Genomic DNA, 55,478 nt, shown 5'->3' on the forward strand with positions numbered 1-55,478 from the left:
CCGACTATGTCGCCTACGCCCTGGCGGTCGAAGAGATCGCCGCCGGCGATGGTGCCACCGGTGCGCTGATGAGCATTCACAATTCGGTGGGCTGCGGCCCGCTGCTCGCCTACGGCAGCGCCGAACAGCAACAGACCTGGCTTGAGCGCCTGGCCAGCGGCCAGGTGATCGGCTGCTTCTGCCTGACCGAGCCGCAAGCGGGCTCCGAGGCCCACAACCTGCGCACCCGCGCCGAGCTTAAGGACGATCACTGGGTGATCAATGGCGCCAAGCAGTTCGTCAGCAATGCCCGCCGTGCAGGGCTGGCGATCGTCTTCGCGGTCACTGACCCGGAGCTGGGCAAAAAAGGTATTTCGGCGTTCCTGGTGCCCACCGACAACGAAGGCTTCGTGGTCGATCGCAGCGAGCACAAGATGGGCATCCGCGCCTCCGACACCTGCGCGGTGACCCTCAACAACTGCCGTATCCCGGCAGCCAACATGCTCGGCGAGCGCGGCAAGGGCCTGGCCATTGCCCTGTCCAACCTCGAAGGCGGGCGTATCGGCATCGCCGCCCAGGCCCTGGGCATTGCCCGCGCGGCGTTCGAGGCGGCGCTGGTGTATTCGCGTGACCGTATTCAGTTCGGCAAGCCGATCAACGAGCACCAGAGCATCGCCAACCTGCTGGCCGACATGCAGGTGCAGATCAACGCCGCACGGCTGTTGATTCTCCACGCCGCACGCCTGCGCAGCGCCGGCAAGCCATGCCTGAGCGAAGCCTCACAGGCCAAGCTGTTCGCCTCGGAAATGGCCGAGCGGGTGTGCTCCAAAGCGATCCAGGTGCATGGCGGGTATGGCTATCTGGAAGATTACCCGGTCGAGCGTTACTACCGCGATGCGCGCATTACCCAGATCTACGAAGGCTCCAGCGAAATCCAGCGCATGCTGATTGCCCGGGAGTTGAAGCACTACACCTTGTAAACACGGCCTACTGTAGGAGCGGGCTTGACCCGCGATGCGATATCACTGTTGAGTCGCTATCGCGGGTCAAGCCCGCTCCTACAGTCACTCCTCGACATGCACGCTGTCGAGGTAACTGCGCACCGCCCATAAGGCTTCCTGGCTGAGGTAGTCAGCCATCTTCGGCATGTACACCCGGCCATCGCGTACTGCGCCATTGCGCACCCGCTCGACAAACCATTCATCACCGGCAGCGCCTTCGTCGAGCAAGCGCAGGTCCGGGGCGATGCCGCCGGACTTGGCTTCAAGGCCGTGGCAGGCGGCGCAGTTCTGGTTGTAGGCCGAAGCACCGATGGACACCGCCTCGTCGTGGTCCTTGCTGTTGCGGTAGGGGTTTTCTGCGCGCCACTGCTCACCGAGCTTTTCCAGGTTGCCGGTGTTGACCGCGGTCGGCGTCACGTTGCCATGGGCAAAAGCCCCGGCGCTGCTCATCAGGCTGGCGCTGACGATCAGGCTCAACCAGGCGTTTTTTGCTGTTTTCATTGTTCTGCCCTCGACTGCTGTTTGCACGCAAAAACCTCTCGGCTGAAAGGTTGTGCCGGCATCTTAGAAACGTGCTGGCGAGGCCCCCATGCTGCTTTGGTGGCCGCAGCCTCCTCCCTTGGTAGTAGCGCTTGTGGGGCAGTGCCAAATCATGCCCGGCCTGGGAAATTTTCCCGTAAAGACCGGGAGATTTTCCGTATCGATCGCGCCCTTGGCGTTCCAGGCTATGCAGGCCAAAACCTTCATTGGGAACTCCAACCATGACAATAAGATCGTTACCCGCCGCACTTTCCCCGCTGACTGCTGCCGTGCATACCGTCCTCCTGCTGGGCAGCCTGGCCCTGGCCCCGCATGCCCTGGCGAAACCTGTGAGCTGGGAAGACATCGCCGACGACCACAAGAGCACCGGCAACGTGCTGCAGTACGGCATGGGCACCAATGCCCAGCGCTGGAGCCCGCTGGCCCAGGTCAACGACCACAACGTGTTCAAGCTGACCCCGGCCTGGTCGTACTCTTTTGGTGACGAGAAGCAGCGCGGCCAGGAGTCCCAGGCCATCGTCAACGACGGCGTGATCTACGTCACCGGCTCGTACTCGCGGGTGTTTGCCCTCGATGCCAAGACCGGCAAACGCCTGTGGACCTACAACCATCGCCTGCCGGACAACATTCGCCCGTGCTGCGACGTGGTCAACCGCGGCGCCGCCATCTATGGCGACAAGATCTACTTCGGCACTCTCAACGCCCAGGTCATCGCCCTGAACAAGGACACCGGCAAGGTGGTGTGGAAGAAAAAGTTCGGCGACCACAGCGCCGGCTACACCATGACCGGCGCCCCGACCCTGATCAAGGACCAGAAGAGCGGCAAAGTGTTGCTGATTCACGGCAGCTCCGGCGATGAATTCGGCGTGGTCGGCCAGCTGTATGCCCGCGACCCGGAAACCGGCGACGAGGTGTGGATGCGGCCCTTCGTCGAGGGCCACATGGGCCGCCTGAACGGCAAGGACAGCACCCCCACCGGTGACGTCAAGGCGCCGTCCTGGCCGGATGATCCGAACACCGAGACCGGCAAGGTCGAAGCCTGGAGCCATGGCGGCGGCGCGCCGTGGCAGAGCGCAAGCTTCGATGCCGAGACCAATACCATCATCGTCGGCGCCGGCAACCCGGGGCCGTGGAACACCTGGGCGCGTACCTCCAAGGATGGCAACCCGCACGACTTCGACAGCCTCTACACCTCGGGCCAGGTCGGTGTCGACCCCTCGACCGGCGAAGTGAAGTGGTTCTACCAGCACACGCCTAACGACGCCTGGGACTTTTCCGGCAACAACGAGTTGGTGCTGTTCGACTACAAGGACAAGGACGGCAAGCAGTACAAGGCCACCGCCCATGCTGACCGTAACGGCTTCTTCTACGTGGTCGACCGCACCAACGGCAAACTCAAGAACGCCTTCCCGTTCGCCGACAACATCACCTGGGCCAGCCACATCGACCTCAAGACCGGCCGCCCGGTGGAAAACCCCGGCCAGCGTCCGGCCAAGCCCGAACCTGGGCAAACCAAGGGCAAGCCGGTAGAAGTCTCGCCACCGTTTTTGGGCGGCAAGAACTGGAACCCGATGGCCTACAGCCAGGACACCGGCCTGTTCTATGTGCCGTCGAACCAGTGGAAAGAGGAGTACTGGACCGAGGAAGTCAACTACAAGAAAGGCTCGGCCTACCTGGGCATGGGTTTCAGGATCAAGCGCATGTACGAGGACCACGTCGGTTCGCTGCGGGCCATGGACCCGACCACCGGCAAGATGGTCTGGGAGCACAAGGAGCGCCTGCCGCTGTGGGCCGGGGTACTGGCGACCAAGGGCAACCTGGTGTTCACCGGTACCGGTGATGGCTACTTCAAGGCCTTCAACGCCAAGACCGGCGAAGAACTGTGGAAATTCCAGACTGGCAGCGGCATCGTCTCGCCGCCGATCACTTGGGAACAGGACGGTGAGCAGTACATCGGCGTGACCGTCGGCTACGGCGGCGCGGTGCCGCTGTGGGGCGGCGACATGGCCGAGCTGACCAAGCCGGTGGCCCAGGGTGGCTCGTTCTGGGTGTTCAAGATCCCGGCCTGGGATACCAAGACGGCCCAGCGCTAAGCCCATCGTCGGCCAAGCCCGCTCCGTGTTGGAGCGGGCTTGGCCGGCGATAGCCATCTCACAGCCCAGGAGATCCCCATGAAATACCTCCCGCTCTTGCTCACCCTCGCCTGCACCGCCGCCCTCGCCGACGACGACGCGCCATTGACCATCAACGGCTGCACCATCGCCCAGGAGAGCCAGTGCCCCAACGCCAACCTGCGCAACGCCGACCTCAGCAACCAGGACCTGCGCAAAATGAACCTGGCCGGTGCCGACCTGCGCGGGGCGAATTTGCGCCACGCGCGCCTGGACCTGGCCAACCTGGAAAAAGCCCGACTGCAAGGCGCCAACCTCACCCGCGCCAGCCTGCAGCAAAGCAACCTGCGCCTGGCCGACCTGCGCGATGCCAGGCTGATTGCGGTACAGGCCTGGGGCATGTTCGCCCAGGGCGCCAACTTCGAAAATGCCGACTTGAGCGCCGCCTACCTGGAGTTCGCCCGCCTGTCCGGGGCCAAACTGCACAACAGCAAACTGCAGGCCGCCGACCTGGAAATGACCTGGTTGAGCAAGGCCGACCTCAAGGGCGCCAACCTTGCCGATGCCAATCTGCAAGAAGCCAAGTTCGGCGAAAGCAACCTGGAGCAGGCCGACCTGCGCGGCAGCCGCCAGCATTACGCCAACTTCCAGGACAGCAACATGCAAGGCTGCCAGGGCTGCCCCACCACCTGGGACTAGGCAACCACCCGCAGCAAGCCGGCCTCGATCGCCAGGCGCACCATCTGCGCCTGGGAGGCCACCTGCAATTTGCTTTTGAGCAGGGTCAGGTAGTTGCTCACGGTCTTGCTGCTGATGCACAACTGCTCGGCGATCAGCCGGGTCGGCGTGCCCTTGGCCAGCATCAGAAAGATTTCCGTTTCACGTTGGGTCAGGCCGTGAATGCCAGTATCGCCTGGCTGACAGACAAGCTCGGTGGCCAGTGCCTGTTCGATGTAGGCATGCCCGCAAAGCACCCGGCGCACCGCTTCAAGCAGCACGGCAGGCTCCGCCGCCTTGGACAGGTAACCACAGGCGCCGGCCGCCATGGCCTGGCGCACCAGGCCAAGGTCGGTGTGCTCGCTGAAAAACAGCACGCGCAGTTGCGGCAGGCGCTGGCGCAGGCGTCGGGTGGTTTCCACGCCGCTGATACCCGGCAAGTCAACGTCCATGATCACCAGCCCCGGCAACTGCTCGCCGACCTTGGCCAGCGCCTCTTCGCCACTGGCCGCCTCGATCACCGTCATGCCCTCCAGGCCCTGTTGCAGCGCCGCGACCAGGCCCAGACGCAGCATCGGGTGATCATCCACCAGCAATATCGCCATCTTCGCAGCTCCCGCAGGTTTGCCCCATGCTAGAACGCACGCCTGGGCGCCCGCCTACTACTTTGGTACTGTTTTGCTTGTCGATGGTCGCATTCCCAAAGCGTTGCACCTGGCCTGTAATGAAGGGGTGCAGCACAACCACAACAATAAGGTGCAAAGCCATGTACAAGATTCTGATCGCCGACGACCATCCGTTGTTTCGCGAGGCCATCCACAATGTCATCAGCGACGGCTTTCCCGGCAGCGAGGTGATGGAAACCGCCGACCTCGACAGCGCCCTGGCGATCACTGGCGATCATGACGACCTCGACCTGATCCTGCTCGACCTGAACATGCCCGGTATGCACGGCCTGGGCGGTTTGATCAACCTGCGCAACGAGGCGCCGACCATCCCGGTGGTGATCGTCTCGGCCGAACAGGACAAGCAAGTCGTGCTGCAGGCCATTACCTACGGCGCCGTCGGCTTTATCACCAAATCCTCGCCACGCTCACAGATGACCGAGGCCATCGAGCAGATTCTCAACGGCAATGTCTACTTGCCGCCGGACATCATCCGCACGCAAAAGAGCAGCAGCCGGCGCAACCAGGGTGACCATCAGGGCTTTGCCCCCGAGCTGCTGCAAGCCCTGACCCGCAAGCAGTTGCTGGTGCTCGAACGCATGACCAAGGGCGAATCGAACAAGCAGATCGCCTACAACCTCGACATCGCCGAAACCACGGTCAAGGCTCACGTCTCGGCGATTTTGCGCAAGCTCAACGTGCACAACCGGGTGCAGGCGATCCTCAGTGCCGGCGACATCGACTTCACCGCTTACCTGCGGCGATAGTCACGCTCCATGACAATCATGCAAATTAGCCATTGAAACCTGGGCAAGGCCTGAAGTAAGCTCGGGCACATCAACTGGAGAGTCACATGTCGCACACCACCCTCACTCACGCTTGCAGCACTGGTCGCCTGTCGCGCCCCGTGGCCGCTGCCGAGTGCGCGACTGTCTCCCCGGCAGCGTTTTATTTTGGGTATTGGTTTAGCCACAGGCGCCGCTGATACCCTCACCGGCGCCCACTTTCAAGGGGCCGCCGAACACGAGAATACTCAACCCCCGGTCGGCCCCCCGACCGGGGGTTTTGCGTTTCAAGGCCCCGGCAATCAACGAATTACATTGAGGAACAGAACATGAACTACGCCACTTACCGTTACCAAAGCTTCAACTTCTGGCGATTTAGCCAATCCCGTTCGGGCCAGCCTGCCGCCTCCGATCGGTCACTTGTTGGTGGCACACATACACATGACGCCAATCCGGCCAACTGTCGAACACCTCGATAGGGCCGAGCGCGCGGGCCAGACCCCGCCAGCCGCCCAGGGAATTCACACCATGCAATCGTCCAACCTCGCTCTGCCACTGTCCGAACCCAGCGCTGCCAACAGCGCCGTCAGCCAACGCCTGCCGAGCCCGATGTTGCTCAAGCAGCAAATGCCGCTTTCCCCCGCCCTCGCCGCCCAGGTCGAAGCCCATCGCCAGGCCGTGCGCGCCATCCTCGATGGCCACGACCAGCGCCTGCTGCTGATCGTCGGCCCGTGCTCGCTGCACGACCCGCGCTCGGCCCGCGAATACGCCCAACGCCTGGCCCGCCTGGCCTCGGAGGTCAGCGACAAGATGCTCCTGGTGATGCGCGCCTACGTCGAAAAGCCGCGCACCACCGTCGGCTGGAAGGGCCTGGCCTACGATCCGCACCTGGATGGCAGCGACGACATGCACGGCGGCATCGCGCTGTCGCGCGGGCTCATGCTGGCCATGCTCGAATGCGGCCTGCCGGTGGCCACCGAGCTGCTGCAACCGATGGCGGCCGGCTACTTCGATGACCTGCTGAGCTGGGCGGCGATTGGCGCGCGCACCACCGAGTCGCAGATTCACCGCGAAATGGTCAGCGGCCTGGGTTTGCCGGTAGGCTTCAAGAACGGCACCGACGGCGGTGTTGGCATTGCCTGCGACGCGATCCGCAGCGCCGCCCACGGCCACCGGCATTTCGGCATGGACGTGCAAGGCTACCCGGCAATTGTCGAGACCCTGGGCAACGCCGACACCCACCTGGTGCTGCGCGGCGGCAGCAAGGGCCCGAACTACGACCGCCAGAGCATCGCCCTGGCCCGCCAGGGCCTGGCCAAAGCCGGCGTCGCGGCACGGATCATGGTCGATTGCAGCCACGCCAACAGCGCCAAGGACCCCCTGCGCCAGCCGGCGGTGTTCAACGAGGTGCTCGAGCAGCGCCTGCAGGGCGATACCTCGCTGATCGGCATGATGATCGAGGGCCACCTGCTCGACGGTTGCCAGACACTGGGCACGCAGCCGCTCAAATACGGCGTGTCGATCACCGACGGTTGCCTGGGCTGGGATTCGACCGAGCGCTTGCTGCGTGAGGCGGCTGGACGGTTGTGACGCCTTTCAAATAGAGCGGCACGGTTCTGGCTGTTTCGTACCTATCCTGGCAAGTAAAAAAGCCGCCCCTAGCGGGCGGCCTATCAAGAACACACAAGCCTTGATTCAAGTGAATCGAATGGTTCGAGTTATCAAGGACCCCCGCACAAGGAAGCTAACGATGAGTTCGAACGTTAATACAACTGGTTCAGCTCTTGAATGAACTACGTCGATTACAACGTATCCCTCTCGCACCGAACCGACGGGGTAGTACTGCATTCTGATGGTTACGGCGGCCCCCGGATGCCCCACTACCTGCGCGCCCCCGGAAAGGGTTACCTTGCACCATTGATTGCCATCGAAGTTATGCGTCCTATAGACGATTCGGTTCACGCTTCGCCCATCGGCTCGTGCTCCCGTTGCCGCCATCGCCCAGATGTAACGGCCGCCTAAACTAAGGTAGCTAGAATTGTGTCTGAAGTTCACCTCAGTAGTCACTGGACTGCCGCCATGAGGAGAAACAACCACGCTTATGCTGTAGGCATTGGCGCCCACCCATTCACGCCACTCCCCCCGCTGGTCAAGTGTTACGTCTTTCTGTATTCCTCCATGGTCAAAGTAACCGTTGCCAACCACTCGCAAGGTCGCAACTTGCCCCGGATTGCCCGTCACCAATAATTGGTTGCCCATCGTCGTTTGTGGCGGTATCTTGAGCGAGCCTTCAGCGGTAACCATCACAGCCACCGGGCTCAGCACCCGCATCTCATAAGCAATCACCGGCGCAACGATGTCCTCCACCCTTAAATGAATACTCAGGCGCGAACGGTCAGCCAGGCCTTCAAGGGCCGAGCGCATGATCGAACGTGTGATGCCCCCGCTCACTTCATCCGCAGACACCGGATGCGCCACCAGTAGCGGCAGCGTCCAGCTCCCACCGCTTTTGAGCGTGCCCCGCAGGTCGACCCATACCCGTTGATCCCGGGCAATCCCCTGCCACCTGTCAATCCGCAGGGTGGCGTTGCCGGAAAAGGCTGCCAGTTCCAGCACATTGCTGTCGCGTGCCTCGAGGATCCGCGGATCGGTCAGGCTGATCTGCACCTGCAGGATCTGATACTCACGCACCGGAAACCTGATTGCCTGTGACTCTTCGGCATCCAGACGCAGCGCTACCGCCATTTCCAGAGTTATCCGGCTTTGGTGGGCAAATGCCTGCAAATCCGTCCTGTCCAGGGTAGCGCGTACCCCCCGATTGACTTCACCCGCCGACACCTGCTGCCCTTCCCCCAGACGGATAGTCTTGGGATTACCTTGTACATCGGTGCCATGGCAACGGAACCAGTAGCGCTGGCGCTCATTGATTCCGTTCCACGTCGCCACGGTTGCCAGCGCATTGCCGGGAAAACTCAGCAAATTGAGTGTATCGCCATTGGCCTCCTCGATCCGCGGCCGCGGCGGATTGCTCAACACCGGGCCGATTCCCAGGCGCAGGTAGTCCGAATAGCGCCGACGTTGGCCCAGCTCGCTGACGTGGTAGCGGATGCGTACCTCATGCCCCAGGCTGCGTACCATGTCTCGCTCATACACGGGAAAGCCGATGTCACCGATAAACTGCACATCATAAAAATCGATGATGTTCGCCCCGGCCACCGGGCTCAGCCACTCCATGGTCACCCTTTGCTCTTCCAGCATGCCGTCGTACACCGGAGCCTCGACGTTAGCCACCACAAGGCCGACCGGGTCGAGGGTATCGTTCTCCGCCTCGGGCACGTTCGGGGTGACCAGATCGGGGGCGGTTTCACCGACCCACAGTTTCAGTACTGGCGACTCCCGTGGCTCGCTGCTGCCGTAGAACACCCAGTAGGACAACTCCAGGTACCCGCCCGACAACGCGACGATATGCTCGGGCGGCACGATAAGCGCCACCTCTTTGCCCACCCCAAGTTCAGTCACATACCAATCGCGAAAATAAGAATAGGCGTGACCGTTGGCCTGCTTGCCTTGCCAGACCAGGCGTGCCTGCTGGTTGCGGTACATGCCCACCCACGGCGGAACGATCACCTCGGCACGCGACAGGGTGTCAGGGAGGTAATCCTCCTGGCTATCGTAAACCCTCGGCGGCAGCAACTCGGCCGCCTTGCCCCGCACCCCCACGGCAGTGGTTCGCGAAGCAAACTCCTGGCCTTCGCGGGTGACCTTATAGGAGACATAGGCCAGCCCCCCCGCGATCGACTCGGCGATGCTGTTGGGCACCTCGTGGACAATGGGCCGCGGAGGCGGAATGATGCCTACCGGGTACGGGAGGGATTCATGCGGCGGGATCGCCACCACCTCTTCGGTGAATCCACGAAAGATGAACACCACCTGGTCGCCGACCCTGAAGTCGGGCCGGTCGGCAATCACCGAGACCTCAACATCGGCCCCGTGCAGTTCCCCCAGGTCGAGGAAGCCTTCCTCGTCGAGCCCGGCCACCGCCGGCCGTGGCAGCAACACCAGGCTGACCTCGACAAAGGCGTAACTGGGCAACGAGGCGCCATCGGATTCGTTGCCCACCTCGTCTTCGAGCCAGTACAGCACCAGCAGGCGTTCATCATCGCCTCCGGCCTCGATGGTGGCAAAGTCGACGAACACCGGTATGGTCTTGCCCACTTCGCCTTGCTGGACAACATGGGTGACCTTGGCCCCACCCCAGCTCAAGCTGAGAACATCACCGGCCTCCATGATGCGCCAGCGGTTGACGTACACCGTGATGCCGTCCTGGGCCATTTCCCAGTCGATCAGGCCGAAGGGCACATCTGGCGACATCAGGGCGGCATTATGAGGGCTGCCGGGGATGGGATTGGGCCCGCCGGGCAAGGTGACCTTGACCTTGACCCGCAAACGCGCCGACGCGCGCTTATTGCCGCTCAGCGGCTCGACCGTGAACCATACCTCACTGACGCCTTTGGGAATGCGGGCAGCGGGAACGTACAGGGTGACTAGTTCGTTCACCTCTTCAGGCAGTACCACCACCGGAATCGGCGTGGCCGGCACCTGTTCGTCGCCAAAATGCACATGAACCTTATCGCCAGCGGCCATTTGCAGGTACGGCTCGACCAGAACCAGCAGCCCATCGGCGTGAGCTTCCAGGGCCCGCACACCAATGCCACCATCAAGGCCTGCGGGATGATCGATGAACTCTTTCCATTGCGGGATGCGCACATGGCTGGTTTCGACGCTGGTGATCTGGTTGACACGCATGAACCAGGGGCTGCCGTCGGCGGCGACGCCGCGGGTCGCATAGCGCGAGGCCAGGCCGGTGAAGTACAGGGTCTGGCTGAAGCGGGTCCAGCTACCACCCTGGGGCAGTTGAAACGTCACTGTCACTTCTTCGGCGACGCTGTCGACCACGTCGAACTGGCAATCACCGCTCAGCGCCGTCAACGGCAGGCTGACCACCTGGCCAGGGTGGCCGACAATCCGCGCACTGCCGCTGAGCTCAACCTGCACATAGGTGGCGTTGGCAAAGCCATCGGCATCGAAACACACCCGATTGGCCGACCGGCCGTTGGCCAGCGCGCCGCTCGCCGCACGGGCGCGCACACGCTGCTCATCTTGCTGCTGGGCGTACGGGAACACATCAACGAATTTCACCGGCACGTGCTGGGCTTGTGCGCCGCCGATCTGCGCGCTGACCAGCACCGTCTCGGCGTACGGATCACCCAGCCAGGCGATAAACTCGCCCTGGGCATCGAGAGTGAAGTCCAGTTGCTGGCTGTCGTTGTCGAACTGCGCCGAGCCATTGACGCTGAGACTGCCTTGCGCGCCGGGCCGGCCGGCCAGGGTCACCGCGCAGGTCTGGGTGGGCAGCGTCCAGTCCGCCGGCAAGACCGAGCTGGCCAGGCCGGCATCGGAGATGCCTATGTGCAATTGCCCCTGGCGCACGGTGTAGCTGCGCACCGGACACTCTAGCGCCGCAGCGCCACCGTAGCTGACGCTCAGGTGCAGCGACAACGGGCTGCCATCCTCCAGCGGTTCGAGAAAATCGCGCGGCAACGCCACGCTCAATTCCGCCACCTGCTCGACCGGGCTGTCCTCCCACAGCGCGAGCGTGGCGGTGGCGCTGCGCACTTCCAGCCACACCCGCTGGCCCACGGCCATAAACGGCCAGGCTCTGACGCTGACCTGGGCATCGCCTTCGAACAGGTCCAGGTCCAGCTCGTTGCCGATCGCCTCATCGATCCTCGGGTGCGCCAAGTCGTGATCATTCGGCACGCCGATTTGCACCGCCTGCCTGGGCGATTCGATCGCCGCCAGCTCGTTGCGCAGCACTTCATAATAAAACTGCACCGGGCCGTTGAAGTTCGCCGCCACCGCAGCCGCCGGCACGCTGATGGTGATGCTGCCGCTGTCACTGCCCGCACGCTCCGGGAGGGTGGGAGTGCCGGCGCCCGCCGATCCTTTCCAGTACAGGACGATGCGATCGCTTTCACGCATGCCCGGGTAGCTGATCAGCACCTGGGCGCAATGCAGACCGAGCATCGGGTCGTAACTGCCGTCCTGGGCGCCAATCAGCAGCGGCCGCTCAGGCACCGGCGCCACCGAGCGCAACGCCAGCGCCCGCGCTTGGGACTGTCGCGGCCGCCCGCCCAGCGCCGGCTCGACCACGTAGCTCATCATCACCGTGCTGCCCACCCCGGCCTGGGCGATGGCCTGGGGCACGCGAAAGCTGGGTGCGGCGCCACTGCTGTCGACAAGCTTGGCTTCGCTGTAGCTATGCCCCGGATCCTCAGCTTGCCAGGTAAAGGTGACCTTGTCCCCGGCGCGCTTGCTCGGGTAGTTGATGTTCACCTGCACCCCGAACGGGTAAAAATACGGATCGAGCTCATTGACCGGGTCGTCCAGCTCCGGCGCCGGCAGCAAGCCGGCAGCACTGATGCGCAGCTCCAGCACCGCCGATTGGCGAAAACCGACGCTGCGCGTGCTCAGCATGCGCACCTGGTAGAACACCCTGACCGAGCCCGACTCCAGCAGGTTGATGTGCGCCTTATCGACACTGAACGCCATCTCATCGTCACCTGCCCCCTCGTTATGGGAGACTGCCCGGCTGACCTGGTACAACGTCGGCCGGCCATCACTTTGAGTCCCCTGCCATACCACGGTCACCTGGTGGCCTTGTGTGCGCCCCTGGTACTTGGGGATCATTACCGTGGCCCGGGCAACATCATAGGCCAGCACACCCTCCGGCGCCTGATGGACCCGAGGCACGGTCAGCGCCTTGGGCTGACCTACAAAACCGATGCTCAGGCGCTGCGACTGCTGCTGGCCGCCAGCATTCACCAGCGTGTAGCCCACCACCGCCAGACCACTGGCCAGGGCCCAGGCTTTGTCATTGGGAATGGTGAACGTCAGGGTCTGCGGCAAGGTCCCGCGGATGGTCTGGTCCAGCTCGGTTACGGTCGGCACGCCCGAGTCGATGTAACCGGTAAAGCGTAGCCTGACCGTGTCACCGGTAGCGAATGCCGGCGCGCTGGCCTGCACATGAATCTGCAAGTCGTCGCTGCCCAGCACCTCGAGGTTGATATAGCCCTCGTTATCGAGCCCCGTGACCGAAACGGCCGGCAACTGCGCATGACCGGTGTCGACCACCACCGATACATGCGGCGCCCAGGTCTGGCTGGTGTTGTGGACAATATCGTGCACTTCCCAGGTCACCACCAGGTTGGGGCTGTCACCGGCCTGGAGGATGACGCTGCCGGGCACAGTGAACACCACCGGCTGGTTGAGGTCTGCCTCGACCAGGGTATAACTCAGCATGACCCCGCCCCAGCTCAGGCGGATCACGTCGCCGACCGCGCGGTTCTCATAGAAGTAGACCTGCACCTGAACGCCGTTTTCCAGGTGTTCGGCGGTCACCGGGTTGACACCGACATCCGCCGCCACCAGGCCCTGGTGCCCAGGCTCGGAACCGCCCGGGCGGTCCAGCTTGACCAGGATCGCGAGATCGCGGGAAGGCCCATACTCCACATTGTTGCGGCTGAAGGCATAGCGCACTGTATGTGCACCCGGGGTAAACCGCTCGCTCGGCAGGAACAGGGTCAGCGGCCGGCCGAGGTCGTATCCCTCAAGCACCAGCGGCGCAACGACCGGCGTGCTGTCGGCATCCATGTACACCCGCAACTCATCACCGGCGACCACATCAACGAACGGCGGCACGGTCGCCAGTACGCCACGCGGATCGATGCTCAGAGTATACAGGTTGACACCCGCGTCATGGCCGCTGACCGGTGCTACCGCATCGAACAGGGACAAGACGGGCAGTTCGCTGGTGGTGGTTGCGTCGACGGTATCGCTTTGCAATTCATTCATGGCAGACATGCCTCGGTGCAGGGGAAACGCGTTGTGGCCCCGCATGCTTACCGCCATGAATAAGGGCCGACCTGGGTAAAGTCGACCCTTATTCAATACCTCGTTATCGAGGCCAACAACTGACAAAAATACTAGGTGGCGGGTTCAAGCCCCATGAAATTTGTCCAGCTATACAGCGCGAAGTGCTCGTAATCCAGGCAGCAGCAAATTCACCGACCCTTGCTCGATGCCAACTATCAGCCACCCCGCATTTACGTTAGGCTTTACGTTTTACCCCAAGGAGCCACTCCCATGGCCAAAGCCACTGCCCGTCACATCCTGGTTGCCACCGAAGACAAGTGCAACGAACTCAAAGCCCAGATCGAAGCCGGCGCCGATTTCGCCGAAGTCGCCAAAGCCAACTCCACCTGCCCATCGAGCCGCCAGGGCGGCGACCTGGGCTCGTTCGGCCCGGGCCAGATGGTCAAGGAGTTCGACACCGTGGTGTTCAGCGCGCCGGTCAACACCGTGCAAGGCCCGGTGAAGACCCAGTTCGGTTATCACCTGCTGGAAGTGACCAGCCGTCAGGACTGATCGCTACTCTGCAAGCCGGCCTCCAGGGCCGGTTTGCTCGCGCAAGTGACCTGCTAAGCTTCAGCCACAGTCGTGGTTCAGGTGGTCAGGCGCTTGCGAATTGCTCCCTTCCCCTTCTTGTTGTTCGTCTTCGGCCTGGCCCTTGCCTGGTCATGCGCTGCCACGCCAGCGCCGGTTCACGCCCTGACGGTATACGGCGAAGCACCGCGCTATCCGTCCAGCTTCCAGCACTTGCGCTACGCCAACCCCGATGCGCCCAAAGGCGGCAGCCTGCGCCGCTCGGCCATCGAAATCGGCCAGTTCGACCACATCATTCCCTACATCGACAAGGGCATCGGCGTTGCCGAGGTCGATGGCTGGCTGTATTCGCCGCTGGCGGTGCGCTCCCAGGATGAACCCTACACCGTGTACGGGCTGGTGGCGCAAAAGCTTGAGCGCGATCCGCAGGGGCTGTGGCTGCGCTTCTATCTTGACCCGCGTGCGCGCTTTGCCGATGGCCAGCCGATCCGCGCCGAGGATGTGCGCTACACCTTCGCGCTGTTGATGCGCGCCGGTAGTCTCAAGTACCGCACCCAGTTCGCCGATGTCTCTGAGGTAAAGGTCGAGAACCCGCGCCAGATCATCTTTTACTTCAAGAACAACCAGAACCGCACCTTGCCTCTGGACCTGGCGACCCTGCCGGTGCTGCCCGAACACTGGTGGAAAGACCGCGATTTCGCCAATGGCGCAGGCTTCGAGGCGCCGCTGGGCAGCGGCCCGTACAGCGTCGGGCGGGTCGACAACGGTCGCAGTATCACCTTCGAGCGTAACAAGAGCTGGTGGGGGCGCGACCTGCCGGTCAACCGTGGCCGTTACAACTTCGACCAGGTGCGCATCGAGTACTTTGGCGACACCGAAGTGGCGCGCCAGGTGCTGCGCGGCGGCGGCTTCGACTACAACCGCGAGTTCTCGGCCACCGCCTATACCCTCGGTTACGCCAGCCCGGCGCTGGACGATGGCCGCCTGCAGCGCGCGCACCTGGCCAAGGACGCCCCGCAAACCGCCCAGGGCTTTGTCTTCAACCTGCAACGCCCGGTGTTCAAGGACCGCCGGGTGCGCCAGGCGCTGGGCCTGCTGTGGGACTTCGAGTGGAGCAACCGGCAGATGATGCGCAACCTGTACATTCGCCAGCAGAGCTTTTTCGCCAATACCGAACTGGCCGCGCGCAACCTGCCCGACGCCCAGGAGCTCAAGCTGCTGGAACCGTTGCGCGGGCAGATACCCGACGAGGTCTTCAGCCAGGTGTTCGAAGCGCCGCGCAGCGACGGCTCGGGGCTGATCCGTGACCAGCAGCTACAAGCCCTCGAACTGCTCGAAGCGGCAGGCTGGCAGCCGCGCGGTGATCAACTGGTCAATGCCCAGGGTGAACCGCTGAGCTTTACCTTCCTCAACGGCCAGGCCGGTTTCGAACGCTTGCTGCTGCCGTGGAAGCGCAACCTGGCGCAGATCGGCATCACCCTGGAGATCCGCCGCATCGACGCCTCGCAATACGTCAACCGGCTGATGGCCCGCGACTACGACCTGATCGTCACCGGCTACCCGGTGTCGCCGTCGCCCGGGCTTGAGCTGTACAACTATTTTGGTTCGGCGGCGGCCAGCGACCCCGGCTCGAACAACTACATGGTGCTCCAGGACCCGGCCGTGGACCGCTTGCTCGACGGCCTGGTCAAGGCCGAAACCAAGGCCGACATGCTGCGCCATGCCCATGCCCTGGACCGTGTGCTGAGCTGGAACTACTACTGGATTCCCAACTATTACCCACCCGGCTCATCTACCGTGTGGTGGAACCGCTTCGGCCTGCCCAAGGTGCAGCCGAGCAACGACGAAGGCCTGGACAGCTGGTGGCAAGTCAGCCCGACACCGCTGACCAACGCGCAGATGGCCGAGCGCCTGGGGAGCCGGCCATGATCGGCTACATCCTGCGCCGTCTGCTGCTGATCATCCCGACCTTGCTGATTATCCTGCTGGTCAATTTCGTCATCGTCCAGGCTGCCCCCGGCGGCCCGGTGGAACAAGCGGTAGCGCGCCTGCAGGGGATCGGCGGCGGTGCGCCGGGGGCCAGCAGCGAAACCCTGCACGCAAGTTCCAGGGCCAGCCGTGGCCTGGACCCCAAGCTGCTGGAGGACATCAAGCGCCAGTACGGTTTCGACAAGTCGGCGCCCGAGCGCCTGTGGCTGATGCTCAGCCAGTACGCCCGGCTGGACTTCGGCTCAAGCTTTTTTCGCGGCGCCAAGGTCACCGACCTGATCCTTGAGAAGATGCCGGTGACCTTGTCGCTGGGTTTCTGGGCCACACTGATCACCTACTTGGTGTCGATCCCGTTGGGAATCCGCAAGGCGGTGCGCCACGGCACCGCGTTCGATGCCTGGAGCAGCAGCCTGATTGTCATTGGCTACGCCCTGCCCTCGTTCCTGTTCGCCCTGCTGCTGATCGTGCTGTTTGCCGGCGGCACCTCGCTGAACTGGTTTCCGGTGCGCGGGCTGGTCTCGGAAGACTTCGACCAGCTCAGCCTGTTGGGCAAGATCGCTGATTACTTCTGGCACCTGGTGCTGCCGGTGGGCGCGCTGGTAATTGGCGGCTTTGCCACCCTGACCCTGCTGACCAAGAATGCCTTTCTCAACGAGATCACCCGCCAGTACGTGATCACCGCCCGGGCCAAGGGCCTGAGCGAGCAGCGGGTGCTGTACGGGCATGTGTTTCGCAACGCCATCCTGCTGGTGGTGGCCGGCATTCCCCAGGCGTTGATCAGCGTGTTCTTTGCCGGCTCGCTGCTGATCGAGGTGATCTTCTCCCTCGACGGCCTGGGGCGCATGAGCTACGAGGCGGCGGTGGCGCGGGATTATCCGGTGGTGTTCGGCTCGCTGTTCATCTTTACCCTGTTCGGCCTGCTGGTGCGCCTGATCGGTGACCTGTGCTACACCCTGGTCGACCCGCGCATCGACTTTGCCACGAGGGCCCACTGATGTTCAGCCTGTCGCCGGTATCGCGCAGGCGCCTGCAGCGCTTTCGGCGCAACCGCCGTGGCTGGATTTCGCTGTGGCTGTTTGCCTTGTTGCTGCTGGTGAGCCTGGGCGCGGAGCTGGTGGCCAACGACAAGCCATTGCTGTTGAGCTACCAGGGCCAGTTGTATTACCCGGCATTCAAACGTTACAGCGAGCAGCAGTTTGGCGGGCAGCTGCCATTCCAGCCGGACTACCGCAGCCAGTACGTACGCCAGCTGATCGAGGGCCAGGGCGGCTGGATGCTGTTTGCACCGGTGCCGTTCAGCGCCGACACCCCGAACTACGATTTGCTGGTGCCCGCCCCCAGCCCGCCGTCGGCGGTCAACTGGCTGGGTACCGACGACCAGGCCCGTGATGTACTGGCGCGGGTGCTGTATGGCACTCGGGTGTCGATTCTGTTTGCCCTGGCGCTGACGCTGATCAGCACCCTGATCGGCATCGCCGCCGGCGCCTTGCAGGGCTACCACGGTGGTTGGGTCGACCTGATCGGCCAGCGCTTGCTGGAGGTCTGGTCGGGGCTGCCAGTGTTGTACCTGCTGATCATCCTCAGCGGCTTTGTCGAGCCGAACTTCTGGTGGTTGCTGGGGATCATGGCGCTGTTTTCCTGGCTGGCGCTGGTGGACGTGGTGCGCGCCGAGTTCCTGCGTGGGCGCAACCTCGAGTACGTGCTGGCCGCCCGTGCCCTGGGCCTGCCTGACCGCTGGGTGATCCTGCGGCACATTTTGCCCAACGCCATGAACGCCACCCTGACCTACCTGCCGTTTATTCTCACCGGCGCCATCACCACCCTCACCGCCCTGGATTTTCTCGGTTTCGGCATGCCCGCCGGCAGCGCTTCGCTGGGCGAGTTGGTGACCCAGGGCAAGCAGCATTTGCAGGCACCGTGGCTGGGCTTTACCGCGTTCTTTGCCCTGGCATTGATATTGTCGCTGTTGGTGTTCATTGGCGATGCCTTGCGCGAAGCCTTCGATCCACGGGCATAATCGCAGCCTTTACCCCGGCGGAGCGGCCCATGCAGGACAGTGACAGCCTCAAGGACTATCAGCAGGTGCGCCTGCTGGCGATTCGTTCGCTGTTCGAGATCATCGAGCAGTCCAGCGAAGGCACGATCATCGTCGACCGCGATGCGCGCATTGTCTGGATGAACCAGCGCTACGCCCGGCGCTTTGGCCTTGAAGACGCCAGCAGCGCCATCGGCCAACCGTGCGAGAGCATTATTCCCGGCAGCCTGATGCGCGAGGTGCTGAGCAATGGCCGGCCGATCCTGCTGGACATGCTCGACACCCCCAAGGAGCCGCTGGTGGTCATGCGCCTGCCGGTGCACGACGCCGCCGGCACGCTGATCGGCGCTATCGGTTTTGCCCTGTTCGACGAGCTGCGCAGCCTCTCGCCGCTGCTCAAGCGCTACGCCAGCATGCAGCAGGAACTGGCCTCGACCCGTTCGTTGCTGCGCGCCCGCCAGGCCAAGTACAGCTTCGCTCAGTTCATCGGCACCAGCGCCGCCAGCCTTGAAGTCAAGCGCCGCGCCCGGCGTGGCGCCAGCAGTGACTCACCGGTGTTGCTGCTGGGCGAAACCGGCACCGGCAAAGAGCTACTGGCCCATGCCATTCATGCCGCTTCGCCGCGGGCGCACAAGGCCTTTGTCAGCATCAACAGCGCCGCAATCCCGGAGACGCTGCTCGAAGCCGAGTTCTTCGGCACCGCCCCGGGCGCCTTTACCGGCGCCGAGCGCAAGGGCCGCCCGGGCAAACTGCAGATTGCCGAGGGTGGCACGCTGTTTCTCGATGAAATCGGTGACATGCCCTTCCCGCTGCAAAGCAAGCTGCTGCGCGTCTTGCAAGAGAAGGAATACGAGCCGGTCGGCTCCAACCAGATGATCCACAGCGATGTGCGGATCATTGCCGCCACCTCCACCGACCTGCAGGCGGCCATGGCCCGTGGCGAGTTTCGTGCCGACCTGTACTACCGCTTGAACGTGCTGCCGATCCAGGTGCCGCCGCTGCGTGAACGCCTGGAGGATTTGCCAGCGTTGAGCGAGGCGATTCTTGAAGAGCTGGGCAGCCAGCACGAGCTGGACGATGAGGCCCAGGCGCTGCTGGCCCGGCATGCCTGGCCGGGCAATATCCGCGAGCTGCGCAATGTGCTGGAACGGGCGACCTTGCTGGCCGATCAAGCGCGCCTGGGGCTGGGCGATGTTCAGGCGGCGCTGGGCGACCTGGCGCCGCTGCCGGTTGAAGCCGCCACGTTGAGCTATAAACAGGCGTGTGCCGATTTTGAGCGGCAGTTACTCGAAAACACCCTGGCGCGCTGTGCCGGGAATGTACCGGAAGCGGCGCGGCAGCTGGGGTTGGGGCGCTCGACGCTGTACAAGAAACTGGTGGCGCTGGGGATCAAGTCTCAATAAAGAGATATGTGTTTCTTTTTTGAGACTGTTATCGCGGGGCAAGCCCGCTCCCACCGGGAAGATGTCCGACGGCAGGAGCGGGCTTGCCCCGCGAACCGTTCAATCTCAATTCAGAGACTTTCATCTCAAAAAAACAAACTATATCTATATAAATCAACAGCTTAAAGAGTTGGCACGATTCCCGCTATCGCCTCCTGACCCACAAAAACAAGATGCACCCAAGGAGACACTCGATGAGTGTGATCATCGCCCTGGCAGCCCTGGCGCTGCTAATGCTGGCTGCCTACCGTGGTTATAGCGTTATCCTCTTCGCCCCCATCGCCGCCCTCGGCGCGGTGCTGTTGACCGACCCTTCGGCAGTCGCCCCGGCCTTTACCGGGGTGTTCATGGAAAAAATGGTCGGTTTTATCAAGCTGTACTTTCCGGTGTTCTTGCTCGGTGCGGTGTTCGGCAAGCTGATCGAGCTGTCGGGTTTTTCGCGCTCGATCGTCGCCGCCGCCATCCGCCTGCTTGGCACCCGCCAGGCCATGCTGGTGATCGTGCTGGTCTGCGCCCTGCTCACCTACGGCGGCGTGTCGCTGTTTGTGGTGGTGTTTGCGGTGTACCCGTTTGCCGCCGAGATGTTCCGCCAGAGCAACATCCCCAAGCGCCTGATCCCGGCAACCATTGCCCTGGGCGCGTTTTCGTTCACCATGGATGCGCTGCCCGGCACCCCGCAGATCCAGAACATCATCCCCAGTACCTTCTTCAACACCACCGCCTGGGCCGCGCCCTGGCTGGGCCTGATCGGTACGCTGTTCGTGTTCTGCACCGGCATGCTCTACCTGCAGCGCCAGCGCAACAAGGCCCAGCGCGCCGGTGAAGGCTACGGCAGCGAGCTGCGCAACGAGCCGGAAACCGCCGCCGACCTCAAGCTGCCCAACCCGCTGCTGGCACTGTCGCCACTGCTGCTGGTAGGGGTGATGAACCTGCTGTTCACCCACTGGATTCCGGCCTGGTACGGCAAGACCCACACCTTGAGCCTGGCGGGCATGAGCGCGCCGGTGCAAACCGACATCGCCAAACTCACGGCGATCTGGGCGGTGGAAGCGGCCTTGCTGCTGGGCATCCTGCTGGTGCTGGTGGCAGGCTTTGGCGCGATCAAGAGCCGCCTGGCCGAGGGCAGCAAAAGCGCGGTCAGCGGCGCCTTGCTGGCGGCGATGAACACCGCGTCCGAATATGGCTTTGGTGCGGTGATTGCCTCGCTGCCGGGCTTTCTGGTGCTGGCCGACGCGCTCAAGGCGATCCCCAATCCGCTGGTCAATGAAGCGATTACCGTGACCTTGCTGGCCGGTATCACCGGCTCCGCGTCCGGTGGTATGAGCATCGCCCTGGCAGCGATGTCCGACAGCTTCATCGCCGCCGCCAATGCGGCCAACATCCCCCTTGAAGTGCTTCACCGGGTCGCGGCCATGGCCAGCGGCGGCATGGACACCCTGCCGCACAACGGCGCGGTAATTACCCTGCTGGCGGTCACCGGCCTGACCCACCGCGAGGCCTACAAGGATATTTTCGGCATTACCCTGATCAAGACCCTGGCAGTGTTCGTGGTGATTGCTACGTTCTATGCCACCGGTATCGTCTAAGGAGCACCTCATGAGTCTCAATGGCAAGACAGCAGTCGTCACCGGCTCCACCAGCGGCATCGGCCTGGGCATTGCCCAGGTACTGGCCAAGGCCGGGGCCAATTTGATCCTCAATGGCTTTGGCGATGCCCGCGCGGCGATTGCCGAGGTCGCCCGCCACGGCACCCGGGTCGGCCATCACCCAGCCGACCTTAGCGATGTGGCGCAGATCGAAGACCTGTTCGCCTATGCGGAACGCGAGTTCGGCGGCGTCGATATCCTCGTCAACAATGCCGGCATCCAGCATGTGGCAGCGGTCGAAGACTTCCCGGTGGAACGCTGGGATTCGATCATCGCCGTCAACCTCTCGGCAGTGTTCCACGGCACCCGCCTGGTGCTGCCGGGCATGCGTGCGCGCAACTGGGGACGGATCGTCAACATCGCCTCGGTGCACGGCCAGGTCGGCTCCACCGGCAAGGCCGCTTATGTCGCCGCCAAGCACGGGGTGGTCGGCCTGACCAAGGTGGTCGGGCTGGAAACCGCCACCAGCAACATCACCTGCAACGCCATTTGCCCCGGCTGGGTACTGACGCCGCTGGTGCAGAAACAGATCGATGATCGCACCGCCAGCGGAGTCGATCCGCAGCAGGCCCAGCACGACTTGCTGGCCGAGAAGCAGCCGTCGTTGGCCTTTGTCACTCCCGAACACCTGGGTGAGCTGGTATTGTTCCTCTGTAGCGAGGCTGGCAGTCAGGTTCGTGGCGCTGCCTGGAACATCGATGGCGGCTGGCTGGCCCAATGACGGGCAGCCTTGCACCCTGGCTGCGGCATCGTGTTTTTTTATCTGCAAGGAGGCCTTATGCGCCCACGCTCCCTCACCGCGTTGTTCACCCTGACCCTGGCGGCCGCTACTTCGGTACAAGCTGCCAGCCTCAAGGATGTAGCGCCCTACCCCGAGGCCGAAAAAGGCTTTAGCCGCCAGGTGATCCACCTGCCAAAACAGGCTGACGAGTCGGCCTACAAGCTCGAAGTGCTGGCTGGCAAACAGCTGGAAGTCGACTGCAACCGCCAGCACCTGGGCGGCAACCTCGAAGAACAAACCCTGCAAGGCTGGGGCTACAACTACTACCGCCTGGAAAAAGTCTCGGGCCCGGCCTCGACCCTGATGGCCTGCCCGGACGGCAAGAAGAAACAGGCGTTCGTGCCGGTGGTTGGCGACGGTTTCCTGCTGCGCTACAACAGCAAGCTGCCGGTGGTGGTGTATGTGCCGGAAGGTGTTGAAGTGCGCTACCGCGTGTGGTCGGCTTCGAACAAAGTGAAAAAAGCTACAGTGGAATAAAGCGCTGCTGCTTGAATAACAGCCCTGTGGGAGCGGCGGTGCGGTGCAAACAGGTACTGTATGCCTTTCGCCGGCACCGACGCCCTGGCCACCCCCGAAGCCCTTGAGCAATTTCGCGACCGCCAAGGGCTGCGCGATCAGGCATAATGCGCGGTTTTTACCCGTTGCGAAGGTAGGTTCAGATGAAAGCACAGGCCCGGCACATTCTGGTCAAGACCGCTGAAGAGGCCGAACAGCTCAAGCAACGAATCGCCAAGGGCGAGGCGTTCGATGTGCTGGCCAAGAAGTACTCCACCTGCCCGTCCGGCAAGCGCGGTGGCGACCTGGGCGAAGTGCGCCCGGGGCAGATGGTCGGCGCCATCGACCAGGTGATTTTCAAAAAGCCACTGCGCACCGTGCACGGCCCGATCAAGAGCAAGTTCGGCTATCACCTGGTGCAGGTGTTCTACCGCGATTAAAGGCTGTCGCGACGCCGTTGCAAGCGTTGACTGCGCTGGTCTTCAAGGTCATTGCGCAGGCCGACGATCAGGTTCGAAATCGCCCGGCTGCTGGTCAGTTGCTCGGCACTGATGCCGGTCACCAGCAAGTCGACCCGCTCACAGCTGCGGTCGAACACCCGCACGGTCAACGAGCGGTCGGCAGCCAGGGTGCATTGGCAGCGGGTGGGTAAAAAACTGCTTTCTATGATGTTGCGCAACTCCAGGGTCGAGAGCATCGGTACATCTCCTTGGCAGGTGGCGGACAGCGGTTCCGTGTTGCCCGGTCCAGCCCCAAGACTAGGCCATATTTCCCAGGCGAATCAGACCCTTTCACTATAAGCACCTGGCGCTTTTACCGACCGGCGGACGGTAGCGGCCATTCGCCACCTAGCATTTTTGTCAGTTGCCGATATTGCGGATTGCTCTATACCTGCAAAGCAAGACCCGTCCGGTACTAACAAGGTGGCTGGACAGCCAGTGGGCCAAAGCCTGGAAGATATGGAGCCTGCCTGATGCGAATTTCGCTTATCGCGGTACTCAGCGCCCTACCTTTTGCTGCCCTGGCCCAGAACCTGGTGGTCGGGCCCGGCGATACCCTCGGTGTGGTCGTGCAGACACCCTTGGTCGATGACTTCCTGATGACCGGCGGCACCCTGCAATCCCTTGCCCAGGGCGATGGCCGCGATACCTTCAACATGTCACTGGGGCAGATCATCGGTGCCTTCGAAGACGGCGACATCGCATTCTTCTCTGGCGGCAGCATCGGCCGGGTCGACATGAAGCTGGACAACAACATTTTCAGCATGTCCGGCGGCACCATCGTCGGCAACCTGGTTACCGGCTTTGGCAATGACCAGATCTTCCTCAACGCCGGGTTCATCGGCGGCAACATCAGCACCAGTGGCGGCACCGATGTCTTCGTGATTACCGGCGGCACGCTTCAAGGCAACCTGCTGGCGAGCTTTGGCAATGACTCGCTCAAATGGCAAGGCGGCATCATTCGCGGCAGCGTCGACATGGGCGGTGACGATGATGTAGCCGCGCTCGAAGGCCTGGGCAGCACGCTGCTGAACATCACCGTCAACGGTGGGGCCGGCATCGACAGCCTGACCTTCAACAACAGCCAGCCGGTGGGGGGCGACCGTTATATCAATTGGGAGTCGGTCAGCCTTATCAACGCCAGCCTGTTCAAACTGGATAACACCCTGACCCTGGGCGATGCCAGTGCCGTTGCCGCGCCCACCCGCCTTGACATCGACGCCAGCAGTTCGCTGGTCTCGCGTACCGGGGTGATCAGCCCCTTCACCGCTGGCCAGCCGCTGACGGTTAACAACAGCGGGCTAATCGACCTGAGCAGCGGCGGCGATGCCCAAGGGCGGTTGACCATCAACGGCAACTACACCGGCAACGGCGGCACCCTCAAGCTCAACAGCGTACTGGCCGGCGATGGTGCGCCGTCTGATCGGCTGGTGGTCAGCAGGGGGACGATCTCCGGTAGCACCAACTTGCAAATCACCAACTTCGGCGGCGCCGGTGCGGTGACCAGCCAGAATGGCATCCAGGTAGTTGAAGCCATCAACGGAGCGACCAGCAGCAACACCGCCTTCGTCCAGACCCAGGTGTTGTCGGCCGGGGCGTTTGACTATCGCCTGTTCAAAGGCGGGGTGACTGCTGATAGCGTGAACAGCTGGTACCTGCGTTCCACCGTCGTGGTGCCCACCCCGTTGCCGGAGCCCGGTAACCCGGACCCTGGTACGCCGGTTGATCCTGGAACACCGGTTGATCCTGGTACTCCAGTCGAACCCGGCACACCGGTTGTGGTGGTGCCGCCGCCAATCCCTGGCCCTGCTCCCGGCCAGCCTGACTTGCCACCACCGCCGGCGCCTGGCGAAAGCATTCCGCTGTACCGTCCGGAGGTGGCCACCTACGCCGCCGCGCCTCGAGCTGCGGCGTTGATTGCCCGCGCGGCGCTGGGCACCTTTCATCAACGCCAGGGTGACCAGAGCCTGCTGAACCAGGATGGCGCGTTATCGGCCAGCTGGGGCCAGGCCTATGGCGACAGTTTCCACCAGCGCTGGTCGGGCACTGTCAGCCCAAGCCTGGATGGTAGCCTGTACGGCTTCAAGGTTGGCCAGGACCTGTATGCCTGGCTCAACGATGATGGCATGCGCCAGCACGTCGGCATGTATGTCGGTCACAGTCGCCTGAGCGGCGATGTAAAGGGCTTCGCCCTGGGCTTTGAAGACAACAAGGTTGGCGATCTGACACTCGACAGCGACAGCGTTGGCGCCTACTGGACCCTGATCGGCTCGCAGCAATGGTATGTCGATGCCGTGGTGCAGTACTCCGACCTCGACGGCCGGGCCAAATCCGATCGCGGCGACAAGCTCGACCTCAACGGTCACGCCTGGACAGCGTCATTGGAGGCCGGCTACCCATTTGCCCTGTCGTCGTACTGGACCCTGGAGCCGCAGGCACAACTCATCGCCCAGAAAGTCTCGCTGGACAGCGCCAACGACAGCGTCAGCTACGTTAGCTTCGACACCCAGACCGAGGTGAGTGCGCGCCTGGGCATGCGTCTGGAAGGCAAGTTCAAATCCGCCGGAGTGCACTTGCAGCCTTATGTAACCACGGATTTCTGGAGTGGCAACGGAGGCCGCGACACGCAGACGTACGATCATGTCGACAAGGTCAAGACCGATTACAACTACACTTCCCTGAATGTCGGCACCGGCCTGGTTGCGCAACTGAACAAGAACCTCAGCGTGCATGCGGGTATCGACTACACCGCCAACCTGGACAGTCGTCAGCAGAAGCACGTCGGCGCCAACCTGGGGTTGCGTCTGAGTTACTGAAAGCGCTTTGTTGCCAGTCACCAAGGGAGCGGGTCTGATGCGAGTGCCACTGTTCTTGACCTTGGGAGTCCTTCCCTGGATGACGTTTGCCCTGGATGCCGAGGCCGAAGATCGCGTCGTGGTCGACGGCGACGTTTTCGGCGACATCGTGCAGACCCCGCAGGCCGATACCCTGACCATGAGCGGCGGTACGGTACAGTCGCTGGATCAGGGCGACGGGCGGGACCTTTTGATCATGACCGGCGGCCACATCGTCGGCACTTTTGCCAACGGTAATAGCGTTGCCCTGCGGGGCGGGCGTATCGGCCGCATAGAGTTGCAGCCCGGCAACGGTGATGTAGCGCTCACCAGCGGGTCCATCGACGGCGATCTGATCACCGGTGATGGCCATGATTTTTTGGTGTTTCGCGGCACTGTGCTCGGCGGCAACCTGATCACCGGCAAGGGTATCGACCTGATTTCCTTCGAAGGTGGCGAGATTCACGGCAACGTTTCCACCGGCCCCGAGAACGATCACTTCAACTGGAAAGGCGGCCAACTGTACGGCAGCGTCGACATGGGCGACACCACCGACCAGGTGCTGATGGTCAACCTGCGGGCCGAGCAGTTGTTCGTGCCCTTCAATGGCGGTGCTGCACGCGATGAGTTGCATTTCCAGAACAGCTTTCCCACAAACGGAGCGTTGTACACCAACTGGGAGAGCATCAGCCTTGGCTTCGTAAGCCACTACACACTCAACGACACCTTGGTTCTCGGCGACGGCGGAGGCCCGATCGATGTTGCCACCGGCACGGGCGATCTATTCATCGGCAGAGAAAGCACGCTGTTCTCAAGCACCGGTGTGATCCGGCCCTTTGCTGCCGGCCTGAACGCGCGCCTGGGCAACACCGGCCTGGTTGACCTGCGCAACAGCGGCGATGGCCAGGGGCGCCTGACCGTCATCGGCAATTATTTCGGCAACGAAGGCAGGCTGGCGGTGAACACCGTACTAGGCACTGACGACTCGCCTTCCGACCGCCTGGTTATCAGCCAAGGGGCGATTTCTGGCGATACCGCCCTGCTGGTTACCAATCTTCATGGCCCGGGCGGGCTGACCCGCCAGGACGGCATCCTGGTGGTCGAGGCCGCCAATGGTGCAACCAGTACCGATACCGCCTTTACCCAGACCCAGCGCCTGTCGGCCGGGGCTTTCGACTATCGCCTGTTCAAAGGAGGGATAACGCCCGGCAGCGAGAACAATTGGTACCTGAGTTCGGCGCTGGTCGCGCCTGCTGACGGCCGCCCGCCGCCCTTGGCCGCACCGGCCCCGGGACTCGCCGAACTGCCCCGGGCGATCCCCGGCCAGGTCATCCCGCTGTACCGATCGCAGGCCTCACTGTATGCCGCTGCGCCTCGCGCCGCGGCGTTGATCGGACAATTCAACCTCGGTACTTTCCATCAACGCCAGGGCGACCAGCGCCTGCTCACTGAACAGGGCGCCTTGGCCGCCAGTTGGGCGCAAGCCCATGGCTACAGCTTTCATCAAAGCTGGTCCGGCTCGGTGAACCCCAGCCTGGATGGCAATCTTTATGGCTACAAGGCAGGCCAGGACCTGTTTGCCTCGCCCAGCGCCGCAGACTACCGCCAGCACATTGGTGTTTATGTCGGCCACAGCCGTTTGAACGGTGATGTCAAAGGCTATGCGCAGGGATTTGCGGATCGCCCGGTCGGTGACCTCAGGCTCGATGGCGACAGCGCCGGGGTGTACTGGACGCTGATCGGACCGCAACACGGTTACCTCGATATGGTCGTGCAGTACACCGACCTGGACGGCCGCGCGCGCTCGGAGGACGGCGAAAAAATCGACCTCGACGGCCATGCCTGGGGTAGCTCGCTGGAGGTGGGCCGGCCGTTTGCCTTGTCCAACCAATGGAGCCTGGAGCCCCAGGCACAAGTGCTGGTGCAGAAGGTCAGCCTGGACAAGGTGCAAGATGGTGTATCGACGGTCAGCTTCGATACCCGGACCGAAGTGAGCAGCCGCCTGGGGCTGCGTCTTGAGGGTAACCTGCGAGCAGGCACGACGCCCCTGCAGGCTTACCTGCAAACCAACATCTGGCACGCCGATGGCGGGCACGACTCGCTGGTCTTCGCCGGTGTCGACCAGGTCCGGACCGATTATCGCTCAACGTCCCTTGAAGTCGGCACCGGACTGGTGGCGCAGTTGCATAAGCAGTTCAGTGTGCATCTGGGCATCGACCACGCCAGCAACCTCGACAGCCGCCAGCAGGAGCGCGTCGGTGCCAACCTGGGAATACGCATCAGCTACTAGGCACGCCGCGCTGCCAGCAAGCCGATGCCGGCGCAACCCAGCAGCGTGGCACTGACCCGGTTGAACAGCCGGCGTGGCCCGGGCTGGCTGAACCAGCGCTGCAGGTAGGCACCCAGCCAGGCGTAGATGGCGATGGCCAGCCACTCCAGCAGCAGGAACAGCCCGCCCAGCCAGGCGAACTGCTCGGCCACCGGCACCGGGCTGGCGACGCTGACAAACTGCGGCAGGAAGGCGGTGAAAATCAGGATCGCCTTCGGGTTGCCCGCCGCCACCCAGAACTCCTGGCGCGCCAGGCGCAAGGCACCGCGGCGTTGGCCGTCAGCCGCCAGCGCCTCGCCCACTGGCGCGCGCCACAGCTGCCAGGCGATGTAGAACAGGTAGGCTGCGCCCAGCACCTTGACCAGCAAAAACAGGTACTCGCTGGTGTGCAGCACCACTGCCAGGCCCATGGCTGCCAGCACGATCATCCCGGCAAAGGCCAGCAACCGGCCGATGCCTGCCACACAGGCAATGCGCAGGCCGTAACGGCTGGCGTTGTTCAGTGACAGCAGGTTGTTCGGGCCAGGGGCCATGTTCAGGGCAAAACAGGCCGGGATGAACAGCGCGAGGGTGGACAGGTCCATGGGGGCTCTCCGGTGACAGGAGCGACAAGATTCCCGCGCACACAGTTGCCGGGTCAAGGTACAGCTGAGGGAAAAAACTGTGTGCCTGGCAATGCACCCTGCCCCTTTGGCAACAAGCACTTGGCTTGAGGCTAAAGCGATTCGCTTGAACCCGCGCCACCACTGATAGCAAAACAATATCAGTACTCACCTTCGGCTTGGCTATACCTCCCTCTGGCACATGAGTGCCCGGGTGCACGGAGGCTGCACACAGGAACGCAGCGCACCGTCACCTGCCCTGTCAACGCTAGGAAAAGGACATTTCCATGGAAAGCATCGGTGTACTCGCCACCCAGACCAACTGGAACGGTGGCCAACGTCTTACCCTCAATGCCGGCGATACCGCCACCTGCACCACCCTGAGCCCGGGGCAGTTGTACGGGATCTTCATCTACAACTCGGCGCAGAACCAGACCAGCGCCACGGTCAATGTGAACTGGAGCAACAGCCAGCCGCCTTGCCCGATCACCGTGCCTGGCACCACCGCCAACGCCGGCCTTGCCTCAATAGGGTTTGTCTCGGGTACGGATACCCAGACAGTCTCGGTGTCGATTGCCCCCAACAGCGGCCTGGCCCAGGTGGATATCTGGCTCGGTAGCGTCAGCATGCCGATCAACACCGCCGGCTTGAACAACCAGGCGTTGCAGGCCAATGGCGAGCTCTACCCGTTCAGCAAGTACAGCCGCTACTACGCAGTGCCACCGTCAAAATGGATGAGCCTGACGATTGCCAGCAAGATCACTCAGTTCGTCTCCTGCCAGTTCCGCGAGGAAAAGGCCGTCGTCTACGTGATCAATGAAACCTCCAACGGCTTGTTGTCGGGCCAGATCACCTCCATCGGGCCAACCGCCAAGACCGCTGGCGTCGTGACCATCCTGCCAACCAGCTTGCAGAGCATCACCAATACCCTGCAGGGCGATGGCAGCCAATGGGTGTGGATGGATGCCGATAGTGCGCAAGACTCGCAATCGGCCAGCATCGCCTTGCAGTCCATGTAATTTCGCCTGAGCTTGCGCAAACGCCCCTCCCGGCAACGTGAGGGGCGTTTGTTTTAGCCGGTGGATTGCGGATAAGCTGCAGGCTTCGCCCCTTTGAGGCTTACGTGATGCTGCGGGCAACCGGCAAAAACCCTACCCTGTTCTGGCGTGACCCGGCCCTGCCCTTTGTCGAGAGCCGCCGCGCCTGCGACAGCCGTGCCTGCTACAAGGCGCACAGCCATCCAACGTTCTCGATTGGCGCGGTCGATCAGGGCTGCAGTGTGTTCACCGGCGCAAGCAAAGGGCAAACGCGCCTGTTGCCCGGCACCCTGGTGTTCGTCCCGGCGCACTGCGTGCATGCCTGCAACCCTGAACCCGGGCTGAGCTGGAGCTACCAGATGCTCCACCTGGACGCCGGCTGGCTGCAAGCCTTGCGCCTGGAGTCGGCCCTGGCCCCGCAGGTTCAAGCAAGGCCTGCGAAGATCACCCGCAATCCTTCTACCTATGAGCGCTTTACCCGGCTCAACGACTTGCTGTTCTCCGAGGCCTGCGCCGGTGTGAAAGAGGCCGCGCTGATCGAGTTCATCGGTGATCATGATGATCATGATGATCAGGCGCCAGCCACCACAGCTCAGGCGCTTGACCGCAGCCTCGAACCCTTGCTCGAGCGCCTTGCCCAGGAAGACGCCAGCAACCTGTCGCTGGGCGAACTGGCGAGCAGCGCCGGCATGGGCCGTTACCAACTGATCCGGGCGTTTCGCGCCGCCACCGGCCTCACTCCCCATGCCTGGCAGTTGAACCTGCGCATCAACCGTGCCCGCCAGTGGCTGCGCAAGGGCCAGGACATGGCCGACATTGCCTACCGCCTGGGTTTTGCCGACCAGAGCCACTTCCAGCGGGTGTTCAAGGCCCATACCGGGGTGACGCCCGGCCTGTACCGCAGCTGAGCGCGCAATTTTCTTCAATACAGGCGCTGCAGCCGCTACGGACAATCAGCAACCCTCTTGCTGAAGAAGTCCGAAACCGATGGAGCAGTTTTTACTCATTGCCGCCGCGCACTTTCTTGCCTTGCTGTCACCCGGCCCGGATTTTTTCCTGGTCGCACGCACCTCCATGAGCGCCGGCTGGCTGAAGGCAACCGGCGCCTGCCTGGGCATTGCCCTGGCCAATGGCGCGTTCATCGTCGCGGCCTTTGCCGGAGTGTCGGCGCTGCGCCCGGACAGCACGCTGTTTGTCCTCATCCAGTTGGCCGGTTGCGCCTATTTGCTGTACCTGGGCGTGCTGTTCCTGCGCCATGCCGGTGCCAGCGCCCTGACTCCGGTGGGCGATGCCCCTGTACTGCTAAAGAACCCGTGGTTCCAGGGCCTGGTGATGGGCTTTGTGTCGGGGATTCTCAACCCGAAGAACGCGCTGTTCTATGTCAGCCTGGCCAGCATGGTCGCGGCCAGCCAGGCCAGTGCTGGCTGGAAATGGCTGTATGGCCTGTGGATGTTCAGCGCAGTGCTGCTGTGGGATGTGCTGGTGGCCGCGGCCATTGGCAACCTGCGGGTACGCCGGCGCTTTGCCCGGCTGCTGCCCTGGCTTGAGCGGGTGTCGGGGGTGGTGCTGATGTTGCTGGCGCTGGGGGTAATCATTCACCTGGCCTGGCGTTGAGCACGGTGAGGCTGGCGAGATCGAGCAGGCTGAACTGGCCGCTGGCCCAGCCGCCGGTGTCGATATGCCAGATATTACCCAGCACCCGCACCTCACGCTGCGGGGTGTGCCCGACCACCAGCGCCCGCAGCCCCTCAACGGGCGTCTCATCGCCAGCAGCCAGGCGCTTGCGCGACCATTGGCAAACTTCCTGGACCTCGCTCGGTGGCGTGCTCACCAGCAGCTCGCGTAATTGCGACCAGTGGCGGAACGGGCAATCGGCATGCAGCAGGGCGATCAGCCCGTCTGCGGTTTCCACCTCAAGGGCCAGCGGCAGGCGCCGAAAGCGCTCGGCAAAGCGCGCCTGTTCATCGCTGTCCAGGGCCAGGAACCAGCCGCCACCGGCGGCGCGGTACTGGCTGTAGTCGAGGGTGCCGCCATCAACGTGGGTCATCGCCAAGGCTTCATGGTTGCCCTGCACCGCGTGGAACCACGGCTTGGCCAGCCACTCCAGGGCCTGCGGGCACTCAGGGCCGCGGTCGACCAGGTCGCCAACGCTGAACAGGCGGTCTACCGTCGGATCGAAGCCAATAACTGCCAGCCGCTCCTGCAGGCGTGAAAAATGCCCATGGATATCGCCCACGGCAACGTCCCGCCCGCGCCTGTTGGCTGTAAACCGCTCGATCCTGCGCACTGCCGACTCCTCTGTTTTCAATCCGTACAGGCGTACAATGAAGCCTGTGCAGCACACTGCGCAAGGCTGCACCTGGAGGTGAATCATGCGCCCTGCCCTGACCCTGGCCACCTTGAGCCTTTTGGCCTGCAACAGCCTGGCGCAACCGGCGGCCACGCCCAACGTCGAAGTCACCTTCGACAAACCCGAACACTTTCGCGACGCCAGCCTCGACAGCAACGGCTACCCACGCGGTGCCGATGCCTATGTGATGAAGGAGCTGAGCGCCTACCTGGTCAAGCTCGGCCAGCGTTACCTGGCGCCCGGCCAGAGCCTGCGCATCGACATCCGCGATATCGACCTGGCGGGCCAGTATGAACCCTGGCGGGCCAATGCCTATTCAGTGCGGATCATGCGTGACGTCACCTGGCCCAGTATCGACCTGCACTATGCCCTGTCGCAACCCGGCCAGGTTGTCAGCCAGGCCGATGCCCATGTGAGCGACAAGTTCTACCTGCAGCGCCCGGGCCGGCGCGCCGACAGCGACCGCCTGTATGCCGAAAAGGCCATGCTCCAGGAGTGGTTTCGCAAGCAGTTCAGCGTGCAGCACCAGACTTCGGGCTTTTAGCCATCAGCTGTTATGCTGGCGGTTTTCCAGCCGTCAGAGGACGGCCCGCAAGCAAGGACGCTTATGCGCAAACACTCTCGCCCGTGGGATAGCAACGACCTGGGAGTACTGGCCCTGGCCGTCGCCGCGCTGACCGGCGCCTTATGGCTGACCCTGTCGTACTGGATAGACCAGGAACGCGGCTGGGTCCGCATGCCCCGGGGTGGTCGCACGGGCTCCGGCTACATCACCTACTACGCCGACCTGCAGCCAGAAGAATTCCACCGGGCCCTGTTGTTCAACCTGTGGTTTGCCGGCGCCTTGCTGATCGCCGGCCTGCTGCTGTGCTGGGCGGTGACAAAAATGCGCCGCTATCCGTCATACAACCGTCACACAGTTTCACGCAACACCCCTCTCAAGTAACGGAGCGGCATTAACATGGACGTGGGCAAGATTGCAGCACTGCTGGTGGTGCTGGGGCTGGCAACGCCGGCCTGGGCCGGTGAACCGATCGAGAACCCGATCGAACGCAGCACCATGGTGGTGGCAATTGGCGTCAGCGTCGTTGTGGCCAGCCCGTTTATTACCACCACCGGTGCGCCGGCGCTGTTCAAGTCGGCCAAAGATGACGCCACCGCGTTCGTCGGCTCCGACGGCGCCATACGTGGCGTCGCCTTCGAACGGGCGGTGCAGGAATACCGGGCCGGCAGCGGCCCACGGCCGATGAGCGACATGCAACTGGCCCTGGCCATCGTCACCCTCTAGCGGCGCCGAACCTGACCCTGCCCAAGCGGTCCAACCCTTAGAGCCTGTTGTTGAGCAACAGTGCCGAGGAGGATCCCCATGGTCACTCACTTCAAGACCGCCGGCCACCTGGCCTGCGGACACCACGGTAAAAACCTGGTCGCCAGCAGCGAACTCAATCGGGTCAAATGCCGTAGCTGCCGCAACACCGATGCGTTCAAGACCGCACGCAAAGACCAGCGCAATGCCGCCCGACGCGCACGCAGGGCCAGCACCCAGCACGCCGCCAGCGACTGGCGCAGTGCCTGGGTCGAGCGCCTGAGCGCCCTGCCCGGTCGCCAGCGCTTGCCCCGCGGCTTTGCCGATCAGGGTTTTGTCTGAGCGCAAGCGCTTAGCTGGCGTTGACCAGGCGCCTGAGGGCAATGGGTGCGATAAAGCGGTGAAACGGCGCGACCGGCAACATGTACAAGCGGCCGAGACGATTGTGCGTGTGCACCACGGTGGACACCACGATCTCGCGGCGCTTCTCGGCGCCCAGGGGCAGGCGCAGCAACGAGATGTAAACGTCCAGGTGCTTGTCGCGATCGACCAGCAGCACTTCATCCGGGCTATTGCTGACCAGGGTGAAGATACCAATGCGCTCATCGACCCGGTAAGACCCTTCTTCGCGATCAAGGTCGATCCTCGACAAGCGCCCCAGGTCTTTCAGGCCACACAGGCGAACCAGGCGATTGCGCAGCACCATCAGGTTGTCGATCCAGCCCGGCATGCTGCTCATCAACCGCAAGAAATGGCCCAGCGCCGTGCGCTCGGCGTTTGCCACCTGCGCCCGCTGCGCATCGACGAAATCGGCGCCGGCCAGTTGCAGGTGGATGCGTGCATTACCCGGAACCGCACAGGCTTTGATGGGCTTGTTCATCGGCGTGTTTCCTTATGGGCAGGGGCGAAAGCCGAGGTCCTGGAAGAAGCGCAGCAAATAGCCATCCGGGTCCTGAATAAGGAAATTGCGCTGGCCGGCCTCACGCTCATCACTGCGGTACCAATGATCTTCCACCGCCCGCCGCAGCGGGTAACCGCCGGCCTCGAATGTGCCGGCCAGTACCGTGGCATCTTCACAGCGGATCTGCAGGTTCAGGCCTCGGCCAAAAGGCGCCTCAAGCGGGCCGACGCGCCAGGGCGATTCGCTGTGCCAGTCCTGCTCGAGCATGATCTGGCTGTTGCCCAGCGACAGGAAGGCGAACTTGTCCTCGGGGCGTTGGTACTCCAGCGCAAAGCCGCCAACCTCGCAGTAAAACCCAAGGCTGCGCTGCAGGTCGCTGACAATCAGTTCCGGCACCAGTGCGTTCATCTTGAACATCGGCATATCCATAAAGGGAAGAAAAGCTAACCACGGTGCTCGCTGCTGAGCACACGGGCATCCTGGTCGATATAAAAGCGCCAGCGGTTGCGGCATTCAACGAAGGTCACGATGGTTGCCGGTGGCTGGCTCATGGTCTCGGTGAGGGCCAGAAACGTGACCTGGTCACAGGCCGGCTGGCGGGCGATAGCGTATAGCGCCTGGCGCTGGGCGCGGCTGATGCGTTGCACGCCCTCTTCACCCCAGCGTGCGTAGGTATTGGTGTGCAATTGCGGGCTATACACCGGTAGCAACGACGCGTCGATGACCGGCGCCTGCTGCGTGCTGCAGCCGGTCATTAGTGCAAGTGCACTCCAGCTAAGATAGCGAAACACCGCTGCGCCTCCCTGGCAAAGCGCCGAGTCTACAACAGCGCTGCGGCCTACTTGTAGAAAATATCCAGGGTCGCGCCGGCATTGAACTCACCAAAAGTCGGCGTTGCGGTCATCCATTTAAGGCGTGCCAGGAAGTTATGGGTGTTGGTGGTCGAAGTGGTCTTGGGGGTGAGCAAGAACTCTTTCTTGAAAAACAACGCGCGTTGATCGTCTTCGTTGATCAGGCTGATGCCCACCGATTTGTTGTCGGTCGGGACCAGCGTGTCCTGGGCCGTGTTCAACGTCGCGGTCAACGGCTCCAGATATCCGCCCAGGCCATAGGCGGCATTGCAGGTGCGCTGTTCGGTGATGGTGAACGGCACCTCCTTGATCGTTGCTCCGACCTTGGCCCCTGAGGTACGGATCGCACCGAAATTGATGACACTCGGCTGAATGTTGATCGACGACTCGCAAGGCAGGTAGCGAAATTTGTTCAAGCCGTTGACGGTGACGTTGTAGCTCTCGCCGGGCCGCACACCGCCAACCCCGTCGAACTGGAACGCCCGGTAGTTGGCAAGTGAAGTGATCGGTCCTTCCTTGTTATCGCCTGCTGGCGACTTCTTGACGAAGAACAACGAGTAGGTCATGGCTTTGCTTTCTTTTTGCCAGCCGCACGTATCGCCTTTTGGACAGCCGGCCACAGTCCAACCGATGTCCAGCTTTCCACCGGTTAAGGATGAATACAAATAGTCTTTGCCTTGGTAAGTGACGCCGATTTCTATGTCCTTGCCAAGATCGACCCTGTTCGGGTTCATGTAAAAGTAAATATTTTCACTAGGGCTGCCCGCAAAGTCCACCCAACACTCAACCCTGATGGATTGCGTGGGTTGTCGCCAGAGAATGGTGCCGGCAGGCAACGAGTTGGGAATGGCGGTGGTATCGGTAATGGTGGTCGTATCATTGATTAGCGCCGAAGCGCTCTTCTGGCATTTCAACGCATAGCTGTCAGGAATGCTCAGAAAAAACAAAACACCAATAAAAAGTAACTGTCTGCTCAACATGGCAACGCCTTCCGGAATAATCACAACTGCAGCTCGCTGCGACGCGCATGGGCCAGCCCGGCGTCGCTGATATAGGCGTAGGCCACCTGGTCGACGGGCCGGTCGCAGTCGCTTACGGGCAATGAATAGGTCGAAAACGGCGCAATCATCAGATGATCAATGACCTTGCCGCAGGCGGCGCCTGAATGGTCAAGCAAACCGACTTCGGTCAGGGTCAGGTAATAGGGCGAATCGTTGCGCGCTTCATAGCTGCCGGCTGCGCTTGCAGACCAGCGCAGCTGCTCCACAGCCTCCTTGACCGAGCCAGGCAATCGCGGCCGGTAGAACAGCTTGAGGTTGTGCTGCAGGGCAATCGCCATGGCGTTGCTGTCGGCAGTCTTTTTCGGAATCTGCAGCACTTTCAGCATCAGCAACGACTCGCGGTCATCAGGCAGGCCTTGCCCTTGATAGAGAATGTCGGTCGATGCCTTGCTGTTGGCGGGTATCAGCAACAAGGGTTTCGACACCGCCATGGGCAACTCGCGGCTGTCCTGCTTGTCGCCCCAGCCGAGCTTGACCTGCACCAGCGCCGGCTCATTGCCCTGATTGACGATAATCAGCGGCAACTGCTTCTGCGTGCCCTCGAAAACGAACCGGGTAAAGCCGTCGAAGGTAATGTCGGCCCGTGCGCAGGCGCAGGCCAAGGCCAGGAGGAAACCAATTGAGGCGATAAACCTGCGGGGTACTGGCGAGACGCTGCGTTCGAATTTCATCCGCCGATGATGGCGTGGCCCAGGCCCGGCCTGTATCAGACGATTCTGAAAGGCTGATACTCACGGCAGAGTGGCAGCGCCCTGGCGTCGTGTCAGAAGCCCCTTGCCAATACTGCAGCCATGTCCTGCGCCTGCAGCCTCAGTACCTCGCAAAATCGCTCCACCACGGTTGAGGCCGGCCGATAATCCGGGCGTATCAACATCACCTTATACGGCACAGAAACACTCAGGCGGCGAATCGGCAGCCCACTTTGCGCCGCCTCCAGCCCACTCAACGGGTTGATGATCGCCACCCCCAGGCCTTGCCTGACCATGGCGCACACCGATGCTGCACTGGTGGTCTCGATGATCGTGCGCCGATTGACTGCAATCGCTCTGAAATGCTGGTCCAACTGCTGCCGGTAGGTATCCAGACTTGCCAGGTTGATAAAGTCCACCTCATGAAAATCGCTCAGCGCAAGTTCGGACTTCGCCAGTAACGGATGCTGGTCGGGCAATACGCAGACCATGCTGGCACTGAAAATCAACTCCCCGTAGGCACCTCGCGGAATCTGCTCGACTTCGGTCAGGCCGAGATCGTGTTGCTGGGCGACCAGCGACTCTTCCAGTAACGGCGATTCTTGCGCCGTGATGCTCACGCTGACGCCGCGGTGCTGCTGGTGGAATCGCTGGCAGGCCTTGGGCAACAAGGTCTGGGAGAACAGCGGCAGGCAGGTGATGGCCAATCGGCCCTGTTCGAAGTTGCGTATGGCCTGAGCAAAGCGATCGATACGCTCAAGCCCGACATAGGCACGCTCGACCTCCTCTATCAGCAGCAGCGCCTGGGCCGTCGCCACCAGGCGCCCACCTTCACGCTCGAACAGGCGCAAACCGCTAAGGTGCTCCAGGCGCGCCAGTTCCCGGCTGACGGTCGGCTGCGAGGTGAACAGCAGGCGAGCCGCACCGGTAACGCTGCCCGCGTTCATGATGGCGCGAAATACTTCGATATGGCGAACGGTCAGCTTCACGACAACACTCAACGGGAGGTGATTGACATATCAGATATGAATAGCCTTGAGAAAACTAGCTATTTTTCTGGATCACCTGAATGACTCATCCTCGGGGCTTCCTTGCCTATGAGTAACGCCATCATGACCGCTCCCTTAACATTACTGGCCGACGCCGTGCGCCGCCACGGTTCGCCGCTGTGGATCTACGATGCCAACACCATCGGTGAGCGGATCGAGCAACTGCAAGGCTTCGACACGGTCCGCTACGCGCAGAAAGCCAATCCGAACCTGCATATTCTGCGCCTGATGCGCGAGCGCGGCCTGGTGCTCGACGCCGTATCGCTGGGTGAAATGGAACGGGCCTTCGCGGCGGGTGCGTCGGTGGCGGGAGATCCTGCCGGGGTGGTACTGACCTGCGACGTGCTGGATCAGCCCACCCTGGCGCGGGTCATCGAAACGAAGATCGAAGTGAATGCCGGCTCGATCGACATGCTTCGCCAGCTGGGCCAGCACTCCCCCGGGCACCGCGTGTGGATCCGGATCAACCCGGGGTTCGGCCACGGTCACAGTCGCAAGACCAACACTGGCGGTGAGCACAGCAAGCACGGCATCTGGCACGCGCAATTGCTCGAAGCGCTCGACTGCGTGAGGTCCCATGGCCTGCACCTGGTAGGCGTGCACATGCATATCGGCTCGGGCGTGGACTACCAGCATCTGCAGCGGGTTGCCCGCTCGATGGTCGATCTGGTTGGCCGGTTGGGTATGGACATCGAAGCCTTTTCGATCGGTGGAGGGCTGTCACACCCTACCAACGCGGCGACAAGCCGGTCGACCTTGAATGCTACGCCCGCACCTGGGCAGCGGCCCGGCTGGAGATCGAGGCAATACTCGGTCATGGGGTGCGCATGGAGATCGAGCCGGGGCGGTTTCTGGTGGCGCAAGCGGGCTGCCTGGTGACCGAAGTCCGTGCAGTGAAACAGGTGGGCCGTAATCTCTTCATCCTGGTCGATGCCGGCTTCAACGACTTGATGCGCCCGGCGCTGTACGGAGCCTATCACCGCATGACCCTGCTCGACGCCCAGGGGATGCCGGTAGATCGCCCGCTGCAGCCCAGCCTGGTGGCCGGGCCGCTGTGCGAGTCAGGTGATGTGTTTACCCAGGACGAACTGGCGCTGGCCCCTCAGCACCTGCCACAGGCTCAAGTCGGTGATCTTCTGGTGATCCACGACACAGGCGCCTACGGTGCATCCATGTCTTCGAATTACAACAGCCGCCCGTTGCTACCTGAGTTGCTGATCGAAGACGGTGCCTTGCGGATGATCAGGCGCCGACAGACCATACAGGAGCTCATGGCACTGGAAATGGAGGTGTAGGTTTCCCCTTCGCCAGCGTCCCGCCCTTTTGGAAATGACCTGTGAAGGCCGTTATGATGAGGCGCTTCGTCATGCGTAAACGCAGGGACGCGAAAATACGGATAGCACGGCTAAGCCGGGCACTTGAAGATGGGTATACGGCATGACTGACCGGGAATTACTGGAACTGGCAGCCCAGGCTGCCGGCTATGAACTCATCGAATGGACGGATGCATGGCAAGGCCATACGGGGCACCCGAGGGACGGTGAAGCGGGTTTTCTGCTGCGCGTCGACACACGGCACCTGCTGTGGAACCCGCTACTGGATGATGGCGACGCCCTGCGCCTGGCGGTGCAGCTGGGTATTCACATCGATTGCGCATTTCTCTGCGCGATGCCCAAAGACCTCTACGGAAAAAATCCGGACGACTGGACTGAAGGCTCAGATATCGACTCGGACGATGAGTGCGAGTTGATGCGCCGCGCCATTGTGCATACCGTGGCCCGTATCGGTAAACGCCAGCATCAGATCAACGGTGAGTCCGCATCCACTCATCCGCCACGTCGCCCATCGTCAGAGGTTCCGCCGTTTTAACCCAGGCCATGAAGGGTCGGTCGAACTTGAATGACGCCCCACACTGGCCAATCAGAAACCGCCGGACCTCCTGGGTATTGCGATAATTCTTGTCCAGCGGCGTGCTGCGGGTAATCGGCCCTGCGTGCCAGTCGAAGCTCATTTCCTGTTCCCTGGATGGTATGGTTCGCCCAAAGCCTAGCACTGCCCAGGCCACAAAACACCCGCAGGGTGACCCGCACCGTTCAAGGCAGTGGATAGATCTGCTAGTACCCGCTACCTTGAGGCTTCACGCAAGGAGTTCGAACATGGCCGATAAATATGTTGGAAAGCTCATGGGTGTCGGCACGGACAACGTGCAGTACGTGATCAACATTTATCAGGACGAGACCGTTGAACGCTCATCTCACGGCATGGTTCGCCATGAGGGCCGCAAGCATTTCGAGATGCAGTTCGGCGGTGAGGTGAACCAGATTTCCGAAACGGAGTACGAGATTGTGGCCACGGGCATCAGGGTCACTGTGCGCGGTGACCAACGCTAGCCTCACCCTTTGCCTTTATTCCTGTTCCTGGCCCCGCCCTGGCGTGCTTTGAATTTCGGATTTATCCCGCCAGATCGATTCGCCCGAATCGCCTTCACCTGATACGCATCGAAGCCGATGTCTTGCCCCCTGCATGCGCGCCAGCATTGACACTGTTACGGCAGGTTGATGTTAATATTCGGCGCGGCCACGCCGCACTGCGCAACAGGAGCAGCATGCATACCTTGTAGGTATGCTGATTTTTGATAAGGACTATTTCTCATGCGTTTTCAACGTTCGGGCATCGCCGCCCTTCTCGCCACGTTAACCTGCACGGCTGTTCTGGCCGCAGATGACATTTCCGGCGTCGCCCTTGGATCCTCGTTGGCTGTCGCCAAAGAAGCCATTGCAGAGGCAAACCCAAACTTCAAGCTTTCGCCATTGATGCTGCGTGACGGCAAGGAAGCCGGCGTTACAGCAGTTACAGCAGACCGACTCAAAGGAACCGGCCTCAGCAATCCGGGGGGGCCTTCTGACGAGTTTGCAGCGCTTCAGAATGATGCTGGGAAAGTGTGGTTCATTGCGCGTGTTCAACGCTTCGAAGACGGGTCGCGCATCAAGACAGAGGCACTTAAAGCTGCCTTGACTGAAAAGTTCGGTAAACCGTCGAACATTACCCAGATGATGTCGCTCGGCCTTGTCTGGCAGTACGACCGCGACGGGAAACAGTACTTTGGCCCCAGCTCAGAGGGTCCATGCAAGGGCGTGCGCAGCGCCAACAGCAACATTCCCGGTGTGTCGTTTCCGGCGCCGCAATCGTTTAGCCCAACCTGCGGGAAAATCATCCAGGTTGGCGCTTCGGAACAACCAGACGAAATGGTGCCTCACTACACAGTGTCCATCATCGACGTCAAATCGATGTTTGACGAGCTGGCTGCGCGTGATGCTAACGCCGAAGCCGATCGAAACAAGAAACTGTCTGATGAGCAAGCGAAGAACGTAAAACCCAAAATCTGACAGGAAGGAAAAGGCCGTTGGTAAAACAACGGCCTTTGATCTTCAGGTCAAGGCTTGGCTTCATCACCACCGTGCATAACGACCTATCCTGCCTGCCAAACGCATCTGCCTAATGAGTCTTGCAATAGTAATGCAAATAGGGGTAGATCGCTTCAACGCGTTAATTCATCACACGTCTCGAAGTCAGGCCAAATTATGCCGTTAAGCTTTCATAAAATGCACGCCAATGGTGATGATTTCGTCATCGTAGACTCGCGAAATTCACTCAGTCCGGTTACCAGCAATATGGCTCGGCGAATGGGCGATCGGAACCGAGGAGTCGGTTTCAATCAACTTGCGGTGATGCTCGATTGCGATGACGCAGATGCGCGTTTGAAATTCTGGAATGCGGATGGCTCACCGCTGGACGTTTGTGGCAGCGCAACGCGCGGTGCCGCGGATATGTTGATGCGTAGCGCCCAAAAGACTTCAGTAATACTGCGAACCAAGCGTGGCTTGCTAACGTGCAAGCGAACCTCAACCGGCGGCGTTTCTGTAGACATGGGAAAGCCGCTTTTGGGCTGGTCAGATGTTCCTCTGGCTATGGAAATGGATACTTTGCTGTTGCCACTGCCGGGGAGCCCAACAGCCTGTGGCATGGGTAATCCGCACTGCACCTATTTTGTCGATGATCTGACAGCCGTTGAGGTTGCGTCGATTGGGCCGACAATTGAAACCACGTCCTTGTTTGCGCTCAGGACGAACGTGCATTTCGTGCAGGTCATTGACCGAAAGCACATCCGGTTGCGAATTTGGGAGCGCGGGGGTGGTATACCGCTGGGTTCAGGCTCCTGCGCTTGTGGCGCCGCGGTGAACGGCATTCGTCGTGGCTTGTTAGACAATTGCGTTGAAGTTGAATGTGACGGTGGAGCCGTGACGGTTCAATGGGACGGCGTGGGATCAGTCTTTCTCTGCGGGCCGGTAGAGACGACTTTTTCCGGAACAATCGCGGATGCTTTGTTAAAAGCCTGATTTTCAGGCAGGCCGCTCGATTCATGCCGCGTTCTACGAGTTCGAATTTTTCACTGGCATGAGGTTATCTGCACCACCAATGACGGACAATCCTCAAGGAATTGGGGATCGGCTACCGGCGGCCATACAACTGCTGTCACACCTATGCGACAATATGCTTAATGTCTGGCCTCAACCCCGCATTTATCGCCCAACAGCTCGGGCATAGCGTGCAGATGCTCTTATCGACGTATGCACGCTGGATAAACTCGTCCAATGACTGGCAGGCGCTGGAAAAGCTCCAGATTGGTCCGAAATTGGTCCGCAGCTGCGAAGACGTCACATAAGCTATTGATAGGTAAGCCCTTTGATCTCCACCGCTAACATCACCATGCAGTCCTGCATGGGTGTTAGCGGGTGCCAATGCGTTGATTTCATTGGGCGAAATCCCCCATCAGCACCCACCCAAGCGCACCCATTGGTATCAAAATTGGTATCAGCATCACCCCTCCTCTGGCGTTCTTGCGCAGCCCTGCAACTGCCCACGTCGGCACCCCGTCATCTGGCGCGTGGCAAGGCACCTGAACCGGCACTTCGACGCGCACGAAGCGGGCCTCCGGTTGAGCCTGCGCAACACAGCCGCCCAGATCCAGCAAGATCAGCAGCCCGCTCCTACGAAAAGCGCCAGTAAATACGGGGCTGCGGTTCGGACAAGGCCATTCCCGCCCCCACAAGAAGTGTCGTAGACCAGCGGGCTGTAGACCAAGCTCCTTCGTGCGAATTTGGTTGACAGCCCGCAAGAGAAAAATAGCGGCCCTTACTATTAGCACAGTGCATCTCTTATAAAAAATAGAAGCTCATAAAAAATATCGTCACCCTTAAATCTATCGAGAAACACAGGCGATTTCGCTCACCACACTATCCCCATTAAAGCAGAAATTAAAATTCCCCCTTTCAACGAACAAGAAATAAATTGTAACAAAGGCCTCTTGAAATACTCTAAACACCAAGAAAACAACATTTATTGACGAAGAATGAGAAGCCTTGCCTTCTATAGCTGGATGGAAACCCAGTTCATTAAAACCCCACCCAATGGTAACGTATGCTTTCGCATTGCTCAGAACAAGAAGTAGCACGAGCAAACTTGTTGGTTGAATAAAGGATTAACGAATGACTATCGAGCGAGAGATTTTCTCGGCCCTTATCGCGCAGAACGCATTACAAGGTGAAAAGCCAAGCGTACAAAGCTACGCCCAGCTAGCCGTCGACAAGGGGTTTAGAGCGCTTTCGTCAAAGCAACAGGCAGTGGTAAGCCCCTTCCTGCAAAAAAAATGCGAGGGAACGAAAAAACCAAATGAAAAACATAACAACTGCCAAAATACTATAGGCGGTCGTGAATTGGTTACAGCCCTTGAGAAGTCAGAGCTTTATAAAGGATGGCGCTGCGGGAGCTGCCGAGGCGCATCTGAATAATAACACAGCGACCTAAAGAGAGTAGTAACCTAAAAACCTATAAGAACAACCAGGAAAACCACTATTACTCTCGCCACTCCTGAGCGATATTGCAGCAGGCCACCACAGGCCTGCTCGCAGTTATTTTCGATAGCCCCCGTCAAATCGCCGCCCACTCGTCACGCACTTGAGCGCTTCGGAAAAATTCTGTACGACGCTGCCAAATCCTTCTGCGTGTCTAATTTTTTAAGGAGAAAATAGTGCCTATATATCAAATAGCACTGCTGGTCGTTTTCGGTATTGCCACACTCTGGTGGGGTTACCGATTGGATAAGAGGAACCGTCAAAAAGAGCTGGCCGCAAAAAGACAAAGCGAAACCCGAGCCTCCTAGGGTCGCTGGCAGACTCCCTGATATACGTCTGCGCCGCCCTCAAGGCTGCTTTGTCGACGATGAGGTCTCTGCGTAAATTGAGAACAGCTTGTCCAGTTTCTCGACTGAGTTCGATGGTTCCTGCATCACCCACGCTGCCCTGCCAACTGGGGTGCAATGCCGCCGCAGGGTTAGCGCTTAGTGCAGCGTGCGCGCAGGTCCGCCAAGCGACCGCAGCTGGTATTCGGTGACCGCCTGGTACAGCGACTCAGCCTCCAGCCGCAGGCGCTCGATTTCCTCTCCTGGCTGGCCAGCGTCCACAGCTGCTTGGTAGCGACGCTGCGCATCAATGGCCTGTTGTATCAGTGGCTCACCAGCCTCGATAATTCCTGCCAGGGTCTTCTTCACGCTGCTGCTCCGGCTATTTGATCAGAGCAGTATAGGTCAACGGCCATTCGGGCTTCGCTACGGATCAACCAGATCAGCGATGACCACCAGTGTCACCTTCCGGCCAAAAGCGGACATCGAGGAAAAGATATGGAGCCAATCCGTCATTTTGGCTCTACCTCGTTACTCGCAACGCTTCGAGCACCAGGGCGAAGGCAGGCGATGGTTGTCTACGGCTGGGATAGTAGAGGTGATAGCCGGAAAACGGCTCGCACCAGTCCTCTAGCACACTAATCAACCGGCCCTCTTCAAGGTGGGGGGCGAACTCGTCTTCGGGTAGATAGGCGATTCCCAGGCCGCCGACGGCTGCGTCCGCAATATGGGTCGTGGTGTTGAACACCAGTTGCCCTTCGACCCTCACCCTCAGCTTTTTGCCTTTGCGCTCGAACTCCCAGGCATCCACTCCACCATAGGTTGGAAAACGGATATCGATGCAGCGATGCGCAGCCAGATCATTGGGGTGCGTGGGGATGGGGTGCTGGGCGAAATAGCTGGGGGCCGCCACTACTGCCATGCGCAGATCGCCGCCGATGCGTACAGCGATCATGTCCTGAGCAACCGTCCCGCTGAAGCGCACACCAGCATCGAAGCGCTCAGCCACGATGTCACGGAAGCCGTAGTTGATATCGAATTCGAGCTTGATATCCGGATAGGCCTCCAGTACGGGTATCAGCTTGGGCAGCAAGGTCGTCTTGATGATGTTGTCACCACAGGTGATACGTACCGTGCCCGCCGGTTTGTCGCGCAGCTCGGTCAAGGCATCCAGCTCGGCTTCGATTTCATCGAAGCGGTAGCCGATAGCTTCCATTAACCGTTCACCAGCAGCCGTCAGCGAAACACTGCGGGTGGTGCGTGTGAGCAGGCGAATCTGTAACCGTGCCTCCAGCCCTGACACCACCTGACTGACGGCCGACTGGGTAACGCCCAGGTGCGCTGCTGCACGCGTGAAGCTACCTTCGCGAGCCACGGTCACGAAAGCCTGGAGGTCGTTGAAGTTATGCCGAGGCATGTGCCCATCCTCTGATTAAGTAGCAGAAGTTATAGCGGCTTTAAGCATTAATTAGCTAATCAAGGCCTATTTATTTTACGACAATGCCTCCTGTCCCCTTGCGCCTTTTCCCGCGAGCGGGCCCATGCAATCGCCAGAGCCCGCTCGGCGATTGATCTTCAACCCGTGAAGAGGACGCCCCCATGAACAGACTTCTTGCAGCCCTGGGCCTTCTGCTCAGCTCATTCACAGCTTTAGGAGCCGACATGTCCAACGGTGCAGACAATTTCTTCCAGAGCGACAAGGTGACCATGGAGAAGGTCAGCTTCAACAACCAGTACCAGATGAGGGTGGTGGGCAACCTGTTCACCCCTAAGAGCTTAGGTAAGTCCGCACCCAGCCCGGCTATCATCGTGGGCCATCCCATGGGCGCGGTGAAGGAGCAGAGTTCCAACCTGTATGCCCAGAAACTGGCGGAGCAAGGCTTCGTTACCCTGGCGCTGGACTTGTCATTCTGGGGCGAGAGCGAGGGCCGCCCGCGCAACGCCGTTCTCCCCGACATGTACGCGGAGGACTTCGGTGCGGCTGTCGATTATCTCGGCACCCAGGCGTTCGTGGATCGGCAGCGCATCGGTGTGCTGGGCATCTGTGGCAGCGGCAGCTTCGTGATCAGCGCGGCCAAGATCGACCCGCGCATGAAGGCGATTGCAACGGTCAGCATGTATGACATGGGTGCCGCCAATCGCAACGGCCTCAAGCATTCGCAAACCCTGGAGCAGCGTAAGCAGGCAATCGCCGCCGCAGCCGAGCAGCGCTACGTGGAGTTCACTGGCGGCAAGACGCAGTACACCAGCGGCACCGTGCATGAGCTGACAGACGATACCCACCCGATCCAGCGTGAGTTCTTCGATTTCTATCGCACTGCGCGAGGCGAGTTCACCCCGGCGGGCTCCAGCCCAGAGCTGACCACCCACCCGACGCTGACCAGCAATATTAAGTTCATGAACTTCTATCCGTTCGCGGATATCGAGACGATCTCCCCGCGCCCGATGCTCTTTATCGCTGGCGAAAACGCTCACTCGCGCGAGTTCAGTGAAGAAGCCTTCCGCTTGGCGGGCGAACCCAAGGAGCTTTACATCGTCCCCAACGCCGGGCACGTCGACCTGTATGACCGGGTGAATCTGATTCCTTTCGACAAGCTCACCCAGTTCTTCCAGAACGGCCTGAAGCGATCCGCGAGGCAGGCACCATGACTAGCAAACTTGCCGCCCAGCCAGGCGCCTTCGCCACTGACCAGCCGCTGTCCTGCCCCAGTCACTGGGGTGGGGTCTTGGCGATGACGCTCTGCGTCTTTGCCCTGATCGCCTCGGAGTTCATGCCCGTCAGTCTGCTGACGCCACTGGCAACGGATCTCCAGGTCAGCGAAGGCGTTGCGGGGCAAGGAATCGCCATCTCCGGTGCGTTCGCCGTGCTGACCAGCCTGTCGATCACCTGGCTGGCCGGGAGCATGGATCGCAAGACGCTTCTGCTCATCCTGACGGGCCTGATGGCGGTCTCCGGCGCGGTGGTAGCGCTCGCGCCGAGCTTCACCCTCTACATGCTGGGACGAGCGTTGCTAGGCGTGGTCATCGGCGGTTTCTGGTCAATGTCGGCGGCCACGGCCATGCGCCTGGTGCCCGATGATCAGGTGCCCAAGGCGCTAGCCATCTTCAACGGTGGCAACGCCCTGGCTACGGTGATCGCGGCGCCGCTGGGCAGCTACCTGGGCGCGGTAATCGGTTGGCGTGGGGCATTCCTCTGCCTGGTGCCGGTGGCGCTCGTCGCACTGGTCTGGCAGTGGCTCAGCCTGCCGAGCATGAAGGCCCAGCAGCGAAAGAGTCCCGCCCCCAGTGTTTTCAGGCTGCTCGGCACTCGCTCGATAGCGTTCGGCATGGCGGCTTGCGGAGCCTTCTTCATGGGGCAGTTTGCGCTGTTCACCTACCTGCGGCCCTTCCTCGAAACGGTGACCTTGGTCGATGCCACTACGCTGTCATTGATCCTGCTGGTTATCGGTGTAGCCGGTTTGGGTGGAACGCTGTTGATCGGCTCACTGCTGAAAAAGTACCTGTATCGCACGTTGATTGCCATTCCAGTGCTGATGGCTGTGATTGCCCTCGCGCTGATCCCTGCCGGTAGCTGGGTCGTTCCGGTGGTGATACTACTGGGCCTGTGGGGGCTGATGGCCACGGCAGCGCCTGTTGGCTGGTGGAGCTGGATTGCACAAGCGATGCCCAATAATGCCGAGGCAGGTGGAGGGCTTATGGTGGCAGTGGTGCAGTTTGCCATTGCATCGGGTTCAACACTGGGCGGCTGGTTGTTCGACCACAGCGGCTACCAGAGCACCTTTACTGCAAGTGCAGCCATTCTGTTGCTTGGCGCGGCCCTTACCGTTCTGGCCATGCGTGCGCAGCCGGGTCAGCCAAGGTGAGGTGGGAGTCTTCAAGATGTATAAGCTCAGCCAACATTTCTGCCTTTCGGGCATCCGGCTATGCCTGCTGTTCATGCTGAGTGACTGCGCATTCGCGGAGACAACTCTGAAGGAGGATCGTATGTGGATGACCGTTGGCGAACAGCGCTTCACAATCACCCTGGACGATAGCGAGACCTCACGAGCACTTACACAGCTATTACCACTTACCCTCGACATGAGCGAACTCAATGCCGACGAGAAATACGCGAGCCTGCCGCAGCGGCTGCCAGCCCGCGCAGTAAGGCCCGGTACGATCCGCACTGGCGATCTGATGCTGTACGGCGCGGATACGCTGGTGATTTTCTACCGGACGTTCGAGTCGACCTACTCCTACACCCGAATTGGTCGTGTCGATAGCCCCGAGGAGCTAGCCGAAGCGTTAGGCCGGAATGATGTGAACATTCACTTCTCGGTGAAGTAGGAGGGGCGCGAAGCCTGCCCCGTGAGTGTATGCTTTTGGCCGACTGTAGCCGGTCGCGAGCGGCAGCTATCGGCCAAAAGCGGTCAGTCATGACCGGCTGCTTTCGACCCATAGCTGCCGGTCGCGAAGTGCAGAAATCGGCCGGAAGCGGACTGATTCGCAGCAGGCCAGTCTCCTGCATTGAGGTTCGCAGGTACCTACCTTTTCAGGGGCAATTCAATCGCCTCGCTTAACGCGCCATTGGCGCCGAAAGCGGCAAGCCCACTGCTAGTCTCGAAAGGCTCCCGGAGGGCGGTCGAACCAGCGCTTGAAGGCACGGTGGAAAGTGCTGGTATCCCTGAACCCCAGCCGCTCGCTGACCGTCGCCACGGGCAGCCCCTGGCGAATCAGCTCCGCAGACAACTCGCGACGTACCTCCGCCACCAGCGCGCTGAAACTGGTGCCCTCTTCCTTCAAGCGTCGGTAGAGCGTGGTGCGACTGACGTGCAACGCCTGGCAGGTTGGCTTGATGCTCACGCCTTCTGGCAGGCTTGCGAGAATCAAGCGACGCACCGTGCCGGCAAGCGTATCTGCGTCTTGCAGCTGCGCGAGTGTCGCCCTTGCACGAGACTCCAGCATCTGTCGCAGGTAGTCGCTGGCGCCGAGAATGGAATGCTGCAGGAAGTCGCGCGGCAGGTGGAGGCTGTTTCTCTCGCTGTCGAAGCGCAGCTCGCTGCCGAACAGCTCGACATAGTGCGCATGGTAGGCCGGGGATGGGAAAGCGAACTCGCACGCCAGAGGCCGCAGCGCTACGCCGGTCATCTCCCGGCTCCAGCGCAGCACTGCACTCATGCTGCGTTCGATGGCGGCCTGCGGGTAGGTTTTGCCGGGGGCAAAGGTGATCTCCAGCACCAGAGCATCTGCCGTTTCACTGTACTGCCAGCTCTCCGAAGGGTTCATCAGCGCGATATGCCGCTGGAACACTTCCAGCACCTCGCTCACCCGACTGCATTGGCGCAACCAACTAGCCAGCACGCCATGCGTGGCGGGGTTGAAGGTCTGCCCGATCAGCAGGCCGATATGCGGCAATTGCGTGTTGTTCGCGGCGAACTGCCACAGCGCCAGTAACTGGGTCTCGTCGACACGCTGCTCCTGGATCGGCGATGCCGCAGCCCCCTGGTCGAGAAGTTTGGCACCCTCCACCCCGGCCTCCCGCAACTGGGTTGCAGTGACCACGCCGAGATTCAGCAACTGGTCGTGCAGATCCAGCACTGCGACGGCCGATACGGTGGTACTTCTGACCATCGGACTTGCTCTTGGTAGTTGCTTGGGTAACGACTCTAACGCACGGTGCAGAGCGGCGGCCAGCCGTCGGCCATGCAAGTGCAGGTTGCAACCAAAAGCCATACAGGTTGAACCGCAGAGCCATGGCCAGCCGTCATCGGACTGCCTAGCATCGACGACACGACCATGGCACAGGAAGACCTGCTATGCCCGAGCACAGAATCGAATCGTTAAGCGCCTTGCGCGCACTGATTCCGCCACCACCGGCGATGATGCACAAACGACTGCAGCGCAAGTTGGATGAGCACTGCCTGCTGATGATCCGCCAAGCGACGGTTTGCGCCGTCGGCTTCGCCGACCCGCGGTTAGATATCGAGTACCTCGATTTGCGCCACCATCCAGTGTTACGGGCCGAGGGCCAGGACATCTTGCTGCCCTGGCCGGCAGACAAAGCGATCTCACAGCAGCCGATAGAGGAAATGGCCTGCAGTCTGTATTTCATCCTGCCCGGCGTGGGGTTCAGCCTGCGCGCCAATGGCCGGGGCTCTCTGCGGGCCGGAAAGCTGTTGGAGTTTCGCGCCGAGGCGCTGTTCCTGCACTGTTCGCGAGCCAAGGTACGCGCCGATTTCTGGCGGGCCAGAGAGTACACCACGCCCTTTTTAGCTGACACAGGGCAGGCCTTGTCCGAGCCAGCGCAGGCCTTTATCGCCGCCTCGCCGTACCTGCTGATGCTTACGCAGCGCCAGGTCGACGCCACCGAGATGTCGCCACGAGGTGACCCGGCTGGTTTCGTACAGGTACTGGATCGCCACACTCTGCTGGTACCGGAACGCCCTGGCAACAAGGTTGCCTGCAGCCTGAGCAATATTCTCGTCGATGGCGCCTTGCGCCTGTCCTTCCTTCAGCCCGGCGCCGACACGGTTTTATCCGTGGCCGGGCGCGCCTGGTTGAACAACGACTCGAACTTGCTCGCCCCACTGGCAATCAACGGCAAGCCACCTCGGGTCGCTACCGTCGTGAACGTCGAGCGCTATCGCTTCCAGCACTGCCCAGCACTGCTGGCCGCGGGCTTGTGGGATCGCGCAACACACCTGGACGAAAGGCAGATTCCAGCCTTTTCCAAGATGCTGTCCGAGCACATGAACGGTACGGGCCTGTTGGGCAAGGCCACCAGCCTGGTGGTCGATGCGGTGGTCAAGCATGACTTGCGCCATCTCTACTGAGGTGACGGGGTAGGCGACGGCTTAAATGCCCTTCTGTACCTTGCCCAGCTGGATGCTTATTGCTGTCCGTCAGCATCCGAATCCACTGCGCTTTCTAGCGAGGTTCTGCTCTAGCCGGTCATGTAAGCATGCGACTGGCTGGTATTGGCCGGTTTAGGTCATCCACGAACGGCCGCAAAGGGTCGAAAGCAGCCGTCTGGGCTTGGTTTTTTCCAGATCACTGCTCGATGCCTTGGACGTAGGCCTGGCACGCCCGCAAGGCAATCAATCCTTGGTCACCGGCATCGGTGATGGCGACAATTCGTTGAGCAGCCGCAGGGTCAAGTTCGCCTCGCGGGGCTCCATGAACCATGCCGCCGGCGCTGGAGACGGCTGGCACCCCACAGCCACTACCCTGGGCTGGGGCGGCGAGTAGGACTGACAGCCGGAGATCAGAAGTAGCGAGGCGATCGCGCAGGCGAGCTTGGGTTGCTTGGGCATTGGTCAGCTCCTGGTAGTGGGTTTTGTCGTTGGCCTGCAGTTGATCTTCAAGGGCTCGGCGCCGGGCCTGCTCTGCGCCCTGCCAGTTGATCACCGCCACAGCAGCGGCCTCTCGTTCAGCCTTGAATTCATTGGCCTGCTTTTCGCTCTTGGCCTGCCACTCGGCATCCATGGTCGAGCGGCCGTGCTCGTAGGTGCCCCAGAACGCCCAGAGCACCAGCGCCAGCGATGCCGCTGCACCTATCGTGCGCCAGCTGATCACGCCAGCACCTTCAGCGCGCGGTCATACAGGGCCTTTCGCTCAGCGGCGCCGTGCGGTATCCGGCCAGGCTTGCCGGTGTTGATCACGCTGCCGATGTCCTGAAAGCGGCCGGCGTCTGCCAGCTCGTTCAGGCCGTGGATCGACCACCACCAGGCGGCGGACATGGCGGCGTTCTCAGGCTGCTCGAGCAGCTCGGGGTTGTCCTCCAGCGGCAGGCCCAGGCCGGCGCCGGCGGCGACATAGTTCGACCGGCCGGTGAGCTGGATCAGGCCACGTCCACGGTACCGCCAGCCGTCCCCGGGGCGAGTGTTGCCCATGCGCCCGCTGTAAACGATGTTGGCGATCTTCTCCGGCTGCCGCGCGCAGACTGCCGCTGAAGTTGCGGTAAACCGGCCGGGCCAGGTGCGCACCAGCGCCTCGGCGCTGTAGTTCAGGTTCTCCACCAGGTTGCGCAGCTGACCCGACTCATGCCCGGTCTGGGCCAGGAATGCCGCCACGCGCACCGGGCTGTCGACCTTGTAGCGCGCCATGGCCCGGTTCAGCGCAGGCAAAAAAATGCCCGCGACTGGGCGGGCGTTCGGGAGGATCTGCAGCAACTGCTGCTCGGTCAAAGGGGGCATGCGTTTCTCCTAGTTGAACCAGCGGCCGATGGCGTGGCAGTGCACGGTGGCCACGGACGTGCTGATGAAGCTGTTGGTGCCGCCGGCGGTGCGCCACAGGCGCGGCACACACTGGACGGTGTTGATAGAGGCCGCCATCGCGGGACCAAACTCGGCGAACGTCACCGGGGCCGAATCGGCCGACAGTCCCTGAATCGGCGTGACGGTTACCTTCGGCGGCGCCGAAAAGGCCGCAGGAAAGGGCCAGAGTTTCAGCAGGGTCAGGGGCACGCTGAACTCGAGCACAACCGCCGCCGTGCAGATGAGGGTGCCGTTGGCAAACTTCACGTACTCGCCGTTCGCGTTGGTGCCTGACTCGATGATCGCGCCGGTGGGCACACCCGAGGCCTGCGAGACGGTACCGACGATATCCGCCACCGCCGCTGTCTTCAGGCCGAGGCCATTCCGAGCAGCTGCCTGCGTCGTTCCGCCCGTCCCGCCCTTGGCCACCGGCACCACGTTCTCCGTCGACACGGCGCCCAGCGAGGAAAGCGCCACGCCCCACTGGTCAATGATCTGGTGCATCCGATCGGCTGCAGCCTTTGGCCACCCCTGAATCGGCACCAGGGCGTAGGCGCCTGCGGAAACAGTCGAACCCAGATACCCGGGCTCGATGCTCAGCGACGTCGGGCTGATGATGTTCGTGACCTCGTACTGCCGGCCGTCCGGCCCGACCCAGGCGTCACCGACCCGGCCATTCAAGGTGAACGCCGTGCCGGTACCGGTGACCGTCTTCTGGCCAGCCGTTACGGCCACTGTTCCTGCTCTGCTCCAGGGCATGCTTTTCTCCAGGCAAAAATAAACCCGCTCGATGGCGGGTGCGCTGACGCTCTGACCGTTATTGCGGGAGCGGATAGCGTTCCTTGATGGCGGCGACCGCGGCGATCCAGGCGCTGTAATCGGGCTCAGTGCCGGCAGCCAGCGCGTCATACTCGGCCTCGAACTTCAGGCGATCGCTCTCGGCGGCATAGGCCGCACGCCGGGACGCCAGCGCCGCCTCGCGCTCTGCCTGGCGGGCCTCATTGGCTTTCTGCTCTGCTGTTTTGACCTTGCTGAAGTCGATCATGCGTCGGTCTCCTCTGTTGCTTCCGCTACGGTTGGCTTGGGGTCTTGGTCAGTCGGTAGCGCAATCGGACCGTCCGGGGCGCCGACAATGTCCGCGGGGAAGCGCGATCGCTCCCCGGCTTCGGCGCCGTGCGGCATGGTGATCGGAATGACCAGCACGCCACTGATGCGCTCCACCGGCTGGTTGATCCACGGGCAGCTAATGGCCTCGGCCGGGAGCGTGGCGCCATCTGGCAGCGGACCGAAGTCATACGGCAAGCCATTGATGGTCAGCACGTCACCCAGCTTGTGAATGGCCAGGGTGGCGTCGGAGCGGATCGGGGTCAGTTTCAGTCTCATGCGTACCACCTGCCTTGGGCTGTCATTACAAAGTCTGCTGTGATGGTCCTAGAAGTCATGGACATGACCAGGCCCTGATAGGTTGTCGCGGTCACCGCATTGGGCTGGGTGGAAACCGTCTGCGCCCGCGCGCTGAATGTGAACTGAGGCGGCGCGATGAAGGCCGCCGGGAAGCCGAACGTCGGCGTGGCCCCGATGAATAGCCCGTCCTGGGCGAAGGTGACCGCCTGGGAGAAGTTCAGCGTTGCCGAACAGATCATCGTGCCGTCGGCGAATTTCGTGTAGCGGCCCGAGGCGTTGGAACCGCGCTCGATGATCGCGCCCGTCGATACCCCGCCCGATTGGGAAACCGTGCCCACGGCATTTGCCGTGGCGGCCGTTCCCAGCCCCAACCCGGCGCGGCCAGCTGCAGCTGTGTTGCCGCCGGTGCCGCCCTGGGCAACGCTGAGCGCGGTGGTCAGGCCCAGGAGCGCCGTGATGTCGGAGTTCTGGCCCCGGGTCGCAGCAGCAATGTTTGCCCTTAGTGTCGCCGCATCAGCAGCACCACCAAACAGAACCAGCGTTGCGCCGTACTGCTCGACGACCTGGCGCAGCCGATCAGCTGATTCCTTCACGTACCCCTGCATCGGTGTGATTGAGTAGGTGCCACCGGTTACGGTGGCGCCCTGGTAAGCCGGGAGAATGCTCAGTACTGTTCCGCTGGCGATGTTAGTCACCTCGTACTGCCGGCCGTCCGGGCCAACCCAGGCGTCACCGACCCGGGCATTCAAGGTGAACGTCGTGCCGGTACCGGTCACCGTGTTCTGGCCGGCCGTGATGGCGACCGTGCCTGTTCTGTACCATGGCATAGGGTTTTCCTTTAGATCGGTTTCATCGGCCGAGCTGCAAACAGCGTCCGGCCATTGGCGGTAAGTGGGTTGATGCCTGAGCCGTTATCGACATACATCTGGAGCATTCCTCTGTTACCGGGCCAAAAGCCCCCGAAGTTCGCTCGTATCGGCTGAGTGGTTTGCACGATGTTCGTGCAGGAGAACAGGGCATTGGCCAACACGTAGTCGTCATAGCTGCCGGTCCAGGGCATCTGCTGGCTTGGCGAGTAGCTGCCGGAGCCGCTGATGGGGTCGCCCGCCTGTACAAACATGTTGGTGGCCGGCTGGCTGTTCAGCGAAGTGATGTTTGCCGACGTGACGAACAGTCGAACGCCGTTGGCGTCGCGTATCGAAGCCCCGTATGGATCGAGTGGTGAGGCGTCAACCATATAGCTCGAGCAGAACCACTTGATGGTCATGAACTGCTGCCAGGCGCTGCCATGCAACGGGTGGGGCCAGGCCTTCAGCCTGAACCCCGTCCAGTTCCCAGGGCCGCCCTTTACCGAGAAATTGCCCACCATCATGTAGTCGGCCGCATTCAAGAAGACCAACGG

The 55,478-nt window shown here is 61.7% G+C and carries 55 protein-coding genes and 2 pseudogenes (2 of these 57 running past the window's edge); 34 read left to right on the forward strand and 23 right to left on the reverse strand.

Annotated elements, in window-relative coordinates:
- Window positions 1-959 carry the 3' portion of an acyl-CoA dehydrogenase family protein gene (locus LOY22_RS13390; protein WP_258593461.1) on the forward strand. Its footprint begins 193 nt before the window's first position, so 959 of the gene's 1,152 nt are visible here — the last part of the coding sequence; its start codon lies beyond the left edge, outside the window; it ends in the stop codon at window positions 957-959.
- Between the two features lie 84 nt (window positions 960-1,043).
- Here the strand turns inward: LOY22_RS13390 and pedF are convergent, their stop codons facing one another.
- Window positions 1,044-1,481 carry a cytochrome c-550 PedF gene (pedF, locus tag LOY22_RS13395; RefSeq protein WP_045201967.1) on the reverse strand — a complete coding sequence of 146 codons (438 nt, stop codon included), beginning with the start codon at window positions 1,479-1,481 and terminating at the stop codon, window positions 1,044-1,046.
- 260 nt (window positions 1,482-1,741) lie between these two features.
- Here pedF and exaA point away from each other — a divergent pair, with 260 nt between their 5' ends.
- Together exaA and LOY22_RS13405 are read left to right on the forward strand one after the other, a co-directional pair.
- Window positions 1,742-3,613, forward strand: a complete 1,872-nt coding sequence (gene exaA / locus LOY22_RS13400; RefSeq protein WP_258593463.1) for a quinoprotein ethanol dehydrogenase — start codon at window positions 1,742-1,744, stop codon at window positions 3,611-3,613.
- A gap of 78 nt (window positions 3,614-3,691) precedes the next feature.
- The gene (locus LOY22_RS13405; RefSeq protein WP_045201964.1) at window positions 3,692-4,330 is read left to right on the forward strand and encodes a pentapeptide repeat-containing protein; all 639 of its coding nucleotides are present in this window, start codon (window positions 3,692-3,694) and stop codon (window positions 4,328-4,330) included.
- Here the strand turns inward: LOY22_RS13405 and LOY22_RS13410 are convergent.
- On the reverse strand, window positions 4,327-4,953 hold the full coding sequence (locus tag LOY22_RS13410; protein ID WP_093382718.1) for a response regulator transcription factor: 627 nt from the start codon (window positions 4,951-4,953) through the stop codon (window positions 4,327-4,329). The two genes, LOY22_RS13405 and LOY22_RS13410, sit on opposite strands and share 4 nt — an antisense overlap.
- A gap of 161 nt (window positions 4,954-5,114) precedes the next feature.
- Here LOY22_RS13410 and LOY22_RS13415 point away from each other — a divergent pair, with 161 nt between their 5' ends.
- On the forward strand, window positions 5,115-5,780 hold the full coding sequence (locus tag LOY22_RS13415) for a response regulator transcription factor (RefSeq protein ID WP_045201960.1): 666 nt from the start codon (window positions 5,115-5,117) through the stop codon (window positions 5,778-5,780).
- 546 nt (window positions 5,781-6,326) lie between these two features.
- Window positions 6,327-7,388, forward strand: a complete 1,062-nt coding sequence (locus tag LOY22_RS13420; protein WP_093382715.1) for a 3-deoxy-7-phosphoheptulonate synthase — start codon at window positions 6,327-6,329, stop codon at window positions 7,386-7,388.
- A gap of 105 nt (window positions 7,389-7,493) precedes the next feature.
- On the opposite strand, the gene LOY22_RS13425 is transcribed toward LOY22_RS13420, so the two are convergent.
- Entirely contained in the window at window positions 7,494-13,712 is a 6,219-nt protein-coding gene (locus tag LOY22_RS13425) for a hypothetical protein (RefSeq protein ID WP_258593467.1), read from the reverse strand.
- Window positions 13,713-14,003: 291 nt separating this feature from the next.
- Between LOY22_RS13425 and LOY22_RS13430 the strand changes: the two genes are divergently transcribed.
- From LOY22_RS13430 to LOY22_RS13470, 9 genes are all read left to right on the forward strand, one after another.
- The gene (locus LOY22_RS13430) at window positions 14,004-14,285 is read left to right on the forward strand and encodes a peptidylprolyl isomerase (RefSeq protein WP_045201958.1); all 282 of its coding nucleotides are present in this window, start codon (window positions 14,004-14,006) and stop codon (window positions 14,283-14,285) included.
- A gap of 93 nt (window positions 14,286-14,378) precedes the next feature.
- The gene (locus tag LOY22_RS13435) at window positions 14,379-16,232 is read left to right on the forward strand and encodes an extracellular solute-binding protein (protein ID WP_258593469.1); all 1,854 of its coding nucleotides are present in this window, start codon (window positions 14,379-14,381) and stop codon (window positions 16,230-16,232) included.
- Complete coding sequence (locus tag LOY22_RS13440; RefSeq protein ID WP_213601185.1) at window positions 16,229-17,287, forward strand: microcin C ABC transporter permease YejB; 1,059 nt, start codon at window positions 16,229-16,231, stop codon at window positions 17,285-17,287. Before LOY22_RS13435 ends, LOY22_RS13440 begins: the two co-directional genes overlap by 4 nt.
- Entirely contained in the window at window positions 17,287-18,309 is a 1,023-nt protein-coding gene (locus LOY22_RS13445) for an ABC transporter permease (protein WP_045201955.1), read from the forward strand. Before LOY22_RS13440 ends, LOY22_RS13445 begins: the two co-directional genes overlap by 1 nt.
- 29 nt (window positions 18,310-18,338) lie before the next feature.
- On the forward strand, window positions 18,339-19,730 hold the full coding sequence (locus LOY22_RS13450; protein ID WP_258593472.1) for a sigma-54-dependent Fis family transcriptional regulator: 1,392 nt from the start codon (window positions 18,339-18,341) through the stop codon (window positions 19,728-19,730).
- Window positions 19,731-19,963: 233 nt separating this feature from the next.
- Window positions 19,964-21,355, forward strand: coding sequence for a GntP family permease (locus LOY22_RS13455; RefSeq protein WP_045201951.1), 1,392 nt, complete (start codon window positions 19,964-19,966; stop codon window positions 21,353-21,355).
- Window positions 21,356-21,365: 10 nt separating this feature from the next.
- A complete protein-coding gene (gene hbdH, locus LOY22_RS13460; RefSeq protein ID WP_093382693.1) occupies window positions 21,366-22,136 on the forward strand; it encodes a 3-hydroxybutyrate dehydrogenase in 771 nt (256 codons plus the stop codon).
- Between the two features lie 57 nt (window positions 22,137-22,193).
- Window positions 22,194-22,673, forward strand: a complete 480-nt coding sequence (eco, locus tag LOY22_RS13465; RefSeq protein WP_093382690.1) for a serine protease inhibitor ecotin — start codon at window positions 22,194-22,196, stop codon at window positions 22,671-22,673.
- Between the two features lie 182 nt (window positions 22,674-22,855).
- The gene (locus LOY22_RS13470; protein WP_007932676.1) at window positions 22,856-23,131 is read left to right on the forward strand and encodes a peptidylprolyl isomerase; all 276 of its coding nucleotides are present in this window, start codon (window positions 22,856-22,858) and stop codon (window positions 23,129-23,131) included.
- On the opposite strand, the gene LOY22_RS13475 is transcribed toward LOY22_RS13470, so the two are convergent.
- Window positions 23,128-23,388, reverse strand: coding sequence for a DUF1652 domain-containing protein (locus LOY22_RS13475; protein ID WP_045201943.1), 261 nt, complete (start codon window positions 23,386-23,388; stop codon window positions 23,128-23,130). The two genes, LOY22_RS13470 and LOY22_RS13475, sit on opposite strands and share 4 nt — an antisense overlap.
- A 276-nt stretch (window positions 23,389-23,664) precedes the next feature.
- On the opposite strand from LOY22_RS13475, the gene LOY22_RS13480 reads away from it, so the two are divergent.
- Together LOY22_RS13480 and LOY22_RS13485 are read left to right on the forward strand one after the other, a co-directional pair.
- Entirely contained in the window at window positions 23,665-26,007 is a 2,343-nt protein-coding gene (locus LOY22_RS13480; protein ID WP_258593478.1) for an autotransporter outer membrane beta-barrel domain-containing protein, read from the forward strand.
- Between the two features lie 79 nt (window positions 26,008-26,086).
- Window positions 26,087-28,315, forward strand: a complete 2,229-nt coding sequence (locus LOY22_RS13485; protein WP_256326733.1) for an autotransporter outer membrane beta-barrel domain-containing protein — start codon at window positions 26,087-26,089, stop codon at window positions 28,313-28,315.
- Here LOY22_RS13485 and LOY22_RS13490 read toward each other — a convergent pair.
- A complete protein-coding gene (locus tag LOY22_RS13490; RefSeq protein ID WP_093382680.1) occupies window positions 28,312-28,938 on the reverse strand; it encodes a LysE family translocator in 627 nt (208 codons plus the stop codon). The genes LOY22_RS13485 and LOY22_RS13490 overlap by 4 nt on opposite strands.
- A gap of 305 nt (window positions 28,939-29,243) precedes the next feature.
- Here LOY22_RS13490 and LOY22_RS13495 point away from each other — a divergent pair, with 305 nt between their 5' ends.
- The 3 genes from LOY22_RS13495 to LOY22_RS13505 all read left to right on the forward strand — a co-directional run bounded on the left by LOY22_RS13495 (window position 29,244) and on the right by LOY22_RS13505 (window position 31,607).
- A complete protein-coding gene (locus LOY22_RS13495) occupies window positions 29,244-29,975 on the forward strand; it encodes a hypothetical protein (RefSeq protein WP_045201935.1) in 732 nt (243 codons plus the stop codon).
- Window positions 29,976-30,082: 107 nt separating this feature from the next.
- On the forward strand, window positions 30,083-30,901 hold the full coding sequence (locus LOY22_RS13500) for an AraC family transcriptional regulator (RefSeq protein ID WP_258593482.1): 819 nt from the start codon (window positions 30,083-30,085) through the stop codon (window positions 30,899-30,901).
- A 79-nt stretch (window positions 30,902-30,980) separates the two neighbouring features.
- Window positions 30,981-31,607: a LysE family translocator gene (locus tag LOY22_RS13505; protein WP_093382674.1), complete on the forward strand. Its 627-nt coding sequence runs from the start codon at window positions 30,981-30,983 to the stop codon at window positions 31,605-31,607.
- Here LOY22_RS13505 and LOY22_RS13510 read toward each other — a convergent pair.
- Window positions 31,585-32,280 carry a metallophosphoesterase gene (locus LOY22_RS13510; protein ID WP_258593483.1) on the reverse strand — a complete coding sequence of 232 codons (696 nt, stop codon included), beginning with the start codon at window positions 32,278-32,280 and terminating at the stop codon, window positions 31,585-31,587. The genes LOY22_RS13505 and LOY22_RS13510 overlap by 23 nt on opposite strands.
- An 85-nt stretch (window positions 32,281-32,365) precedes the next feature.
- Here LOY22_RS13510 and LOY22_RS13515 point away from each other — a divergent pair, with 85 nt between their 5' ends.
- The 4 genes from LOY22_RS13515 (at window position 32,366) to LOY22_RS13530 (ending at window position 33,991) form a co-directional block, all read left to right on the forward strand.
- The gene (locus LOY22_RS13515) at window positions 32,366-32,887 is read left to right on the forward strand and encodes a DUF3016 domain-containing protein (protein WP_258593484.1); all 522 of its coding nucleotides are present in this window, start codon (window positions 32,366-32,368) and stop codon (window positions 32,885-32,887) included.
- Window positions 32,888-32,950: 63 nt separating this feature from the next.
- Complete coding sequence (locus LOY22_RS13520; RefSeq protein ID WP_195884134.1) at window positions 32,951-33,289, forward strand: hypothetical protein; 339 nt, start codon at window positions 32,951-32,953, stop codon at window positions 33,287-33,289.
- Window positions 33,290-33,304: 15 nt separating this feature from the next.
- A complete protein-coding gene (locus LOY22_RS13525; protein WP_045201922.1) occupies window positions 33,305-33,631 on the forward strand; it encodes a DUF2388 domain-containing protein in 327 nt (108 codons plus the stop codon).
- A gap of 78 nt (window positions 33,632-33,709) precedes the next feature.
- On the forward strand, window positions 33,710-33,991 hold the full coding sequence (locus tag LOY22_RS13530) for a hypothetical protein (RefSeq protein WP_213601170.1): 282 nt from the start codon (window positions 33,710-33,712) through the stop codon (window positions 33,989-33,991).
- A gap of 10 nt (window positions 33,992-34,001) precedes the next feature.
- Here LOY22_RS13530 and LOY22_RS13535 read toward each other — a convergent pair whose 3' ends face one another.
- The 6 genes from LOY22_RS13535 to LOY22_RS13560 all read right to left on the reverse strand — a co-directional run bounded on the left by LOY22_RS13535 (window position 34,002) and on the right by LOY22_RS13560 (window position 38,140).
- On the reverse strand, window positions 34,002-34,529 hold the full coding sequence (locus LOY22_RS13535) for a DUF2867 domain-containing protein (RefSeq protein ID WP_258593485.1): 528 nt from the start codon (window positions 34,527-34,529) through the stop codon (window positions 34,002-34,004).
- Window positions 34,530-34,541: 12 nt separating this feature from the next.
- Entirely contained in the window at window positions 34,542-34,967 is a 426-nt protein-coding gene (locus LOY22_RS13540; protein ID WP_258593486.1) for a VOC family protein, read from the reverse strand.
- Between the two features lie 26 nt (window positions 34,968-34,993).
- A complete protein-coding gene (locus LOY22_RS13545; RefSeq protein ID WP_093382659.1) occupies window positions 34,994-35,305 on the reverse strand; it encodes a hypothetical protein in 312 nt (103 codons plus the stop codon).
- Between the two features lie 83 nt (window positions 35,306-35,388).
- Window positions 35,389-36,405 (reverse strand): fimbrial protein, encoded by a 1,017-nt coding sequence (locus LOY22_RS13550; RefSeq protein ID WP_258593488.1) that lies wholly within the window; start codon window positions 36,403-36,405, stop codon window positions 35,389-35,391.
- Window positions 36,402-37,133, reverse strand: a complete 732-nt coding sequence (locus LOY22_RS13555) for a molecular chaperone (RefSeq protein ID WP_093382653.1) — start codon at window positions 37,131-37,133, stop codon at window positions 36,402-36,404. The genes LOY22_RS13550 and LOY22_RS13555 overlap by 4 nt, the downstream gene beginning before the upstream one ends.
- A 92-nt stretch (window positions 37,134-37,225) precedes the next feature.
- Complete coding sequence (locus tag LOY22_RS13560; protein WP_258593490.1) at window positions 37,226-38,140, reverse strand: LysR family transcriptional regulator; 915 nt, start codon at window positions 38,138-38,140, stop codon at window positions 37,226-37,228.
- Window positions 38,141-38,263: 123 nt separating this feature from the next.
- Between LOY22_RS13560 and lysA the strand changes: the two are divergent.
- Window positions 38,264-39,495 (forward strand): annotated as a pseudogene (gene lysA, locus LOY22_RS13565) (diaminopimelate decarboxylase).
- A gap of 142 nt (window positions 39,496-39,637) precedes the next feature.
- Complete coding sequence (locus tag LOY22_RS13570; protein ID WP_258593492.1) at window positions 39,638-40,069, forward strand: hypothetical protein; 432 nt, start codon at window positions 39,638-39,640, stop codon at window positions 40,067-40,069.
- Here the strand turns inward: LOY22_RS13570 and LOY22_RS13575 are convergent.
- Complete coding sequence (locus LOY22_RS13575; protein WP_093382644.1) at window positions 40,005-40,211, reverse strand: DUF6434 domain-containing protein; 207 nt, start codon at window positions 40,209-40,211, stop codon at window positions 40,005-40,007. The two genes, LOY22_RS13570 and LOY22_RS13575, sit on opposite strands and share 65 nt — an antisense overlap.
- 145 nt (window positions 40,212-40,356) lie before the next feature.
- Here LOY22_RS13575 and LOY22_RS13580 point away from each other — a divergent pair, with 145 nt between their 5' ends.
- From LOY22_RS13580 to LOY22_RS13600, 5 genes and pseudogenes are all read left to right on the forward strand, one after another.
- A complete protein-coding gene (locus LOY22_RS13580; protein ID WP_258593493.1) occupies window positions 40,357-40,590 on the forward strand; it encodes a hypothetical protein in 234 nt (77 codons plus the stop codon).
- Window positions 40,591-40,851: 261 nt separating this feature from the next.
- Complete coding sequence (locus LOY22_RS13585) at window positions 40,852-41,586, forward strand: hypothetical protein (RefSeq protein WP_258593494.1); 735 nt, start codon at window positions 40,852-40,854, stop codon at window positions 41,584-41,586.
- A 195-nt stretch (window positions 41,587-41,781) separates the two neighbouring features.
- A complete protein-coding gene (gene dapF, locus LOY22_RS13590) occupies window positions 41,782-42,597 on the forward strand; it encodes a diaminopimelate epimerase (RefSeq protein ID WP_213601149.1) in 816 nt (271 codons plus the stop codon).
- 92 nt (window positions 42,598-42,689) lie between these two features.
- Window positions 42,690-42,923, forward strand: a pseudogene (locus LOY22_RS13595) (site-specific integrase); the annotation flags it as partial.
- Between the two features lie 823 nt (window positions 42,924-43,746).
- Window positions 43,747-44,049, forward strand: coding sequence for a hypothetical protein (locus LOY22_RS13600; RefSeq protein ID WP_195884145.1), 303 nt, complete (start codon window positions 43,747-43,749; stop codon window positions 44,047-44,049).
- A 548-nt stretch (window positions 44,050-44,597) separates the two neighbouring features.
- Here the strand turns inward: LOY22_RS13600 and LOY22_RS13605 are convergent.
- Window positions 44,598-44,807, reverse strand: a complete 210-nt coding sequence (locus LOY22_RS13605; RefSeq protein ID WP_195884146.1) for a hypothetical protein — start codon at window positions 44,805-44,807, stop codon at window positions 44,598-44,600.
- A 154-nt stretch (window positions 44,808-44,961) separates the two neighbouring features.
- Window positions 44,962-45,855, reverse strand: a complete 894-nt coding sequence (locus LOY22_RS13610; RefSeq protein ID WP_195884147.1) for a LysR family transcriptional regulator — start codon at window positions 45,853-45,855, stop codon at window positions 44,962-44,964.
- 182 nt (window positions 45,856-46,037) lie between these two features.
- Between LOY22_RS13610 and LOY22_RS13615 the strand changes: the two genes are divergently transcribed.
- Genes LOY22_RS13615 through LOY22_RS13625 form a run of 3 tightly spaced genes read left to right on the forward strand, consistent with a single transcriptional unit; the run spans window position 46,038 to window position 48,764 of the window.
- Entirely contained in the window at window positions 46,038-47,087 is a 1,050-nt protein-coding gene (locus LOY22_RS13615) for an alpha/beta hydrolase (RefSeq protein ID WP_195884148.1), read from the forward strand.
- On the forward strand, window positions 47,084-48,301 hold the full coding sequence (locus tag LOY22_RS13620; protein ID WP_195884149.1) for an MFS transporter: 1,218 nt from the start codon (window positions 47,084-47,086) through the stop codon (window positions 48,299-48,301). The genes LOY22_RS13615 and LOY22_RS13620 overlap by 4 nt, the downstream gene beginning before the upstream one ends.
- A 16-nt stretch (window positions 48,302-48,317) precedes the next feature.
- Complete coding sequence (locus tag LOY22_RS13625; RefSeq protein WP_195884150.1) at window positions 48,318-48,764, forward strand: cyclophilin-like fold protein; 447 nt, start codon at window positions 48,318-48,320, stop codon at window positions 48,762-48,764.
- A gap of 267 nt (window positions 48,765-49,031) precedes the next feature.
- Here the strand turns inward: LOY22_RS13625 and LOY22_RS13630 are convergent, their stop codons facing one another.
- On the reverse strand, window positions 49,032-50,048 hold the full coding sequence (locus LOY22_RS13630) for an AraC family transcriptional regulator (protein WP_258593495.1): 1,017 nt from the start codon (window positions 50,046-50,048) through the stop codon (window positions 49,032-49,034).
- Between the two features lie 185 nt (window positions 50,049-50,233).
- Between LOY22_RS13630 and LOY22_RS13635 the strand changes: the two genes are divergently transcribed.
- Window positions 50,234-51,250 carry a hypothetical protein gene (locus LOY22_RS13635; RefSeq protein ID WP_258593497.1) on the forward strand — a complete coding sequence of 339 codons (1,017 nt, stop codon included), beginning with the start codon at window positions 50,234-50,236 and terminating at the stop codon, window positions 51,248-51,250.
- A 217-nt stretch (window positions 51,251-51,467) separates the two neighbouring features.
- On the opposite strand, the gene LOY22_RS13640 is transcribed toward LOY22_RS13635, so the two are convergent.
- The 7 genes in view from LOY22_RS13640 to LOY22_RS13670 are tightly spaced (at most 58 nt apart) and all read right to left on the reverse strand, a layout consistent with a single transcriptional unit that may run on beyond the window.
- Window positions 51,468-51,992 carry a lysis protein gene (locus LOY22_RS13640; RefSeq protein ID WP_408980878.1) on the reverse strand — a complete coding sequence of 175 codons (525 nt, stop codon included), beginning with the start codon at window positions 51,990-51,992 and terminating at the stop codon, window positions 51,468-51,470.
- On the reverse strand, window positions 51,989-52,612 hold the full coding sequence (locus LOY22_RS13645; protein ID WP_258593499.1) for a glycoside hydrolase family 19 protein: 624 nt from the start codon (window positions 52,610-52,612) through the stop codon (window positions 51,989-51,991). The genes LOY22_RS13640 and LOY22_RS13645 overlap by 4 nt, the downstream gene beginning before the upstream one ends.
- Window positions 52,613-52,621: 9 nt before the next feature.
- Window positions 52,622-53,431 carry a phage tail protein gene (locus tag LOY22_RS13650; RefSeq protein ID WP_258593501.1) on the reverse strand — a complete coding sequence of 270 codons (810 nt, stop codon included), beginning with the start codon at window positions 53,429-53,431 and terminating at the stop codon, window positions 52,622-52,624.
- A gap of 58 nt (window positions 53,432-53,489) precedes the next feature.
- Entirely contained in the window at window positions 53,490-53,717 is a 228-nt protein-coding gene (locus LOY22_RS13655) for a hypothetical protein (protein ID WP_258593503.1), read from the reverse strand.
- Entirely contained in the window at window positions 53,714-54,055 is a 342-nt protein-coding gene (locus tag LOY22_RS13660) for a hypothetical protein (protein ID WP_258593505.1), read from the reverse strand. The genes LOY22_RS13655 and LOY22_RS13660 overlap by 4 nt, the downstream gene beginning before the upstream one ends.
- Window positions 54,052-54,903 (reverse strand): phage tail protein, encoded by an 852-nt coding sequence (locus LOY22_RS13665; RefSeq protein ID WP_258593507.1) that lies wholly within the window; start codon window positions 54,901-54,903, stop codon window positions 54,052-54,054. Before LOY22_RS13665 ends, LOY22_RS13660 begins: the two co-directional genes overlap by 4 nt.
- 11 nt (window positions 54,904-54,914) lie before the next feature.
- Window positions 54,915-55,478, reverse strand: partial view of a hypothetical protein gene (locus tag LOY22_RS13670; protein WP_258593509.1) — the 3' portion only. Its footprint extends 492 nt past the window's final position; the window shows 564 of its 1,056 coding nt (coding positions 493-1,056); its start codon lies beyond the right edge, outside the window; its stop codon occupies window positions 54,915-54,917.

It is taken from the genome of Pseudomonas sp. B21-035, assembly GCF_024748945.1.
In the GTDB taxonomy this organism is placed as follows: Bacteria; Pseudomonadota; Gammaproteobacteria; order Pseudomonadales; family Pseudomonadaceae; genus Aquipseudomonas.

What these genes read in the sequence shown, in the direction of transcription:
- pedF (WP_045201967.1), bottom strand. Translation starts at nt 1,481, where the DNA reads ATGAAAACAGCAAAAAACGCCTGGTTGAGCCTGATCGTCAGCGCCAGC.
- exaA (WP_258593463.1), top strand. Translation starts at nt 1,742, where the DNA reads ATGACAATAAGATCGTTACCCGCCGCACTTTCCCCGCTGACTGCTGCC.
- LOY22_RS13405 (WP_045201964.1), top strand. Translation starts at nt 3,692, where the DNA reads ATGAAATACCTCCCGCTCTTGCTCACCCTCGCCTGCACCGCCGCCCTC.
- LOY22_RS13410 (WP_093382718.1), bottom strand. Translation starts at nt 4,953, where the DNA reads ATGGCGATATTGCTGGTGGATGATCACCCGATGCTGCGTCTGGGCCTG.
- LOY22_RS13415 (WP_045201960.1), top strand. Translation starts at nt 5,115, where the DNA reads ATGTACAAGATTCTGATCGCCGACGACCATCCGTTGTTTCGCGAGGCC.
- LOY22_RS13420 (WP_093382715.1), top strand. Translation starts at nt 6,327, where the DNA reads ATGCAATCGTCCAACCTCGCTCTGCCACTGTCCGAACCCAGCGCTGCC.
- LOY22_RS13425 (WP_258593467.1), bottom strand. Translation starts at nt 13,712, where the DNA reads ATGAATGAATTGCAAAGCGATACCGTCGACGCAACCACCACCAGCGAA.
- LOY22_RS13430 (WP_045201958.1), top strand. Translation starts at nt 14,004, where the DNA reads ATGGCCAAAGCCACTGCCCGTCACATCCTGGTTGCCACCGAAGACAAG.
- LOY22_RS13440 (WP_213601185.1), top strand. Translation starts at nt 16,229, where the DNA reads ATGATCGGCTACATCCTGCGCCGTCTGCTGCTGATCATCCCGACCTTG.
- LOY22_RS13445 (WP_045201955.1), top strand. Translation starts at nt 17,287, where the DNA reads ATGTTCAGCCTGTCGCCGGTATCGCGCAGGCGCCTGCAGCGCTTTCGG.
- LOY22_RS13450 (WP_258593472.1), top strand. Translation starts at nt 18,339, where the DNA reads ATGCAGGACAGTGACAGCCTCAAGGACTATCAGCAGGTGCGCCTGCTG.
- LOY22_RS13455 (WP_045201951.1), top strand. Translation starts at nt 19,964, where the DNA reads ATGAGTGTGATCATCGCCCTGGCAGCCCTGGCGCTGCTAATGCTGGCT.
- hbdH (WP_093382693.1), top strand. Translation starts at nt 21,366, where the DNA reads ATGAGTCTCAATGGCAAGACAGCAGTCGTCACCGGCTCCACCAGCGGC.
- eco (WP_093382690.1), top strand. Translation starts at nt 22,194, where the DNA reads ATGCGCCCACGCTCCCTCACCGCGTTGTTCACCCTGACCCTGGCGGCC.
- LOY22_RS13470 (WP_007932676.1), top strand. Translation starts at nt 22,856, where the DNA reads ATGAAAGCACAGGCCCGGCACATTCTGGTCAAGACCGCTGAAGAGGCC.
- LOY22_RS13475 (WP_045201943.1), bottom strand. Translation starts at nt 23,388, where the DNA reads ATGCTCTCGACCCTGGAGTTGCGCAACATCATAGAAAGCAGTTTTTTA.
- LOY22_RS13480 (WP_258593478.1), top strand. Translation starts at nt 23,665, where the DNA reads ATGCGAATTTCGCTTATCGCGGTACTCAGCGCCCTACCTTTTGCTGCC.
- LOY22_RS13485 (WP_256326733.1), top strand. Translation starts at nt 26,087, where the DNA reads ATGACGTTTGCCCTGGATGCCGAGGCCGAAGATCGCGTCGTGGTCGAC.
- LOY22_RS13490 (WP_093382680.1), bottom strand. Translation starts at nt 28,938, where the DNA reads ATGGACCTGTCCACCCTCGCGCTGTTCATCCCGGCCTGTTTTGCCCTG.
- LOY22_RS13495 (WP_045201935.1), top strand. Translation starts at nt 29,244, where the DNA reads ATGGAAAGCATCGGTGTACTCGCCACCCAGACCAACTGGAACGGTGGC.
- LOY22_RS13500 (WP_258593482.1), top strand. Translation starts at nt 30,083, where the DNA reads ATGCTGCGGGCAACCGGCAAAAACCCTACCCTGTTCTGGCGTGACCCG.
- LOY22_RS13505 (WP_093382674.1), top strand. Translation starts at nt 30,981, where the DNA reads ATGGAGCAGTTTTTACTCATTGCCGCCGCGCACTTTCTTGCCTTGCTG.
- LOY22_RS13515 (WP_258593484.1), top strand. Translation starts at nt 32,366, where the DNA reads ATGCGCCCTGCCCTGACCCTGGCCACCTTGAGCCTTTTGGCCTGCAAC.
- LOY22_RS13520 (WP_195884134.1), top strand. Translation starts at nt 32,951, where the DNA reads ATGCGCAAACACTCTCGCCCGTGGGATAGCAACGACCTGGGAGTACTG.
- LOY22_RS13525 (WP_045201922.1), top strand. Translation starts at nt 33,305, where the DNA reads ATGGACGTGGGCAAGATTGCAGCACTGCTGGTGGTGCTGGGGCTGGCA.
- LOY22_RS13530 (WP_213601170.1), top strand. Translation starts at nt 33,710, where the DNA reads ATGGTCACTCACTTCAAGACCGCCGGCCACCTGGCCTGCGGACACCAC.
- LOY22_RS13535 (WP_258593485.1), bottom strand. Translation starts at nt 34,529, where the DNA reads ATGAACAAGCCCATCAAAGCCTGTGCGGTTCCGGGTAATGCACGCATC.
- LOY22_RS13540 (WP_258593486.1), bottom strand. Translation starts at nt 34,967, where the DNA reads ATGTTCAAGATGAACGCACTGGTGCCGGAACTGATTGTCAGCGACCTG.
- LOY22_RS13545 (WP_093382659.1), bottom strand. Translation starts at nt 35,305, where the DNA reads ATGACCGGCTGCAGCACGCAGCAGGCGCCGGTCATCGACGCGTCGTTG.
- LOY22_RS13555 (WP_093382653.1), bottom strand. Translation starts at nt 37,133, where the DNA reads ATGAAATTCGAACGCAGCGTCTCGCCAGTACCCCGCAGGTTTATCGCC.
- LOY22_RS13570 (WP_258593492.1), top strand. Translation starts at nt 39,638, where the DNA reads ATGACTGACCGGGAATTACTGGAACTGGCAGCCCAGGCTGCCGGCTAT.
- LOY22_RS13575 (WP_093382644.1), bottom strand. Translation starts at nt 40,211, where the DNA reads ATGAGCTTCGACTGGCACGCAGGGCCGATTACCCGCAGCACGCCGCTG.
- LOY22_RS13580 (WP_258593493.1), top strand. Translation starts at nt 40,357, where the DNA reads ATGGCCGATAAATATGTTGGAAAGCTCATGGGTGTCGGCACGGACAAC.
- LOY22_RS13585 (WP_258593494.1), top strand. Translation starts at nt 40,852, where the DNA reads ATGCGTTTTCAACGTTCGGGCATCGCCGCCCTTCTCGCCACGTTAACC.
- dapF (WP_213601149.1), top strand. Translation starts at nt 41,782, where the DNA reads ATGCCGTTAAGCTTTCATAAAATGCACGCCAATGGTGATGATTTCGTC.
- LOY22_RS13600 (WP_195884145.1), top strand. Translation starts at nt 43,747, where the DNA reads ATGACTATCGAGCGAGAGATTTTCTCGGCCCTTATCGCGCAGAACGCA.
- LOY22_RS13610 (WP_195884147.1), bottom strand. Translation starts at nt 45,855, where the DNA reads ATGCCTCGGCATAACTTCAACGACCTCCAGGCTTTCGTGACCGTGGCT.
- LOY22_RS13615 (WP_195884148.1), top strand. Translation starts at nt 46,038, where the DNA reads ATGAACAGACTTCTTGCAGCCCTGGGCCTTCTGCTCAGCTCATTCACA.
- LOY22_RS13620 (WP_195884149.1), top strand. Translation starts at nt 47,084, where the DNA reads ATGACTAGCAAACTTGCCGCCCAGCCAGGCGCCTTCGCCACTGACCAG.
- LOY22_RS13625 (WP_195884150.1), top strand. Translation starts at nt 48,318, where the DNA reads ATGTATAAGCTCAGCCAACATTTCTGCCTTTCGGGCATCCGGCTATGC.
- LOY22_RS13630 (WP_258593495.1), bottom strand. Translation starts at nt 50,048, where the DNA reads ATGGTCAGAAGTACCACCGTATCGGCCGTCGCAGTGCTGGATCTGCAC.
- LOY22_RS13635 (WP_258593497.1), top strand. Translation starts at nt 50,234, where the DNA reads ATGCCCGAGCACAGAATCGAATCGTTAAGCGCCTTGCGCGCACTGATT.
- LOY22_RS13645 (WP_258593499.1), bottom strand. Translation starts at nt 52,612, where the DNA reads ATGCCCCCTTTGACCGAGCAGCAGTTGCTGCAGATCCTCCCGAACGCC.
- LOY22_RS13650 (WP_258593501.1), bottom strand. Translation starts at nt 53,431, where the DNA reads ATGCCCTGGAGCAGAGCAGGAACAGTGGCCGTAACGGCTGGCCAGAAG.
- LOY22_RS13655 (WP_258593503.1), bottom strand. Translation starts at nt 53,717, where the DNA reads ATGATCGACTTCAGCAAGGTCAAAACAGCAGAGCAGAAAGCCAATGAG.
- LOY22_RS13660 (WP_258593505.1), bottom strand. Translation starts at nt 54,055, where the DNA reads ATGAGACTGAAACTGACCCCGATCCGCTCCGACGCCACCCTGGCCATT.
- LOY22_RS13665 (WP_258593507.1), bottom strand. Translation starts at nt 54,903, where the DNA reads ATGCCATGGTACAGAACAGGCACGGTCGCCATCACGGCCGGCCAGAAC.